Origin of the sequence: Arthrobacter sp. FW306-07-I, assembly GCF_021800405.1 — a bacterium.
Taxonomy (GTDB): domain Bacteria; phylum Actinomycetota; class Actinomycetes; order Actinomycetales; family Micrococcaceae; genus Arthrobacter.
The window spans coordinates 618032-675702 of the sequence record NZ_CP084550.1 but is presented as its reverse complement, the minus strand read 5'-3'; the positions used below and the strand labels follow the sequence as shown (position 1 = coordinate 675702).

Annotated in this window: 44 protein-coding genes, 3 tRNA genes, 1 pseudogene and 1 riboswitch (2 of these 49 running past the window's edge); of the genes and pseudogenes, 29 read left to right on the top strand and 19 right to left on the bottom strand. The window is 66.5% G+C overall.

All coding sequences use genetic code 11. From position 1 onward, the window contains the following. Positions 1-3423 carry the 3' portion of an ExeM/NucH family extracellular endonuclease gene (locus LFT46_RS03245; protein WP_236821226.1) on the top strand. 1101 nt of this gene lie to the left of the window's left edge, so only the last 3423 of its 4524 coding nucleotides appear in the window; its start codon lies off the left edge, out of view; its stop codon occupies positions 3421-3423. Positions 3424-3495: 72 nt separating this feature from the next. On the opposite strand, the gene LFT46_RS03240 is transcribed toward LFT46_RS03245, so the two are convergent. Continuing rightward, complete coding sequence (locus LFT46_RS03240; protein WP_236801068.1) at positions 3496-5427, bottom strand: FAD/NAD(P)-binding protein; 1932 nt, start codon at positions 5425-5427, stop codon at positions 3496-3498. Positions 5428-5510: 83 nt separating this feature from the next. On the opposite strand from LFT46_RS03240, the gene LFT46_RS03235 reads away from it, so the two are divergent. The 4 genes from LFT46_RS03235 to LFT46_RS03220 all read left to right on the top strand — a co-directional run bounded on the left by LFT46_RS03235 (position 5511) and on the right by LFT46_RS03220 (position 10209). Continuing rightward, a complete protein-coding gene (locus LFT46_RS03235; RefSeq protein WP_236801067.1) occupies positions 5511-7754 on the top strand; it encodes a prolyl oligopeptidase family serine peptidase in 2244 nt (747 codons plus the stop codon). Next, positions 7733-8290, top strand: a complete 558-nt coding sequence (locus LFT46_RS03230; protein WP_236801066.1) for a GNAT family N-acetyltransferase — start codon at positions 7733-7735, stop codon at positions 8288-8290. Before LFT46_RS03235 ends, LFT46_RS03230 begins: the two co-directional genes overlap by 22 nt. 100 nt (positions 8291-8390) lie before the next feature. Continuing rightward, a tRNA-Ser gene (locus tag LFT46_RS03225) sits at positions 8391-8479 on the top strand. A 116-nt stretch (positions 8480-8595) separates the two neighbouring features. Then, the gene (locus tag LFT46_RS03220; RefSeq protein WP_236821225.1) at positions 8596-10209 is read left to right on the top strand and encodes an MFS transporter; all 1614 of its coding nucleotides are present in this window, start codon (positions 8596-8598) and stop codon (positions 10207-10209) included. Here LFT46_RS03220 and LFT46_RS03215 read toward each other — a convergent pair. Continuing rightward, complete coding sequence (locus LFT46_RS03215; protein ID WP_236821224.1) at positions 10133-12337, bottom strand: RecQ family ATP-dependent DNA helicase; 2205 nt, start codon at positions 12335-12337, stop codon at positions 10133-10135. The two genes, LFT46_RS03220 and LFT46_RS03215, sit on opposite strands and share 77 nt — an antisense overlap. Positions 12338-12475: 138 nt before the next feature. Here LFT46_RS03215 and LFT46_RS03210 point away from each other — a divergent pair, with 138 nt between their 5' ends. From LFT46_RS03210 to LFT46_RS03195, 4 genes are all read left to right on the top strand, one after another. Beyond that, complete coding sequence (locus LFT46_RS03210; protein ID WP_236801063.1) at positions 12476-13894, top strand: phosphomannomutase/phosphoglucomutase; 1419 nt, start codon at positions 12476-12478, stop codon at positions 13892-13894. A 6-nt stretch (positions 13895-13900) separates the two neighbouring features. Further along, complete coding sequence (locus LFT46_RS03205) at positions 13901-14398, top strand: hypothetical protein (RefSeq protein ID WP_236801062.1); 498 nt, start codon at positions 13901-13903, stop codon at positions 14396-14398. Positions 14399-14413: 15 nt separating this feature from the next. Further along, complete coding sequence (locus tag LFT46_RS03200; RefSeq protein WP_236801060.1) at positions 14414-14863, top strand: RrF2 family transcriptional regulator; 450 nt, start codon at positions 14414-14416, stop codon at positions 14861-14863. A 139-nt stretch (positions 14864-15002) separates the two neighbouring features. Continuing rightward, on the top strand, positions 15003-16163 hold the full coding sequence (locus tag LFT46_RS03195) for a globin domain-containing protein (protein ID WP_236801058.1): 1161 nt from the start codon (positions 15003-15005) through the stop codon (positions 16161-16163). Positions 16164-16317: 154 nt separating this feature from the next. On the opposite strand, the gene LFT46_RS03190 is transcribed toward LFT46_RS03195, so the two are convergent. Further along, positions 16318-18144 carry a phosphoenolpyruvate carboxykinase (GTP) gene (locus LFT46_RS03190; RefSeq protein ID WP_236801056.1) on the bottom strand — a complete coding sequence of 609 codons (1827 nt, stop codon included), beginning with the start codon at positions 18142-18144 and terminating at the stop codon, positions 16318-16320. 276 nt (positions 18145-18420) lie between these two features. Here LFT46_RS03190 and LFT46_RS03185 point away from each other — a divergent pair. The 5 genes from LFT46_RS03185 (at position 18421) to LFT46_RS03165 (ending at position 23564) form a co-directional block, all read left to right on the top strand. After that, positions 18421-18497: transfer RNA gene (locus LFT46_RS03185), tRNA-Arg, on the top strand. Positions 18498-18572: 75 nt separating this feature from the next. After that, positions 18573-20027, top strand: a complete 1455-nt coding sequence (locus tag LFT46_RS03180; protein ID WP_236821223.1) for a dihydrolipoyl dehydrogenase family protein — start codon at positions 18573-18575, stop codon at positions 20025-20027. Between the two features lie 68 nt (positions 20028-20095). Then, a complete protein-coding gene (locus LFT46_RS03175; protein WP_236821977.1) occupies positions 20096-20872 on the top strand; it encodes an ABC transporter ATP-binding protein in 777 nt (258 codons plus the stop codon). Next, complete coding sequence (locus LFT46_RS03170; RefSeq protein ID WP_236821222.1) at positions 20869-22905, top strand: YhgE/Pip family protein; 2037 nt, start codon at positions 20869-20871, stop codon at positions 22903-22905. Before LFT46_RS03175 ends, LFT46_RS03170 begins: the two co-directional genes overlap by 4 nt. After that, positions 22902-23564, top strand: a complete 663-nt coding sequence (locus LFT46_RS03165; protein WP_236801053.1) for a TetR/AcrR family transcriptional regulator — start codon at positions 22902-22904, stop codon at positions 23562-23564. The genes LFT46_RS03170 and LFT46_RS03165 overlap by 4 nt, the downstream gene beginning before the upstream one ends. Positions 23565-24132: 568 nt before the next feature. On the opposite strand, the gene LFT46_RS03160 is transcribed toward LFT46_RS03165, so the two are convergent. Then, the gene (locus tag LFT46_RS03160; protein WP_236801052.1) at positions 24133-25134 is read right to left on the bottom strand and encodes an EamA family transporter; all 1002 of its coding nucleotides are present in this window, start codon (positions 25132-25134) and stop codon (positions 24133-24135) included. 72 nt (positions 25135-25206) lie between these two features. On the opposite strand from LFT46_RS03160, the gene LFT46_RS03155 reads away from it, so the two are divergent. Then, a complete protein-coding gene (locus LFT46_RS03155) occupies positions 25207-26118 on the top strand; it encodes a LysR family transcriptional regulator (RefSeq protein WP_236821221.1) in 912 nt (303 codons plus the stop codon). A gap of 41 nt (positions 26119-26159) precedes the next feature. On the opposite strand, the gene LFT46_RS03150 is transcribed toward LFT46_RS03155, so the two are convergent. From LFT46_RS03150 to LFT46_RS03140, 3 genes are all read right to left on the bottom strand, one after another. After that, complete coding sequence (locus LFT46_RS03150) at positions 26160-26687, bottom strand: SixA phosphatase family protein (RefSeq protein WP_236801049.1); 528 nt, start codon at positions 26685-26687, stop codon at positions 26160-26162. 299 nt (positions 26688-26986) lie between these two features. Continuing rightward, a complete protein-coding gene (locus tag LFT46_RS03145; protein WP_236801047.1) occupies positions 26987-27853 on the bottom strand; it encodes a winged helix-turn-helix domain-containing protein in 867 nt (288 codons plus the stop codon). A gap of 572 nt (positions 27854-28425) precedes the next feature. Next, a complete protein-coding gene (locus LFT46_RS03140; RefSeq protein WP_236821220.1) occupies positions 28426-29361 on the bottom strand; it encodes a hypothetical protein in 936 nt (311 codons plus the stop codon). 232 nt (positions 29362-29593) lie between these two features. Between LFT46_RS03140 and LFT46_RS03135 the strand changes: the two genes are divergently transcribed. The 6 genes from LFT46_RS03135 to LFT46_RS03110 all read left to right on the top strand — a co-directional run bounded on the left by LFT46_RS03135 (position 29594) and on the right by LFT46_RS03110 (position 38813). Further along, the gene (locus LFT46_RS03135; protein WP_236801045.1) at positions 29594-30334 is read left to right on the top strand and encodes a response regulator transcription factor; all 741 of its coding nucleotides are present in this window, start codon (positions 29594-29596) and stop codon (positions 30332-30334) included. A gap of 12 nt (positions 30335-30346) precedes the next feature. Continuing rightward, positions 30347-31825, top strand: a complete 1479-nt coding sequence (locus LFT46_RS03130) for a sensor histidine kinase (protein ID WP_236821219.1) — start codon at positions 30347-30349, stop codon at positions 31823-31825. A gap of 120 nt (positions 31826-31945) precedes the next feature. Then, the gene (locus LFT46_RS03125; protein ID WP_236801043.1) at positions 31946-33403 is read left to right on the top strand and encodes a bifunctional glycosyltransferase family 2/GtrA family protein; all 1458 of its coding nucleotides are present in this window, start codon (positions 31946-31948) and stop codon (positions 33401-33403) included. Then, positions 33400-35604, top strand: a complete 2205-nt coding sequence (locus tag LFT46_RS03120; RefSeq protein WP_236821218.1) for an ArnT family glycosyltransferase — start codon at positions 33400-33402, stop codon at positions 35602-35604. Before LFT46_RS03125 ends, LFT46_RS03120 begins: the two co-directional genes overlap by 4 nt. A gap of 24 nt (positions 35605-35628) precedes the next feature. Then, a complete protein-coding gene (locus LFT46_RS03115; protein ID WP_236821217.1) occupies positions 35629-37806 on the top strand; it encodes an ArnT family glycosyltransferase in 2178 nt (725 codons plus the stop codon). Positions 37807-37888: 82 nt separating this feature from the next. Further along, a riboswitch (cyclic di-AMP (ydaO/yuaA leader) is annotated at positions 37889-38049 on the top strand. 5 nt (positions 38050-38054) lie between these two features. After that, on the top strand, positions 38055-38813 hold the full coding sequence (locus tag LFT46_RS03110) for a hypothetical protein (protein WP_236821216.1): 759 nt from the start codon (positions 38055-38057) through the stop codon (positions 38811-38813). Between the two features lie 177 nt (positions 38814-38990). Here the strand turns inward: LFT46_RS03110 and LFT46_RS03105 are convergent, their stop codons facing one another. From LFT46_RS03105 to LFT46_RS03095, 3 genes are read right to left on the bottom strand one after another with little or no spacing between them, the layout of a single operon-like run. Beyond that, positions 38991-39407 (bottom strand): glyoxalase superfamily protein, encoded by a 417-nt coding sequence (locus LFT46_RS03105; RefSeq protein ID WP_236801036.1) that lies wholly within the window; start codon positions 39405-39407, stop codon positions 38991-38993. Between the two features lie 44 nt (positions 39408-39451). Continuing rightward, positions 39452-40087, bottom strand: coding sequence for a uracil phosphoribosyltransferase (gene upp, locus LFT46_RS03100; protein WP_142030188.1), 636 nt, complete (start codon positions 40085-40087; stop codon positions 39452-39454). Between the two features lie 12 nt (positions 40088-40099). After that, the gene (locus LFT46_RS03095; RefSeq protein WP_236802781.1) at positions 40100-40924 is read right to left on the bottom strand and encodes a phosphatase PAP2 family protein; all 825 of its coding nucleotides are present in this window, start codon (positions 40922-40924) and stop codon (positions 40100-40102) included. Between the two features lie 56 nt (positions 40925-40980). Between LFT46_RS03095 and LFT46_RS03090 the strand changes: the two genes are divergently transcribed. After that, a complete protein-coding gene (locus LFT46_RS03090) occupies positions 40981-41490 on the top strand; it encodes a nucleoside deaminase (protein ID WP_236801035.1) in 510 nt (169 codons plus the stop codon). A gap of 45 nt (positions 41491-41535) precedes the next feature. Here LFT46_RS03090 and LFT46_RS03085 read toward each other — a convergent pair whose 3' ends face one another. From LFT46_RS03085 to LFT46_RS03070, 4 genes and pseudogenes are all read right to left on the bottom strand, one after another. Next, on the bottom strand, positions 41536-42639 hold the full coding sequence (locus LFT46_RS03085) for a glycosyltransferase family 4 protein (RefSeq protein WP_236801034.1): 1104 nt from the start codon (positions 42637-42639) through the stop codon (positions 41536-41538). A gap of 2 nt (positions 42640-42641) precedes the next feature. Further along, on the bottom strand, positions 42642-43037 hold the full coding sequence (locus LFT46_RS03080; protein WP_236802780.1) for a 6-pyruvoyl trahydropterin synthase family protein: 396 nt from the start codon (positions 43035-43037) through the stop codon (positions 42642-42644). Between the two features lie 42 nt (positions 43038-43079). Then, positions 43080-44081 (bottom strand): annotated as a pseudogene (locus LFT46_RS03075) (zinc-dependent alcohol dehydrogenase); the annotation flags it as partial. A gap of 226 nt (positions 44082-44307) precedes the next feature. Further along, positions 44308-45939, bottom strand: coding sequence for an HNH endonuclease signature motif containing protein (locus LFT46_RS03070; RefSeq protein WP_236821215.1), 1632 nt, complete (start codon positions 45937-45939; stop codon positions 44308-44310). A gap of 184 nt (positions 45940-46123) precedes the next feature. On the opposite strand from LFT46_RS03070, the gene LFT46_RS03065 reads away from it, so the two are divergent. Continuing rightward, positions 46124-46213: transfer RNA gene (locus LFT46_RS03065), tRNA-Ser, on the top strand. 140 nt (positions 46214-46353) lie between these two features. Continuing rightward, on the top strand, positions 46354-47037 hold the full coding sequence (locus tag LFT46_RS03060) for a hypothetical protein (RefSeq protein WP_236801031.1): 684 nt from the start codon (positions 46354-46356) through the stop codon (positions 47035-47037). A 26-nt stretch (positions 47038-47063) separates the two neighbouring features. Here the strand turns inward: LFT46_RS03060 and LFT46_RS03055 are convergent, their stop codons facing one another. Then, positions 47064-48116 carry an alpha/beta fold hydrolase gene (locus tag LFT46_RS03055; protein WP_236821214.1) on the bottom strand — a complete coding sequence of 351 codons (1053 nt, stop codon included), beginning with the start codon at positions 48114-48116 and terminating at the stop codon, positions 47064-47066. 199 nt (positions 48117-48315) lie between these two features. Here LFT46_RS03055 and LFT46_RS03050 point away from each other — a divergent pair, with 199 nt between their 5' ends. The 4 genes from LFT46_RS03050 (at position 48316) to LFT46_RS03035 (ending at position 51242) form a co-directional block, all read left to right on the top strand. Further along, positions 48316-48879, top strand: a complete 564-nt coding sequence (locus LFT46_RS03050; RefSeq protein WP_236801029.1) for a hypothetical protein — start codon at positions 48316-48318, stop codon at positions 48877-48879. A 102-nt stretch (positions 48880-48981) separates the two neighbouring features. Further along, the gene (locus LFT46_RS03045) at positions 48982-49860 is read left to right on the top strand and encodes a CPBP family intramembrane glutamic endopeptidase (RefSeq protein ID WP_236801028.1); all 879 of its coding nucleotides are present in this window, start codon (positions 48982-48984) and stop codon (positions 49858-49860) included. Beyond that, entirely contained in the window at positions 49857-50714 is an 858-nt protein-coding gene (locus LFT46_RS03040) for an alpha/beta fold hydrolase (RefSeq protein ID WP_236821213.1), read from the top strand. The genes LFT46_RS03045 and LFT46_RS03040 overlap by 4 nt, the downstream gene beginning before the upstream one ends. 144 nt (positions 50715-50858) lie before the next feature. Further along, positions 50859-51242 (top strand): DUF7793 family protein, encoded by a 384-nt coding sequence (locus LFT46_RS03035; RefSeq protein ID WP_236801026.1) that lies wholly within the window; start codon positions 50859-50861, stop codon positions 51240-51242. A gap of 12 nt (positions 51243-51254) precedes the next feature. Here LFT46_RS03035 and LFT46_RS03030 read toward each other — a convergent pair whose 3' ends face one another. Next, positions 51255-52004 carry a hypothetical protein gene (locus LFT46_RS03030; protein WP_236801025.1) on the bottom strand — a complete coding sequence of 250 codons (750 nt, stop codon included), beginning with the start codon at positions 52002-52004 and terminating at the stop codon, positions 51255-51257. Between the two features lie 207 nt (positions 52005-52211). On the opposite strand from LFT46_RS03030, the gene LFT46_RS03025 reads away from it, so the two are divergent. Further along, a complete protein-coding gene (locus tag LFT46_RS03025; RefSeq protein WP_236801024.1) occupies positions 52212-53093 on the top strand; it encodes a Rho termination factor N-terminal domain-containing protein in 882 nt (293 codons plus the stop codon). Between the two features lie 80 nt (positions 53094-53173). On the opposite strand, the gene LFT46_RS03020 is transcribed toward LFT46_RS03025, so the two are convergent. The 3 genes from LFT46_RS03020 to LFT46_RS03010 form a co-directional block, all read right to left on the bottom strand. Next, positions 53174-55429, bottom strand: a complete 2256-nt coding sequence (locus LFT46_RS03020; RefSeq protein ID WP_236821976.1) for a gluconokinase, GntK/IdnK-type — start codon at positions 55427-55429, stop codon at positions 53174-53176. A gap of 114 nt (positions 55430-55543) precedes the next feature. After that, a complete protein-coding gene (manD, locus tag LFT46_RS03015) occupies positions 55544-56773 on the bottom strand; it encodes a D-mannonate dehydratase ManD (protein ID WP_236821212.1) in 1230 nt (409 codons plus the stop codon). Between the two features lie 39 nt (positions 56774-56812). Continuing rightward, on the bottom strand, positions 56813-57671 hold the 3' portion of the coding sequence (locus LFT46_RS03010) for a mannitol dehydrogenase family protein (protein WP_236821211.1). It continues 509 nt past the right edge of the window; only the last 859 of its 1368 coding nucleotides appear in the window; its start codon lies off the right edge, out of view; the stop codon is at positions 56813-56815.

The following is a 57671-nucleotide window of genomic DNA, read 5'->3' as shown; positions in this document are numbered from 1 at the left end:
CAGGGCCCCATGACAGTGAGCGACAACTACAGCCTGAACCAGTACGGCGAGATCGGCCTGGCAGGCGGGACCACCCCGCTCGAGCAGCCCACAGCCGTGGCGCCCTATGGCTCGGCCGAGTACACCGCCCTCGTCGCGGAGAACGCAGCACGCGGCATCAAGCTCGACGACGGCGCCAGCACCAACTTCCTCAAGGACGCCACCACCAAGGCCGAGATCCTGCCGTACCTGGCCACCACGGACCCCGTGCGGGTGGGCTCGCCTGCCGCCTTCACCACCAACGTGGTGCTCGGCTACGCCAACAACTCCTGGAAGCTGCAGCCACTCACCCACCTCACCGAGGCCAACAAGGACACGGTCCAGCCGGCCCGCTTCGGCGCCACCCGCACCGCGGCTCCCGCAGCGGTGGGCGGCAACCTGAAGCTCGCCTCCTTCAACGTGCTGAACTACTTCCCCACCACGGGCGACACCCTGACCGGGTGCACGTTCTACGAGGACCGGGCCGGCAACCCAATCACCGTCCGCGGCGGCTGTGACGCCCGCGGCGCCGCCAACGCCGAGAACTTCAAGCGCCAGCAGGACAAGATTGTTGCCGCCATCAGCAAGTCCGGCGCCGACGTGGTCACCCTCATGGAGGTGGAGAACTCCGCGCAGTTCGGCAAGGACCGGGACGACGCCCTGGCCAAGCTCGTGGAGGCGCTCAACATCCCAACCCCCGGGATCTGGGACTACGTCCGCTCGCCCGCGAACGCACCCCCGCTGGCGGACGAGGACATGATCCGCACCGCATTCATCTACAAAAAGGCCGCGGCGGAGCCTGTCGGCGAATCGATCATCCACAACGACACCGTTGCCTTCGCCAACGCCCGCAAACCACTGGCGCAGGTATTCAAGCCCATCGGCGGCGGCGCCGGCAGCGAGTTCATCGCCATCGCCAACCACTTCAAGTCCAAGGGCTCGGCAGCAACGCCGGACGACACGGACAAGGGCCAGGGCGCCTCCAACCTCGCCCGCACGGCCCAGGCCAAGTCCCTGCTGGACTTCGCCAACTCCCTGCAGGCAGCCAAGGGCACGGACAAGGTCTTCCTGATCGGTGACTTCAACTCGTACGGCAAGGAAGACCCCATCAACGTCCTGACGGGGGCCGGATACGCCAACCAGGATGACAAGGCACGCAACGCCGACGGCTCGGCCAAGCACTCCTACCTGTTCGGCGGCCTGGTGGGTTCGCTGGACCACATCCTGGCTTCCCCCGCCGCCAATTCGGTGGTGTCCGGCGCGGACATCTGGAACATCAACTCCGTTGAATCCGTGGCCCTGGAATACAGCCGCTACAACAACAACGTCACCAACTACTACGCCCCGGACCAGTTCCGCGCCAGCGACCACGACCCCGTGCTGGTGGGCCTGAACCTTCCGTCCACACCTGCCAGCGTTGACCTGAACTTCCTGAACATCAACGATTTCCATGGCCGGATCGACACCAACACCGTCCAGGTGGCCGGCACCATCGAGAAGCTCCGTGCCGCGGCCGCCCCCGGTGCCACGGCATTCCTGTCGGCAGGTGACAACATCGGCGCCTCCCTGTTCGCCTCGGCGGTTGCCAAGGACCAGCCCACCATCGACGTGCTGAACGCCCTGGAGCTGAAGGCTTCGGCCGTGGGCAACCACGAGTTCGACGGCGGGTGGGCGGACCTGCGCGACCGCGTCATTGCGGGCGGCACCAACGCCAAGTTCCCCTACCTGGGCGCCAACGTCTACCGCAAGGGCACCACCGAACCGGTCCTGCCCGAGTACACCGTGCTGGACATGAACGGGATCAAGGTGGCCGTGATCGGCACCGTCACCCAGGAAGTTCCGTCCCTGGTGACGCCGGCCGGGATCGCGGACCTCGACTTCGGCGACCCCGTCGAGGCCATCAACCGGGCAGCCGCGAAGATCACGGCTGACAAGCTTGCCGACGTGATCATCGTTGAGGATCACGACGGCGCCGGCTCCGGTGTGGTGGAAGGCGCCACTCTGGAGCAGGAAGTGGCAGCCGGTGGGCCTTTTGCCAAGCTGGTCACCGAAACATCCCCTGAGGTTGACGCGATCTTCACCGGCCACACCCACAAGGAATATGCCTGGGACGCACCTGTCCCCGGCAGGGCGGGCGAGACCCGGCCCATTGTGCAGACCGGCAACTACGGCGAGAACGTAGGCCAGATCCAGCTGACCGTGGACACCGCCACCAGGCAGGTGACCAGTTACAAGGCCGGGAACGTCAAGCGCAGCACCGATCCGGCTGCCGATCTGGTCGCCACCTACCCACGGGCGGCCGCCGTCGACGCGATCGTCAAGAAGGCTTTGGCGGACGCCGCCGTGGTGGGCAACCAGCCCATCGGCTCGGTCACCAAGGACATCACCACCGCCTTCACCACCGATGCCACCGGCACCGCCAAACGTGATGACCGGGGCAGCGAGTCCACCCTGGGCAACCTGGTGGCCGACTCCCTGCTTGATTCGCTGAAGTCTTCCGACCTCGGCGGTGCGGAAATCGGCGTCGTCAATCCCGGCGGGCTGCGCAACGAGCTGTACTACGCGCCCGACGGCACCATCACCTACGCCGAGGCCAACGCAGTGCTCCCGTTCGTGAACAACCTGTGGACCACGTCCCTGACCGGCGCGCAGTTCAAGACGCTCCTGGAGCAGCAGTGGCAAACCAATGCTGACGGCACGGTCCCCAGCCGCGCCTACCTGCAGCTGGGCCTTTCAAACAACGTGAACTACACCTACGACGCCGCCCGTGCAGCAGGCGACCGGATCACCGCGGTGCGGGTGAACGGCGAACTGCTGGACCCGGCGAAGTCCTACCGGGTAGGCACGTTCAGCTTCCTGGCGGCCGGCGGGGACAACTTCCGGGTCTTCACCGAAGGCGCCAATACCCGGGATTCGGGACTGGTGGACCGGGACGCGTGGATCGGGTACCTGCAGAAGAGCAGCCCCGTGTCCCCCGACTTCGCCCGCCGCTCCGTGGCAGTCACCAACACTACGGCTGCCGAGGTCAAGCCCGGCGAACCCATCACCCTGGCGGTGTCCAAGCTGGACCTGACCTCCCTGGGCAGCCCGGTCAACACTGCCCTGCAGGCGTCCTTCACGGACGCCGCCGGCACGGTGACGCAGCTGGGGACTGTTCCGGTGGCCTCCGGCGCGGCATCGGTGAACCTGGCGGTCCCGGCCGGCGCAGCGGAAGGCGCGGCAACCTTGGTGCTCACCGCCGTCGAATCCGGCACCGAGGTTAAGGTCGCAGTCCTGGTGGGCGCGGACACCCCGGCACAGCCGGTCTGCGTCCCGCCGGTCAAGCCCACCCGTCCGGCTGATGTCAGGGGCCAGGCCAACTACGGACAGGCCATGGCCGCGTACAGGGCCTGCCTGCGCGGCTAAGACCGCAGATGCGCCATCACTTTGGTCCCTATTCCGCCCGTTTAGCGGCCAAAAGTGCTGGCGCATCGCCGTTTAAGCCCTGTTGAGGATGGCGTTCGCGATCTCGTCCGCGTCGCGGAGGGTGCGCTGGCCGCTGCGGTACGCCGGGCCGCCCGCCTGGAGGGCCTCGGCGGCGATGGCTGTGCCCCACTGGGCGGAGGACAACTGCAGTCCCAGCACATACAGGTTCTCCGTCACGGATCCATTGGCGGCCACGGGTCGGTACGGGTGGGGCTCCACGTCCAGCCCGGTGGACTCGATGGGGGCGCCCTCCGGGGTCATCATGAGCTTGGGGCGCACCAGCCCATCCGACAGCAGCTGTTCCAGTACCGGGGAGTCGTTGGCCGAGACCCGGTTGCCGGGGGCCAGTGCTTCCACCATGGTCCGCGCGGCGGCGGGTGGACCGGCAACCCACGGCGAAGCCGCGGTGAACATCGCCGCTTTCCGGTCGATGCCAAACTTCGGGTCGGGGCCAACAAAGCTGACCACCCCGGCCCGTGCCAGTGCGGCGAGCTGTTCGGCCCGCAGCGCCGGCGGGCCGCTGGCCAAGCCCTCCACAAAGGACTCGAACCAGCCACGCAGCCCGGCGACCCAGGACTCATCGGTGATGCCGCCGTCGGCCACTGCTGTCTTGAGGACCGCCCGCCCGTGGTGCAGCGCCGCGATGGCCATTTTGACGGGGTCGTCCTCACCCAGCGCCGAGCGGCGCGCATCGTCGAGCAGGAACTCCACCACTGCCCCGTCGTGCTCCCCGCGGGATGCGAACGAGCGGCCCGACAGCGGAGCCGCAAGCCCGGGCAGGTCCAGCCGGTGCCGTGGGCCAACGTGGATGGCCAGGACGCTCTCCACGCCGTCTTCCCAGTTGGCGGCACTGTGCGCGTGCGGCTGCAGGGCCTCCTTTAGAGCGGCCAGGAATGCCGGCGCATCGGGCACCGCCCCGGGCTGCGAGCGCACCAGCGTTGAGTAGTAGGCCCACAGGGCGTCACGGTGCAGCAGCGGCCACAGGTCGTGGTCAAAGGACGGTCGGATTCCGGCCTTCGCCAACCGCTCGATGGCAGCCTCGGTGAGGTAGCGCAGGGTGATGGACGGGGCGTAATAGCCGGGCAGGGCCGCCTTTGCCCGGTACGGCGTGCCCCGCCGGGACGCAGCGATGATCAGCGGTTCCTGGCCGGACGGTTCGTACTCCAGGCCGCTGCCGGTGGGAACGAACTTCCCGCCGCGGCCTTCGGTGAGCTGGCCCATGGTGTCGAAGAAATTCAGCCCCATGCCACGGACCAGGACGGGCTCGCCGGCGGGGATCAGGTCCCAGTCCACATCCGCGGGCGCGGCCGGCGGGAAGTACTGCAACCCCAGCTGCACGGCTGATGCCTGCAGTTCGCGTTGTTCCGGGTTCAGGCGGGACGGAATGTGCCCCAGCGCCAGCACCACGGCGTTGGCGCGGATGATCGCTCCGGTGGCCAGGCCGACGTCGTACCTTCCGTCCCCGACGGGACGCACCGACTGTGCGGACGTTTCGTGGAATTCGACCGTGACGCCGTCGGGCGCCTTGTCCAGCAATTCCGCCAGGGTGCTGCGGAGGTACCGTCCGTAGAGGGCACGGCTGGGAAAGTCGGTGGACTCCAGCACCGCCAGTTCCGCAAGTTCGTCGGCCGTAAGGTCCGGCAGCGGGTCGCGCTGCTGCTGGGCCCGCCACTGGTCGAAGGTGGTTCCGGCAACCGGCGCCGGCAGCGACGCATCCTGGGGAATCAGGGTGGGATAGAAAGACTGGGTGTTCATGAGGAACAGCCGGGACTGGCCCGGCTGCCAGACATGCCCGGGACCTGCCGGATAGGGGTCCACCACGTCGACGTGCAGCCGGACCGGCCCGCCGGCCGCCGCCGCGTGGGCGAGCAGCCGCTCCAGCACGCTGGTGCCACGGGGGCCGCCGCCGATGATGACGGCCCGGTTGCTCTGCGAGAATTCCACGGATCCAGCGTACGGGCTGAAGACGGGGCCGGCGCCCACCGTGTGACTTGCCAGCCATGGGTGATGTTGTTTGGATGGGGCGCATGACCACCACAGCAGCTGATCAAGCGTCCGTTCCCGGTCCCGGCCGGGACACTTCCGGCACCGCAGCCCGGGAAACCGCACCCGAACCCGTCGACGAAAACGTATGGCTGGAGGATATCTACGGCGAGGAGCAGCTGGCCTGGGTCAAGGAACAGAACTCCCGTACCGAGGACCTGCTGGAGGACGGCGGCTACGCCGAACTGGAAGCCGGCATCCTGGAAGTCCTGGACTCAACGGACCGGATCGCCATGGTGGGCAAGCGCGGCGACTGGTACTACAACTTCTGGAAGGACAACCGGAATCCCAAGGGCCTCTGGCGGCGCACCACCTGGGACAGCTACTGCACCGGTTCGCCGGAATGGGACGTCCTGCTGGATGTGGACGAACTGTCCCGCACAGAGGGCGTGGAGTGGGTGTTCCACGGCGCCACCTTCCTGCGCCCCGCGGCCGGCGAGCCCTACCGGCTGGCGCTGCTGGCCCTCTCCCCCGACGGCGGCGACGCCAACCGCTACCGCGAGTTCGACGTCGAAGCACGCGGCTTTGTGGATCCCGCCCAGGGCGGGTTCGACCTCCCCACAGCCAAGGGCAACGTTTCGTGGCTGGATAACGACATGCTGCTGGTGGCCTCTACCGCAGATGGCCTGCCCAAGACCGCCTCCTCCTACGCCCGGACGGCGGTGTCCCTCAAACGGGGCGAATCCCTGGCCACGGCACCGCGCATTTTCGAGGTGCCGGAAGACCACATGATGGCCGTGGCTGCGCACGATTCCACGCCCGGCTTTGAGCGGACCTTCGCCGTGGACTACATCGACTTCTTCAACCGCACCAACTTTGTGCTGCGCGACGAATCCTGGACGCCGATTGACGTCCCCACCGACGTCAACGTGAGCGCGCACCGGGAATGGCTGCTTTTCCGCCCGCAGCAGGACTGGGTGCTGGACGGCACCACCTATCCGTCCGGATCCCTGCTGGCCGCCAATTTCGAGGACTACCTCGGCGGCATTCGGCAGCTCACCGTCCTCTTCACCCCGGACGCCCACACCTCGCTGCAGTCCTGGAGCTGGACCCGGAACTTCCTGCTGCTCAACCTGCTCAAGGACGTCTCCTCCGAGATCCGGGTGCTGGACCCGTCACGGCCCGCCGGCTCAGCGGACGGCGGCTGGGCTGCCACTCCCCTGGATGCCTGCCCGCCGCTGCACGACGTCAACGCCTACGCCGTGGACGACGAGGACGAGGCACCGGCCGAGGGTGGGGCCGGTGACGACTTTTGGCTCATCGCCACCGGCTTCACCACCCCCACGACGCTGATGCGCGGCACGCTGGAAAAGGAACACGACGGGACGTCCGGCGTGGTGAGCCGGCACGCGACAGTCAAGACCTCGCCGTCGTTCTTTGCTGACGGTGACTACGAGGTGGAGCAGCACTTTGCAGTGTCCGACGACGGCACCCGGGTCCCGTATTTCCAGGTGGCTCCGCGGGGGCTGGCTTTGGACGGGCAAAACCCCACACAGCTGTCCGGCTATGGCGGGTTTGAGGTTTCACGGACACCTGCTTACAGCGGCACCGTGGGCCGGGCCTGGCTGGAGCGGCGGACCGCGCTTTCGGACGAAAGCGGCGGGAAGGCTCCGCACTCGCGCGGCGGCGTCTACGTGGTGGCGAACATCCGCGGGGGCGGCGAGTACGGGCCGGCATGGCACCGGGCCGCCCTGAAGGAGAACCGGCACCGGGCATATGAGGATTTCGCGGCCGTGGCACGCGACCTTATCTCGCGCGGCGTCACCTCGCCCCGGCGGCTGGGCTGCGTGGGCGGCTCCAACGGCGGCCTCCTGGTGGGGAACATGCTCACCCGCTACCCGGAACTGTTCAGAGCCGTCTCCTGCGGAGTGCCCCTGCTGGACATGCGGCGCTACACCAGGCTCTCCGCCGGGCATTCGTGGATTGCCGAGTATGGGGATCCGGACGTTCCCGAACAGTGGGAGTACATCAGGACGTTCTCGCCCTACCACCTGCTCAGGGACGCCGTGGAATATCCGGAAACCTTCATCTGGACGGCGACCTCCGACGACCGGGTGGGCCCTGTGCAGGCACGCAAGATGGCGGCCCGGATGTTGGCCATGGGCATCCCCAATGTCTGGTTCCACGAGGCTTTGGAAGGTGGCCACGCGGGCGCATCGGACAACCGGCAGGCCGCTGCGCTGCAGGCCCGCAGCCAGCATTTCCTGTGGAAGGCGCTGGCAGGCTGAACGCTTTAAATCCTGCCCTGACGGTCCGCCGGGCCGGCCCCGGCGACGTTGAGCGGCTTGCCCAGGTGCACGTCCGCTGCTGGCAGGAGACCTACCGGGGAATGCTGTCCGATGCCTTCCTTGCCTCAGTGGATCCGGCGGGGCGACTGCGGCTGTGGCGACACTTGCTGGACCGCCCGGAGCCTGCCGAGGCATGGGTGGCGTGCGACGGCGGGACAGTGGTTGGGTTCTCCGGCGCCCGCCGGCTGCCAGCGCCCGGTTCGCCCGAAGGGCACCCGCCGCCGTCGTCCGGGGACCTGGAACTGTGGGGCCTCTACCTGCTGGCCTCGCACCAGGGCCTTGGGCTGGGCGGCCGTTTGCTGGAGGCTGCCATCGGCACCAGCGCGGCGAGCTTGTGGGTGGCCGCCGGCAACAAGCGGGCCATCGGCTTCTACCGGCGTTTCGGCTTTGAACCCGACGGCGCCGAGGACGTCCTGGCTGACTGGGAGAACCTGCCCGAGATCCGCATGGTCCGCCCGGCACAGCGTTTCCTGTAGGGGGCGGCGGGACTTCAGCGATTGGTTTGGGTGGGGAAGGAAACCGTTTTGCGCTGCATGGCCGGATCTGCGTATCCTTGGTGGGCTAGCAATAGCGATTGGAGACGTGCCAGAGCGGCCGAATGGACTTCACTGCTAATGAAGGGTCGGGGTTAAACTCGACCGGGGGTTCAAATCCCCCCGTCTCCGCGTTTGGCCCCGGTCCCCGGACCGGGGCCTTTTGCGTTGCCTGCGCTGTCGGAATGCGCTGTCCACCACACGGACGTGCAGGGCGCAAGGTGTTGCCGCAGTGGCAGGATTAGCCCATGGCGGCACCCAGCAAACCACACCAGCCGGACGGCACCAGTTCAGGATGGAACCCTCGCCTGGCACTCCTGGTGGCAGCGACCTTCTTCATGGAATTCCTGGACGGCACGGTCCTCACTACCGCTATTCCCAGCATCGCGGCTGACTTCGCCATTCCCGCTGCCGACGTCAACATCACCATGACGGCCTACCTCCTGACGGTGGCCGTTGGAATTCCCATCAGCGGCTGGCTGGCTGAAAGGTTCGGTGCCAGGCGGATCTTCTGTGCTGCCATCGCCGTGTTCACCCTCGCTTCGCTGGCCTGCGCCCTCAGCCAGGACCTGGCCACGCTGACCCTGAGCCGCATCGCCCAGGGGGCCGGCGGGGCCATGATGGTCCCGGTGGGAACCCTGGTGGTCCTGCGCGGCACACCGAAGTCCGAGCTGCTGCGGGCCACCGCATTCCTGGTGTGGCCCGGGCTCCTCGCACCGGTCCTCGCACCGCTCGTGGGCGGCGCGCTCACCACCTACCTGTCGTGGCACTGGATCTTCCTGGTGAACATCCCCCTCGGCGCAGCAGCGTTTGCCGCGGCCCTGCGCCTGGTTCCGGTGACACCGGGAGACCCCGGCCGACGGCTGGACTGGACCGGCATGGCGTTGACCACCGTTGGGGTGGGCGCACTGGTGGCCGGGCTGGAGCTGGCCAGCAGCCATCCGGAGCTGCCCTGGGCCGGGATCAGCGCGCTGGCTGGAGCCGTGGCACTCACCGCCGCCGTGCTCTGGATGCGCCGGGCTCCCCACCCCCTGTTCAATCTCCAGGTCTTCCATGCCCGGACGTTCCGGGCCATGGCCACCGGCGGGTTCGTATACCGGGTCACCATCAGTTCGGTTCCGTTCCTGCTGCCGCTCATGTTCCAGACGGGCTTCGGCTGGTCACCGCTGCAGGCCGGTGCCATGGTGGCGGCAGTATTTGTGGGCAACATCGGGATCAAACCGGCCACCACCCCCCTGATCCGGAAGTTCGGGTTCAAGGCAATGCTGGTGTTCGCTTCCGTGGCATCAGCCATCACCTTCGCCGCCTGTGCCTTCCTGACGCCGGAGACCCCGGAAGCGTTGATGTTCGTGCTGCTGGTGTGCAGCGGCGCCTTCCGTTCCATCGGCTTTTCCGCATATGCGTCGGTGCAGTACGCGGACATTCCGCCGGCGCAACTCACGTCCGCCAATACGGTTTCGGCCACAATCGTGCAATTGGGCACGGGTTCAGGCATCGCCCTGGCAGCCCTGCTCATCCGGACCTTCAACGGCCCGGTGCTGGTACCGCAGGATCCGGCCAGGCCCTTCCGCGGTGCGTTCCTGGCGATGGCGGTCCTGATGCTCGCCAGCACTGCGGACAGCCTGCTGCTCCCGCGTCATGCGGGGGCGGCAGTGAGCCAGCGCGGTCACGGGCAGGACCAGTCCACCAAGCCGGGTACCACCGCGGACGGGGACACGCAGCCTGGCACCTCATGCACAACCACCATGTCCACGCCTGCCCAAGCTGGCACCACCCAGCCTGCGGTCAGCCCGCCTGCGCCAGAACCAGGGGAAGTACCGCTCCCGCCCCGGCCTGCCGAAGGGCGCGCCCCGCGACGGTAAGGGTCCAGCGGCTGTCGGCGAGGTCATCGATCAGCATCACGCTCTGCCCCTGCACCGACTGCAGGGCAGCCTCAAGGTCCGGGCCCACCACCAGCCGGTCCCAAACCCCTGCCAACCGGTAGGCGCTGTTGCCGCCTCGGCCGCCGGTGGGGCCACCGTGCGCCAGCTGCAGCTCGCCAAGGTAGGGAATGCGTCCAATGTCGGAAATTCCGCGGGCCAGTGAGCCCACCAGCTGCCGCTTGCTCCGGGACGGCATACCAACAATGGCGGCAGGCCGGCCCGCCCCACTCCAGCCCGGGTTCCGGCTGTCGCCGGTTCCCCATTCGCGCAGGACCTGCACACATGCCTGGAGCATCGCGGGGTCCACCGGCCGGTCCTCCGCACCGGCGGCGAACAGCTCCCGCAGGGCACCGCCCCACCCCAGGTCGGTCAGCCGGGCCAGGACGCGCCCCTCCGACAAGCCTTCGCCCGGTTTGAGTTTGCCTTTCACCGGCACCCCCAAACGGTCCATGCCGCTGGGCCACTGAAGCCGCGGCTCCAGGACGCTTCCTGCCCTGCTCAGCGTCTGCCCGGCAGCCGCGGTGGCGTCCGCGGCAACGTCTGCCGGGAACCAGCGGCCCGCACAGTTGTCGCAGCGGCCGCAGGGACGGGCTGTTTCGTCGTCGAGGACCGAAGTGATGTATTCCATCCGGCAGCCTGCGGTGTCCTGGTAGATCACCATGGAGTCCTGCTCGTCCACGCGGGCCTCGGCAATGCGGCTGTACCGCTCCGCGTCGTAAACCCACGGTTGGCCGGTAGACCGCCAGCCTCCACCGACCCGTTCCACCGCGCCGTCCACCGACAGCACTTTCAGGAGCAGCTCCAGCGGCGTGCGGCGCAGGTCGACGCGGGCTTCCAGGGCCACCGTTGACAGGGCTGCACCGGCCTCGGCCAGTGCCGTCAGCACGGCCGCAGCCTTTTCCTCGGAGGGCATGGAGGCGGTGGCGAAGTATTGCCAGATCTCACGGTCCTCGGAGCCCGGCAGCAGCAGGACATCGGCGTTGGCAGCGCCACGGCCGGCGCGGCCCACCTGCTGGTAATAGGCGACCGGTGACGACGGCGCTCCGAGGTGGACGACGAAGCCAAGATCGGGCTTGTCGAAGCCCATGCCAAGCGCGGACGTGGCCACCAGCGCCTTGACCTCGTTGTCCTTCAGCAGCTGCTCTGCCCGCTCCCGGTCTGCCGGATCGGTCCGCCCGGTATAGGCGAGCACATTGTGTCCGGCTTCGGACAGCAGCCGGGCGGTGTCCTCCGCCGCGGAAACGGTCAGCGTGTAAATGATGCCGCTGCCGGGGAGATCGGCCAGGTGGGTCAGCAGCCAGCCCAGTCGAGCTTTGGAATCGGGAAGCGACAGGACTCCCAGCCGCAGGGAGTCACGGCCCAGGGAGCCGCGGATGGTCAGGACCCCCGCGCCGAGCTGTTCTTCAATATCGTGCACCACCCGGGAGTTGGCCGTGGCTGTGGTGGCCAGGACGGGCACCGAATCCGGCAGCCGGGTGATGAGGTCCGCGATGCGGCGGTAATCGGGGCGGAAGTCGTGGCCCCAGTCGGAAATGCAGTGGGCTTCGTCGATGACCAGCAGCCCGGTGCGTCGGAGGAGTTCGGGCAGTTGGGTCTCCCGGAATGCGGGGTTTGTGAGCCGTTCCGGGGAGACCAGGAGGACATCAACCTCATCGGCGGCCAGTTGCCCGCGGACGGCGTCCCACTCCAACTGGTTGGCGGAGTTGATGGCGACGGCGCGAACCCCGGCGCGGGCGGCGGCCGCCACCTGGTCCCGCATCAGGGCAAGGAGGGGCGAAACGATCAGGGTGGGCCCGGCTCCCCGGCGCCGCAGCAGGAGGGATGCCACGAAGTACACGGCCGACTTGCCCCAGCCGGTGCGCTGGACAACCAAAGCCCGCCGCCCGCCGTCGACCAATGCCTCAATGGCTTCAAACTGGCCGTCGTGGAAGACAGCGCCCGGGTTGCCTACCAGCCCGCGAAGCACCTCAAGCGCCTCGGCATGTGTGGCGGTCCCCGGCGCGTCCGGACCTGCCGTATCTGCAACTGCGTCAGCGGAAACTGGGGAAGCGTACTGGTTATTGGCCATTGATTCAGTATCCCAGCACCCTCCGACAGCTGCGCATGCCTGCGCTCTTATGTGGAAACCGCTACAAGTGCGACGGAAAGCCGCGCCCGTTACGGGAAGCCCCTTGGCGGGGTGCGCCGCCCACGTAAGATAAAGCCCGTGACTAGCGAACAGACAACGACATTTGATCTCTCGGCCTCCTTCAAGGCCTACGACGTCCGCGGGATCGTAGGCGAGTCGATCACCGCCGAAATCGTCGAAGCCGTGGGGGCCGCGTTCGTGGATGTCCTGCAGCTTGAGGGCCAGACCATCGTGGTGGGCGGCGACATGCGCCCCTCATCCCCCGAGTTCACCAAGGCCTTCGCAAACGGAGCGGCAACGCGGGGTGCCAACGTGGAATTGCTGGACCTGATCTCCACCGATGAGCTGTACTTCGCCTGCGGTTTCCTCAACCGCGCCGGCGCAACCTTCACCGCCAGTCACAACCCTGCCGAGTACAACGGCATCAAGATGGCCAAGGCAGGCGCCGTGCCCATCTCCTCCGAAACGGGCCTCAAGGACATCCAGGCCCTCGCGGAGCAGTACCTGAACTCCGGCTCCATTCCCCGCGCCGGCACCAAGGGCCTCATCAGCGTCCGCGACGTGCTCAAGGACTACTCCGAGTACCTCCGCAAGCTCGTTGACCTCTCCGCATCCCGCCCCCTGAAGGTGGTGGTGGACGCCGGCAACGGCATGGCCGGGTTGACCACGCCTGCCGTCCTGGGGGATGCGCTGCTGCCCAAGCTGCCGTTCGACGTCGTCCCGCTCTACTTCGAACTGGACGGTTCCTTCCCCAACCACCCGGCCAACCCGCTGGAGCCGGAAAACCTCCGGGACCTGCAGGCCGCCGTCATTGAACACGGCGCGGACATCGGCCTGGCGTTCGACGGCGACGCCGACCGCTGCTTCGTCATCGATGAAAAGGGCGAGCCCGTGTCGCCGTCGGCCATTACCGGCATGGTGGCCCGCCGCGAAATCGCCCGGGCAAAGGCCCAAGGCGAGGAAAACCCCACCATCATCCACAACCTGCTCACCTCGCGCGCCGTGGCGGAGCTGGTGGAGCACGACGGCGGACGCGCGGTCCGCACACGCGTGGGCCACTCCTTCATCAAGGCGGTCATGGCCAAGGAAGGCGCGGTGTTCGGCGGCGAGCACTCGGCGCACTTCTACTTCCGCGACTTCTGGAACGCGGACACCGGCATGCTGGCCGCCATGCACGTCCTGGCTGCCCTTGGCGAGCAGGACGGCCCGCTGTCCGAGCTGGCACGGGAATACGAGCCCTACGTCAGCTCCGGCGAGATCAACTCCGAGGTGGAGGACAAGCCGGCAGCGGTGGAGCGGGTACGCCAGGCCTTCGCCGACCAGGACCTGACCATCGACAACCTGGACGGCAGCACGTTCACCGCCAACGACGGCAGCTACTGGTTCAACCTGCGCCCGTCCAACACCGAGCCGTTCCTGCGGCTCAACGCCGAGGCCACGGACCGGGCCACCATGGAACGCATCCGCGACCGCGTCCTGTCCCTGGTACGGGCCTAGTACCGGATGACCGACTACACGGGGCAGGCAGCGGACGGCAACGGCGGGCAGGACAGCTGGCGCGATTCCGTCTCCGAAGCCACGGCAACTGACTTGGAGAATCTCCTGGGCACGGGCGTCAGCGCGGCCCAGGAGCAGCTTCAGCGCAATGGCGGCTTCCTGCCCTTCGCACTGACAGTCCAGAACGACGGCGAGGTGCGGCTGGTTGCCGTCTCCCCGGCAGATGCCGCGGAAGGCATGGACGGGGACTTCGACGCCGACGCCATGATCAACGACCTGCAGGCACTCCTGCGCCAGAACAGGGACGACTTCCGGGCCGCGGCCGTGGTCTGCGACATCCTCCTGGTGGAGGAGGATTCGGACGCCATCCACGTGGCGGCTGAGCACCGGGACGGTTCCCTCTTCGCAGCCGTCCTGCCGTACTCGGCCAACGCGACCACCCAGACCTGGGAATTTGGTGAGTTGGGCGCGGACGCCAGCGAGCCCACTATCTGGGTGGACTAGACCGGAACTCCAGCAATGAAGATCAACGCCTTCGCCGACGTCAGCCTGCGCGCGCTCATGGTGCTCGCAGCCGTGCCGGACGGAACGCTGCTCACCACCCAGAGCATCGCGGACTCCGTGGGGACGCCCTACAACCACGTGAGCAAGGCCATGGCCAAGCTGCGGAGCATGGGGCTGATCGAGGTGGTCCGCGGCCGGTCCGGCGGCTCGCGGCTCAGCCATGCCGGGCGGGTGGCCACGGTGGGCCAGATCCTGCGGCAGCTGGACACCCGTACGGATCCCGCCGACTGCGTGGCGCCGGGCGGCAATTGCCCCCTGATCAACGAGTGCAAACTCAGGAGTGCGCTGGCCCGCGCCCGTGAGGCCTTCTACGCCGAGCTCGACTCCGTAGTGATCGCCGACCTTCCGCAGGCCCGGCAGATGGCGCCGGTTTTCCAAATGATCGGCCTCCGGCCCGGGCTATAGCTTCCCCATAACCGGGCGCTTGCTATCGGTTTGGATCAAACTTCTACAAGGTGTAGAACTGAGTCAGAAATACTTGTATTTGAAATATGAGTTTTCCTCCGGCCGGACGAAGGCCCCGGCCATAACCTCAGGAGTACAGATGCTCTCGGACAAGTCCCGCCCCGTCATCGAGGCCACCCTGCCGCTGGTCGGCTCCCGGATCGGATCCATCACCCCCAACTTCTACGCCCGCCTTTTCGCGGCGCACCCAGAACTGATGGATGGCTTGTTCAGCCGCTCCAACCAGCGCTCCGGCAACCAGCAGCAGGCGCTCGCCGGGAGCATCGCCGCCTTCGCCACCCACCTGGTCAACAACCCGGGCACCCTGCCGGAAACCGTCCTTTCGCGCATCGCCCACCGGCACGCTTCCCTGGGCATCACCGAACCGCAGTACCAGGTGGTCTACGAGCACCTGTTCGCGGCCATCGCCGAAGACCTGGCCGAGGTCATCACGCCGGAGATCGCCGAAGCCTGGACCGAGGTGTACTGGCTGATGGCAGATGCTTTGATCAAGCTCGAGAAGGGCCTCTACGCCGCCCAGGCCAATGACAGGATGTGGACCCCCTGGCGTGTGGCCGCGAAGACTCCCGCGGGAACCGGGTCCATGACCTTCACCCTGGAACCAGCGGATGACACCCCCGTCACCCCCGCCCTGCCCGGCCAGTACATCAGCGTCAAGGTGGCGGTTGCGGACGGCCTGCGCCAGGTCCGGCAGTACTCCCTCTCCGGTGACGCCGGCACCAGCCGCACCTTCACCACGAAACTGGACGACGGCGGCGAGGTCTCCCCCGTCCTGCACAACACCGTCCAGGTGGGTGACGTCGTCGAAATTTCCAACGCCTACGGTGAGATCACGTTGAAGGAGGGCGACGGCCCGGTGGTCCTCGCGTCGGCGGGCATCGGCTGCACCCCCACCGCCTCCATCCTCCGCTCCCTTGCCGAGTCCGGCTCCGACCGGCAGGTCCTGGTGCTGCACGCAGAAAGCACCCTGGACAGCTGGGCCCTGCGCAGCCAGATGACGGACGACGTGGAACGCCTCGACGGTGCCGAACTGCAGCTTTGGCTTGAAAAGCCGGTGGACGGCGCCAAGGAAGGCTTCATGTCCCTGCGCGAAGTGGACCTTCCCGCGAACGCCTCGCTATACCTCTGCGGCCCGCTTCCATTCATGAAGAACATCCGCAATGAGGCCATCAACGCCGGCATCCCCGCCACGCGCATCCACTACGAGGTCTTCGGCCCGGACATCTGGCTCGCCAGCTGAATCCACTGCTCCGCACTTGTCGTTTTGCCGGTTGAAAACGACAAGTGCGGAGCAATCGAGGGAGTGGGCCCAGAGCTCTTCGGGAACGACGACGGCCCCGCACCTTTCACAAAAGGTGCGGGGCCGTCGTCGTACTTATTGCGGTGAAGCCTGATCAGCCGAGGCGGGCCTTGAGGCCGGCCAGCTCGGACTGCAGTGCCTGCGGCAGGGACTCGCCGAAGTTGCCGAACCATTCCTCGATCGAGGCAAGCTCGGTGGCCCATTCAGCGGGGTCGACCTTGACGGCTTCCTCCACCTGCGCGGGGGTCATGTCCAGGCCGTCCAGGTCAATGGCGTCGCCGGTGGGCACGAACCCGATGGGGGTTTCAACGGCGTCCGCCTTGCCCTCGAGGCGCTCGATGGCCCACTTGAGGACGCGCGCGTTGTCGCCGAATCCGGGCCAGGCGAAACCGCCCTCGGAGTTCCGGCGGAACCAGTTGACCAGGAAGATCCTGGGCAGCCGCTCCGGGTTGGCCTTGGCGGACAGGTTGACCCAGTGGTTGAGGTAGTCGCCTGCGTCGTAGCCGATGAAGGGCAGCATGGCCATGGGGTCGCGCCGGACCACACCGACGGCGCCGGCAGCAGCAGCCGTTGTCTCGGAGGACAGGGTGGAGCCCATGAAGATGCCGTTGGACCAGCTGCGGGCCTCGGTGACCAGCGGGATAGTGGTCTTGCGGCGGCCGCCGAACAAGATGGCTGAGAGCTCCACGCCGTCGGGGTTGTGGTACTCCTCGGCCACCATGTCGATCTGGTCGATCGGGGTGCAGAAGCGGGAGTTGGGGTGCGCTGCCGGCTTGTCGGAGTCCGGGGTCCAGGAGTTGCCCTGCCAGTCGGTCAGGTGCGAAGGGACCTCGTCCGTCATGCCCTCCCACCAGACACCGCCGTCGTCGGTCAGTGCCACGTTGGTGAAGATGCTGTTGCCCTTGGCGATGGCGCGCATGGCATTGGGGTTGGTGCCCCAGCCGGTGCCCGGCGCAACACCGAAGAGGCCGGCCTCGGGGTTGACGGCACGCAGCTCGCCTTCCTTGCCGAACCGCATCCAGGTGATGTCGTCACCCAGGGTCTCCACCTTCCAGCCCTTGATGGTGGGGTCCAGCAGTGCGAGGTTGGTCTTCCCGCAGGCGGAGGGGAAGGCCGCCGCGACGTAGTAGGTCTTCTGCTCCGGGGAAGTCAGCTTAAGGATGAGCATGTGCTCTGCCAGCCAGCCTTCGTCGCGTGCCATGACGGAGGCGATGCGCAGGGCGTAGCACTTCTTGCCCAGCAGGGCGTTGCCGCCGTAGCCGGAGCCGAAGGACCAGATGGAGCGCTCCTCCGGGAAGTGGACAATCCACTTGTCCGGGTTGCACGGCCACGGCACGTCGTCTTGGCCCGGTTCCAGCGGAGCGCCCACGGAGTGCAGTGCCGGAACGAAGAAGGCGTTGGCTTCCGTAATGCGGTTCAGGACATCGGTGCCGATGCGGGCCATGATGCGCATGGAGGCCACAACGTAGGCGCTGTCGGTGATCTCCACCCCGAACTTTGGGTCCTCGGCGTCGAGGTGGCCCATGACGAAGGGGATGACGTACATGGTGCGGCCGCGCATGGACCCGGCGAACAGCCCGCGCAGCTTGTCCTTCATCTCGCGGGGTTCCATCCAGTTATTGGTGAAGCCGGCGTCGCGCTTGTTTTCGGAGCAGATGAAGGTCTGTTCCTCGACGCGGGCAACGTCAGCGGGATCTGAGAACGCGGCGAAGGAGTTGGGGAACAGGTCCTGGTTGAGCCGGGTCAGGGTTCCAGCAGCAACAAGTTCGTCGGTGAGACGGGTGTTTTCCTCTTCGGACCCGTCAACCCAGTAGATGCGGTCCGGCTGCGTAAGCTCAGCAACCTCTTCGACCCATGCCAGCAGACCGGCATGTGTGGTGGGTGCTTTCTCAAGCAGCGGCTTCTGCGCCAGATCGCCCATTGCAGTTCCCTTCCTCGGGTTCATCGGTGTGAGCTAAATGCTATGGTCCGGACCAGTGGGGTTTTTGGGGATTTTGACTGACATCTCAGGTCACCGAAAGTGAATTCCGCGGAAAATCAAGGAATTATCGCCACAAATCCGCGGATTAAGTGACGAAGGTCACCTATACCGGTCTAGTTGCGGAGATTACAGGTGCTCCGATTTGGCATCAGGCCGCTGCTCGCGTAAAGTAATTCGAGGTTCGGGGAGAGCGGTTCTTCTCCCGGGACACGAAATGCGCCCATAGCTCAGCTGGATAGAGCGTCTGTCTACGGAACAGAAGGTCAGGGGTTCGAATCCCTTTGGGCGCACCAACAAGGTCCGCACCGGTTCGCCGGTGCGGACCTTTTTTGTACAGGCGGGCCAGCCATCACGGTTAGGCTTTGCACATGATGCCCGAGGCCGCTGAGCGCGAATTTGATGTTGTTGTTATCGGCGCAGGCGCCGTAGGGGAAAACGCGGCCGGCCGCGTCGTCGAGGGCGGGCTCACGGCCGTGCTCGTGGAAGCGGAACTGGTGGGCGGTGAATGCTCCTACTGGGCGTGCATGCCGTCAAAGGCCCTGCTTCGTCCCGGCACCGCCTTGCATGGAGCGCAGACCACCCCCGGCGCCAAGGAGGCGGTGACCCGGACCCTGGATGCGGCCGCCGTCCTGGAACGCAGGAACTATTTCACCTCCAACTGGCAGGATGACAGCCAGGCTTCCTGGGTGGAGGACACGGGCATCGAACTGGTGCGCGGCCATGGCTGGTTGACCGGCCCCAAAGCAGTGGAGGTGGCGGGCCTGGACGGGACCCAACACCGGCTGCGCGCGCGGCACGCCGTGGTCCTGGCTACCGGCTCCGCCCCGAACACTCCCCCTATCGAAGGCCTGCAGGACGTGCAGGTATGGGGAACACGGGAAGCGACGTCGGCGAGTGAGGTGCCGAATCGGCTGTTAGTACTGGGCGGCGGGGTGGCCGGAGTTGAACTCGCCCAGGCCTTCGCGCGGCTGGGCTCGAGTGTCACCCTGGTGGCCCGCAGCGGCTTGCTGGGCAACTTTCCAAAGGAGGCCGCTGAACTCGTTGCGGCGGGGCTGCGGGCGGACGGCGTCGAGCTCCGCCTGAATACTGCCACAGAGCGGATCAGCGGGAACGACAACGGCACTATCACCCTCACCCTGGGCGACGGATCCACGATCACCTCGGAGAAGGTGCTGGTTTCCACAGGAAGGCACCCGGCATTGGAGGGCCTCGGCCTGGAAAACATTGGCTTTGAGCCCGACGAATCCGGGCACCTGACCCTGACGGCGGACAGCTCCGGCCTGGTCCAGGGAACGCCGGGCGACGAACCCTGGCTCTACGCCGTGGGAGACGCGGCGGGCAAGAACCTCTTCACCCACCAAGGCAAGTACGAGGCACGGGCAACCGGCGCCGCCATCGCGGCCCGCGCCAAAGGCGAACTCAACGGCACCCCGGGCGAATGGACCCGGTACGCCCAGACCGCCAACCAGCACGCCGTGCCCGGCGTGGTCTTCACGGACCCCGAACTCGCCAGCGTCGGGCGCACCCTGCAGGCCGCCCACAAGGACGGCTACAACGCCTCCTCGGTAGAACTGCCCATCCAGGTGGCTGGGTCCTCGCTCCACTCCGAGAACTACGAAGGGTGGGCGCAGCTGGTGGTTGATGAAGACCGCAAGGTCCTGCTGGGCGCCACCTTCGCCGGCCCGGACGTTGCCGAACTGCTGCATGCGGCCACCATCGCCGTGGTGGGCGAGGTGCCGCTGGACCGCCTCTGGCATGCCGTGCCTTCTTACCCCACCATCAGCGAGGTGTGGCTGCGGCTCCTGGAGAAGTACGGGCTCTGAGTTCTATTTGAACTGACCAGTCAGTTCAGTTAGCCTTGATGCAGACTTCTTCTGCGAAAGGCAACGCCTTGCTCTCAGCACGCCAGCTCCATGCCAAAGGACGCCGGGACCCGCTGCTTCCGTCCACCTCCCTGAGCCTCCGCCGGGGCGAACTGCTGCTCGTCACCGGCGAGCGCCAGGACCAGCGGACCGCCCTGGCCCTCCTGCTCAGCGGCCGGATGAAGGCCACAAGCGGAGACGTCAGCTGGGACGGCAGCCCGCGGACCAAGCAGCTGCGGGTGGCTTCGGCCCTGGTGGACTCCCCCGGGGTGAACGAACCCGAGGAACACCTCAGCGTCCGCGACCTGGTGACCGAGGACCTGGCCCTCATACCCCGGCGATACCGTGGGGCACTGCTCAGCGGACCATGGCTGAAGGTCAACCGGTTCGAGGACATCGCGGACCTCTGGACGGAGCAGCTGGAACCACGGCGGCGGCTTGAGCTGCTGACGGCTCTCGCCCTGGCCAACCCGCGCACCGACCTGCTGGTGGTCGACTCGCCGGACCGCCACAGTGCAGAGGGTCTCACGTGGCTGCCGCGCCTCCAGGAATTGGCGTACGACGCCGGGCGGCCGCTCGCCGTCGTAGCGGCAGTCAGTGCCGTACCCGGCTGGTGGGACGGCCCGGTTGCCGCGATCGGCAATGACGCGCCCGAGCCTGCCCCTGCCGGTTCCGCCGACAGTTCCGACCCGCGCGATGACATCCAGGCGAATGACGCCACGGCCCCCGCCGGCAAGCACGCCGCCGAAGCCGGGCAGGACCCGGAACCTACCAAAACCACACTCGAAACCGAGGTTGCCAAGTGACTGTCCTGCGGCTGGCCCGCTCCGAACTCAAGCGCATGACCGGCGGGCTGCTGCCCAAGCTGACCATCCTGGCGCTGACCATGGTCCCGCTGCTTTACGGTGCGGTCTACCTCTACGCGAACTGGGATCCCTACGGGCACCTCAACAACCTGGACGCTGCCCTGGTGGTGGAGGATTCCGGCGCCACCGCTGCAGACGGCACCCGGCTGGAGGCCGGCACCAAGGTGGCGGACAGCCTGATGGAAGGCAACGTGTTCCACTGGATTCCAGTGGACAGCTCCGCAGAGGCCGATGCGGGCGTCAGGAGCGGGCAGTACGCCTTTGCACTCCGGATTCCCAAGGACTTCTCGGCCAACCTGGTCTCCCCCGGCAGCTTCGACTCCGCCAGCCAGGCGATGCTGAACGTCACTACCAACGATGCGAACAACTACCTCCTGAGCACCATCGTGGACAAGCTGACCACGGCCGTGCACGCAACGGTGGCCAAAGAGGTGGGTGAGGAGACCGCCAACCAGCTGCTGACAGGTTTCGGCACTATCCACTCCAAGATGGTCCAGGCCGCGGACGGCGCTTCGCAGCTGGCCGACGGCGTGGCCACCCTGAGGGACGGAACCGTCACCCTCCACGAAGGGACCTCGGCCCTGAGCAGCGGCGCGGACCAGTTGTACGCCGGCCAGCTGAAACTGCGCGACGGCGCCAACCAGCTGACCGACGGCGCGGGGCAGCTCAGCAGCGGCCTGGCAGTCCTCAAGGACAAGACAGCCAGCCTGCCAGCGGACACGCAACGGCTCGCCTCCGGTGCAGCCCAGGTCGCGGCCGGAAACGCACAGCTCAACGCCAAGGTCCAGGATGTGGCAGCCCAGTTGGACGCCGCGGACCAGGGCCTCCGCTCACGCGTGGTGGAGTCCAACAGCAGGCTGGTGGCCTCCGGCATCCTGACCCAGGACCAGGCAAACAAAGTCCTGGCCGACTTCGACGCCGCAGCGGCTTCCAGCCCCGTGGCAACGGCCAGGAGCAAAATCCAGACCGACGCGGCCCAGGTCCAGCAACTCGCCGACGGTTCCCAGGCAGTCAGCGCGGGCGCAGCCCAGCTGGCGGCCGGAATGCCGGCCCTCAAGGATGCCATCGGACAGGCCTCGGCAGGGGCTGACCAGCTGCACGCCGGCGCCGCAGCGTTGGCAGCCGGCGAGCAGTCCGCCGTCGACGGCGCCGCAGGCCTTGCCGACGGAGCAAAGAAGGTGGACGCCGGCGCCGCCCAGGTTTCCGATGGTGCGGCCCAGGCAGCCACCGGCTCACGGACGCTGGCAGACGAGATCGGGAAGGGCGCCGGGCAGGTCCCCAACCCCGACGATGCCCAGAAGAACAACCTGTCCCGGGTGATGGCCGATCCCGTGGCGGTCAGCAACGTCTCGCAGGCGAAGGCAGGGTCCTACGGCGCCGGGCTGGCACCGTTCTTCCTTACGCTGGCCATGTGGATCGGAATCTTCATGCTGGTCCAGGCCATGCGGCCCATCACGCAGCGGGCGCTGGCCTCCAACGCGCCGAGCTGGAAGATCGCTTTGGGCGGCTGGCTGCCTTTCCTGCTGGTCTCGGTGGTGCAGGCCTCCCTCCTGACCCTGGTGGTGGATGTCGCACTGGGGCTGGACCCCGCCCACCCGGTGCTGATGTGGATGTTCATGCTGGCCGCCGCAATGGCATTCAGCGCGCTCATCCAAGGCGTGGTGGCCCTGCTCGGTTCACCTGGCAAACTGGTGGTGCTGATCCTGCTGGTGCTGCAGCTGGTGTCATCCGGCGGCACGTTCCCGTGGCAGACCACTCCGCAGCCGCTGCACGTTGTGCACCAGATTCTGCCCATGGGGTACGTGGTGACCGGCATGCGGCACCTGATCTACGGCGGCGACCTGTCCATGATCCTCCCCACCCTGGCAGGACTGGTGGGTTACACGCTGCTGGGCGCGGCCCTGTCCACGCTCGCGGTACGCAAGAACAAGTACTGGACGCTCAAGACGCTGAAACCGGAGATCGCAGTATGACCACGGAACCCACGGCCACTGAACCCACGGCCGCTGCCAAAAGCCTCCGCCCGGCCAGGACCAACGCCACCCGCCAAAAGCTCTTCGATGCCTCCATGGAACTGATCGGCGAGCGCGGGGCGGCCAGCGTCACGGTCGATGAGATCGCGGCAGCCGCGGGAGTTTCCAAGGGCACCGTGTACTACAACTTCGGCAGCAAGTCCGAGCTGATCGCGCAGCTCCTGCGGCACGGCGTGGACATTCTCAAGGCGAGGCTGCTCGAGGCCGCCGACGCCGAAGGGACGGGCAGTGACCCGCTGCTGGCCATGGAGGCGATGATCGGGCAGGCCATGGATTTCATGGCGGAGTACCCTTCCTTCGCCCGCCTTTGGGTCAGCGAGAACTGGCGGATCCCCAGCGAGTGGCAGGGTACCTTCTCGGTGCTGCGCGCCGAGCTCCTGGAGGTCATCGGCCAGGCCGTGGAGAAGGTGGCCAAGGCCTACCCGGTGGATGATTCGGTATCCCGGGGCAGCCTGGAGACCGCCATTTTCGGGGCCTGCTTCGTGGTGGGCCTGGACCGGCAGACGTACAACCCTGAGCGCACCCGTGACCAAAGTGTTGCAGCAATCATGGCCATCATGCGCGGCTACGTCCTGAAGGGGCTTGCTCCTCGGGGATGATGGAGCACATGCGCCATACGGGAAAGAGCGGAAAGTTTGCGGTGATCTGCGGCGTCGTCGCTGCGGGGCTGCTGGTGCTTACCGCGATGACCCTCGCCGAGCCGGTGTTCCTCGCCTTCCTGGGCGTCCTGGCGCTGGCCTACCTTGCCGCGCTGGCCGAAATCCTGGTCCGGCGGCGGCGCTTTGCCCTGCTGGCCGCCGGTGCGGGAACCGCCCTAGCCCTAGGCTTTTCCCTGGCGTTCCTCAGCACCTGGGAGTTGGCATTCGACGGCCAGTCGTCCTTCCTGGGCACCCCGCTGCCCACCCAGGACCCCGATAACTACTTCATCGGCGCTGCCGGCGCCCTTGTGGCCACCTTCGGAATCCTCTTCATGGGTGCGCTGTGGCCGGGCAAACGGCGTACGGCGGCGCGCCGGCCTTCGCCCGCAGGACGCCAGACTTCCCCTGCAGCCCGTTCCGCCGCCAGGGGAACCGCGCAGGGCCAAGGCAGGTCAGCGGCGCAGCGTCCGCGTCCGCAGGCCGTCCCGCGAGACGCTGCTCCGCGGGCCGGCGCCCAGGCATCCCCGCCTCAGCGGCCCTCCGCTTCCCGGCCCCCGGCCGGAGGTCCGGCGGCAGCCAAGCGCCCGCCGTCGTCGGCATCTCCTGCGGCAAGGCCGGCACCCCGGTCCGGCAGCGGCTCCGCCTCACGCCGCTGACGCCGGCGCCCTCCACTGGTCAGTACCGCCGTCGCCACGCCACCCAACAGGAGCAGACCGCCCGCCAGTTCCGTTGGCGATGGCACCTCCGCGAGGACCAGCCAGGCAGCGCTCATTCCCACCACCGGGACCAGCAGGGTGAAGGGGACAACGGCCGACGACGGGTGGCTGGCAAGGAGCCGGTTCCAGATCCCGTAGCCCACCAGCGAGGCAAAAACCGCGGTATAGAGCGCGCTGAGGATGGTCGGTGCCTGGAGGGTGGCCAGTGACCGCCAGACGGCGTCCGGGCCGTCCAGCAGTACGGACAGCGCGCCGAGTGGGAGCGGAACCACGGCGCCGGACCAGACCACCAGCCCCAGGCCGGAGGCTGCCTTCGCCCTGCGGGCGATGACATTTCCGGCTGCCCATGACAAGGCCGCAGCCAGGACGATGACCAGCGGCAGCAGCGGGGCCACGGCGCTGCGCCCCACCGCCACGAGCCCCAGCCCGGCGACGCCGAGCACCACTCCGGCCAATTGCCGCCGGCTGGGACGTTCGCCCAGGAAGGCGGCAGCGAGGAGGACGGTCAGCAGCACCTGTGCCTGCAGGACCAGGGACGCAAGCCCTGCGGGCATCCCCAGCGCCATGGCCAGGTAGAGAAGGCCAAACTGGCCGGCGCTCATGAAGAGTCCGACGCCGATGATGGCCTTCCAGCTGACATCCGGCTTCCTGACGAAAAGGATCCACGGGAAGACCACCAGGACGAAGCGCATGGCCACGAACAGCAGGGGCGGGAACTCCTGTCCGCCCGCATGCAGCCCGACGTCGATAGCAACGAAATTAAGGCCCCACAGCAGGGCCACAAGGACGGCAAGGAGGGAGTCGCGCAGGTTCACGCTTCCACTGTCGCAGAGCAGCAGATGAAGCACCAGGGCTCATTTATGCACTTGATCATGTACTTTTGCTTCATGATTGACATCGGATCACTGCGGGCGCTGGCAGGAATCGAGCAGCATGGTTCCGTCATCGCCGCCGCCGAAGCCATGGGGTTCAGCCCCTCGGCCGTGTCCCAGCAGGTGAAAAAGCTGGAGAAGGAGGCGGGCTTCGCGGTCCTGGAGCGCCGCGGCCGCGGGGTCCTGCTCACGGAGCGCGGACTCGCGTTGGCGGCGTACGGCCGCCGCATCCTGGCCGAACTGGAAGAGCTGCAGTCCACGCTGTTGGCGGACCCGGCAAAGCCCAGCGGCAGCCTGAAGATCGCGTCATTCTCCACCGCCTGCCGCGGACTGGTGGGCCCCTTGCTGGCGCAGCTGGAGCAGTCCGGCGCGGCGTTGAGCGTTGCCGTCCTGGCGGAGGATCCGCGTGAGGCCGTGGCCCGGGTTGCGAACGGCGAAGCGGACCTGGGCCTGGTGCACAACTGGAACTCCGTGCCGCTGGTGATCCCGGAACACCTGGCGCTGGAATGGCTGTGCGAGGACGTCGCCGACCTCCTGGTGCACCGCAGCCACCCGCTGGCGCAGCGGGCGGAGGTTGAGCCGGCCGACCTGGTTGACGAGCGGTGGATCAGCACGCCGGGCGGGGCGATCTGCAACGAGGCCTTGCTCCGGATTTTCGCGGACCTGGGCCGGGTACCGGACGTTCGGGTCTACGACCCCGATTTCGCGACGCACGTTGCGTTGGTGGAACAGGGGGTAGCGGTTGCCCTCGTCCCGCGGCTGGGGCGGCCCGCGCTGCCTCCCGGCGTTGCGGCTGTTCCCGTGGTCAACCCGGTCCAGGCCCGCCAGGTGGGACTGGTCCACCGCAGGACCATGACGGCCAGCCCGGGAATCAGGCACGTCGCCGGGCTCCTCCGCGGGATTGCCGCCAACGTGCCCAGTGCCTAGCGAGCCCGAGCTGGTTGGGGCAGAACCTAGTGGGCCAGAACCTAGTGGGCGCGGGGAACCGTAAAGCGGGTGATCCGGGCGTCCTGCCCGTCCAGTTCCGCCCATGGCTTTTCCGTTTCCAGGACCGTCAGGGCATTGGTGGGAAAGCGGGTGGCGGCGTCCATGTAGGCGTCGTGGTCGGAGTCGCGTGAGGCGAGGTGCATCGCCAGGTCCTGGACGCCGGGCAGGTGCGCGATGAGCATCAGCGTGGTTACGGTATCCGGCACATGGTTGACCACAGTCAGCATCCGGAGGGCCGACGCCGCATACAGCCCGTCTTCAAGCTTGGGCGTAGGGGCCTTGTCGCCGAGTTCCGAGCAGACCCACGTACAGGTTTGCCGCGTCCGCAGGGCACTGGAGCACAGGATGAAGTCCGGGACGATATTGTGCTTGAGCAGCCACCGGCCGGCCAGCGGAGCTTCCCGGTGCCCACGTTCCTCGAGGGGCCGCTCATGGTCGGCCACCCCGCCGGGCCAGTCGGCCTTGGCGTGGCGCATGATCACAAGGCGTCGGACATGGTGCGAACTCATGGCCCAAGCCTAGCCCCAGCAAGAACAGGCACGGACAGGCAGCGCAGCGGAGACAGCACCACGCAAAGCACGTTTCAAGAGCAGGCAAAGAGCCAGGGCCCGAGACAACAGGGCATCGCCCCCGGCGAGAACGGGAACCCTGCCCACAGTGACGCGAGGCCTCAGCAGCCGCGGAGGCACAGTGCGTGGAGAGGGCCGAACGCGCAAAGGCGGCTTTCTGCGTAGTGCCGCATCGCCGACTGAGGAACGAAGGAGGTGTCTAAGGCACCGCAGAAAGCCGCTTTTCGCGTAAAGAGGGGCTAGATCGAGTACTCCGGAGCGGCCCAGACAACAACTTCCGGGTGCTCGTAGAACCGGTACCCCTGGCCGCGGACGGTGCGGACGGTGTTGGCGAGGCGGCCCAGCTTGGAGCGGAGGCGGCGGATGTGGACGTCGATGGTGCGCTCGTTTGGCACTTCTTCGGCGTTGCGCCACAGTCCTTCGAGGAGTTCGTCGCGGCCCACAGTGCGGGTGCCGTTTTCGACGAGGTAGTTGAGGAGCTCGAACTCCTTGAAGGTGAGGTTCAGGGATTCGCCGTCGAGGTGGACTTCGCGGCGGGCGAGGTCGATGAGGACGCCGGACGGGCGCGGTTCCTGCTGCTGGGCAGGACGGGGGGCCTCGGTGCGCTGGCGGGAGTTGACGGTGGGGTCGCCGAAGGTGGAGCGGACGACGTCGAGTGCGGAACCGGGGGTGCCGGCCGGGGCCACCGCTACAGCGGCGTAGCTTTCGGCGCCGGAGACGAGCGACTGGGCGTAGGCACGGATTTCCTGGGCGAGCTTGGCGATGGAGGTGCCGGCCGCGGCTGCGGTTTCCTCATCGATGCCCATGTAAAGGACGAATCCGCGGGCCACGTTCTCATTGGCTACCGGACGCACGGCGTTTGGTCCGGCCACTACCGGGGTAGGTGCCGTAACGGGAGCGGACTCAGCCGGATGTACGGCTCGGAGCTGGCCGTAGGAGTTGGGGTTGTATCCCTGCGGGGCGAAACCCTGGCCGGGGAAGCTGCTTCCGGAGGTGGAGGGAGCGAGCGCCTGTCGCGGGCCGAAACCGGGACGGAGGCCGGAGGGCTGGCCGGCCTTGGCGGCGTTACGGACAGAGATGTGGACGTATCCGGATGCAACTGACATGGAATGCTTACCTCAATGTGAAATGGCCGCCTTCGCGGCTCGAATGCTGACTTCCCCGTTTGCACTGAGCGGGGAGGGCGCCCGACGCTGGGCTTGGGGGCGAATGCCTAAGAACTTCGGTGGGTGGGAAGGTCAGGCGTGCATTCGACAACAGCGCATGTCGGCAGCAGCGGATGTGCTGGGCCAATATTCTGCGGCTGCAGGTGCTGTTGAGTTCTTGTTCACATTGGAAGTGTGCAGCGTAACAATGCCAACTTGCAAGTAACAATGGACTGAAGAGTCCGCATCGTGAGACAAATCGCGGAATTGTGGTGGATGTCACTAGTTCGGCAGGGGGCTTATATTTCGACTCTTATCCGGACAATTAGCCCTTATCGACGGCGTCACGGAATTTAATTCGCCTAAGAGCCGGCCTGCCGAATAGGTTCGAAATTCAACCGTTTGACGTGGAATCAGCCGACGGGGTCAGCTCGTGTCCAGCCGACGTCCTGCCTCCGGTGGATTTTTCTGCTGAAGTTCCTCCAGCCGGAGGCAGGATGAGCGCATCTTGGCCGCTGCCCGTTGTCCGGGCCTTAGTTGCTGCTGGTTCCCGGGCCGGAAGTTGCTGCAGTGCCCGCCGCTGCAACTTGGATGGTCTGCGCCGTGTAGGTGTCCGGGTTTTTCAGGGCCGTGACGCGGACAGTTGCGCCGGCGGTCACGTTGGAGAAGTTGAGCGTACTGCCGGTGGAGCCCCCACGCTGGCGCATACCCTGGGTCACCTGGACATCGGTGCCCACAGCGTAGGTCCGGGAGAAGCCGTCCTCGCTCTTTACGGTCAAGGAGTTTCCCGAGATCTCCGTGACGGTGCCGGCCTGGCCCGCCATGGTCACATAACTGGAGTCCTGCAGGACCACGTATTCAGAGTGGACGGCTGTATTGAGGCCTGCTCCGCCCATTCCCAGTCCACCGGGTCCGCCGTCCAGGCCCATGCCGCCGTCCATGTCGCGCCCGGTCATGCCTCCGTCCGTGCCGGTTTGGCTACCCGGGCCTGCCATGCCGCCTTGCCCGGTCATGCCGCCTTGCCCTCCGGAACCGAACTGGCCGTTGGCGCCGGCGCCCGGACCGTTGTTTACTGAAGCACCAGCGGTTCCGTTTCCGGCGGCGTAGGCGCCGGCACCGGCTGCTGCGGCAACCACCACCGCCACCCCGCCCACCAGCAACCCCTTCTTCGCTGTCCAGCTTCCTTTCCCGTTCCGCGGCGAAGCGTTTGGCCCGTACTGCTGTGGCGCGCCCCGTCCTGTGCCGGAGCCGGGCTCCTGGCCCACCGCCGGCGTCGTGCCCCATCCGGCGGAAGGCGAACCGGGAACGGGCGCACCCCAACCTTGTGCAGGCTGCGGCGAGATCGGCTCGTACGTGGTGTGGTCCTGAGCATCGTTGGCGCGGTCGGCCGGGGCGTCGGCCCACACGGGTGCCGGCTGCCCCTTCTGTGCTGATGCCCCGGGGACGGCTCGGTTGTCCTGCTGATCCATGGCTTTCTCCAGAAATCGAGTTTGGTGGTGATGCTTTTGTCCTGTTGTTGGATCAGGTTCTGCCGGTTTGCTGTGTGGAGGCTGTGCCACAGACCAAGCCTGCCTGTGACCTGGTAGGACGGGCAGGCCTGGGCAGCATGTGCTGGGGGCCCCGGCTGGCTAGTCTGGAACTCACAGCTGGAACACAGCAACGGCAAAGCATCGGCAAACCGTCAGATCGGAAGGTTGTCCCATGGCATCCCCGCACCCCATGACCAACAACCTCCCGCAGCTCACCCACCCCGATGGCTCCCCCATCCGCGCCCTGGTGGTGGATGATGAGCCCAGCCTGGCTGAACTCATGAGCATGGGGCTGCGCATGGCCGGCTGGTCGGTAGCCGTGGCCGGGGACGGGCCTACCGCCGTCAAGCTCGCAAAGGACTTCCATCCCGACGTCCTGGTGCTTGATGTCATGCTCCCCGGGTTCGACGGCGTGGAGCTGCTGGGCAGGATCCGCGCCTTTGCACCGGAGGTGCCTGCGCTCTTCCTGACGGCGAAGGACGCCGTCCAGGACCGCATCGTGGGACTGGCCGCCGGTGGGGACGACTACGTCACCAAGCCCTTCAGCATGGAGGAAGTGCTGCTGCGCCTGCACCGCCTGGTACAACGCTCCGGGGTGGCCGCCATGGACACCGCCGAACTGGTGGTAGGCGACCTTGTCCTCAATGTGGACACCCGGGAAGTCACCCGCGCCGGTGAGGACATACAACTGACGGCAACACAGTTCGAGCTGCTCCGCTACCTGATGGAGAACCCCAAGCGCGTGGTCAGCAAGGCCCAGATCCTGGACCATGTGTGGGACTACGACTTCGGCGGCCAGGCGAACATCGTTGAACTGTACATTTCCTACCTTCGCAAAAAGATTGAAGCCAACCATCCGCCGATGATCCACACCGTGCGCGGGGCGGGCTACGTCATCAAGCCCGCAGACTAGCCAAGGAAAAGCATGTCATCGCTTTCCGGCGTCCCCCGGCCTGCCGGCCGATCCTTGTTCAACCCGGCCACCTGGCACCTGCGCACCCGGCTGATCCTGCTGTCAATGGCGCTCCTGGTGGCAATCTCCAGCGCGATCGGCGTGGCCAGCTATGCCTCGATGGACGTGGTCCTCACCAACCAACTGGATGCGCAGCTGAAGCTGGCGTCCCGTGGCCGACCGCCCGAAGGCAACCCCTCCGGCCGCCCGGATCCGCTCGACGCACGCGGACAAAGTGTGGGAACGCTGAATGCCCGGGTGGTGAACGGGCAGATCAGCAGGGAGGCAGGCTTCCTTTCCACCGATTTCACCCGGACTTCCCTGACGCCGTCTGATGTTGCCACCCTGCAGGCACTCCCCCACGATGGCCTGCCGGTGGACCGCGAGCTGTCCAAGGGCGACTACAGGGTGCTGGCCACAGAAACCCCTTACGGCGATGTGGTGATCACGGGGCTGCCGCTGTCGATGAAGCAAAGCACCGAGGCGTCCCTGGTGCTGACCATGGTGCTGGTCTCGCTGGGCGGCCTTGTCCTTATCGGGCTTGCCGGCACGGCCCTGATCCGCAGGACCATGCGGCCGCTGGAACAGCTCTCCGACGTCGCAACCAAGGTGTCCAAGCTCCCCCTGGATGCCGGGGAGGTGGCGCTCGCAGTGCGCGTGCCACCCTCCGCAGCACACCCCACCACGGAGGTGGGCAGCGTGGGCCACGCCCTGAACCTGATGCTGGACAATGTCTCCAGCGCGCTGAAGGCCAGGCAACGCAGCGAGATGAAGGTGCGCCAGTTTGTTGCCGACGCCTCCCATGAACTTCGAACTCCACTGACCGCTATCCGGGGATACACGGAGCTGATGCGCATGACCGAACACCTCACCGAGGACGGGCAGAAGTCGCTGGGCCGCGTCCAGAGCCAGTCCGAGCGCATGACCGCCCTGGTGGAGGACCTGCTGCTGCTGGCCCGCCTGGACGAGGGCAAGGCAACCGAAACCACGGACGTGGACCTGACCCAGCTGGTCATCGAAACAGTCAGCGACGAAAAGGTCATGGCCCCGGACCACACCTGGCAGCTGAAGCTGCCCGACGAACCCGTCACCGTGCGCGGAGACACCACCCAGCTGCACCAGGTGCTGGCCAATCTGCTCTCCAACGCCCGGAAGCACACACCTGCGGGCACCACCGTGACCACGGGAGTGATGCGTTCCGCGGACGGAAGCGTGGTGGTCACGGTCACCGATGACGGCCCCGGCATCCCGGCCGAATTCCAAGGCAACATCTTTTCCCGCTTCACCCGGGCCGACACCGCCCGCTCCGGCTCGGAAGGGTCATCAGGGCTGGGCCTGTCCATTGTCGAATCCATCGTGGCCGCCCATGGCGGCACGGTGGAGCTGGCTTCCCGGCCCGGCAGGACCGAGTTCGCCGTGCGCCTCCCCGCCGCGGGGCCGGCCGCGCCCTAACCTGCCCGGGCAATGGCCGGTCACCGCGCGTTGACCAGAAAACCGGGGCGGCAGCACTTACACAGGCACATCACAGGTTGCGCCTAAAACCCACAAATCCGGCGGCGCCACTCTTGATTCATGACGCTCACCGACTCCACTTCAGGAACCCTGCAGGACGCCGCGGTGGCGCCGCCGGGCCTCCCTTCCGCTGGCTTCCCTTCTGCTGGCCTTCCTTCTGCTGGCCTTCCTTCCCGGGGGCGTGCCGTGCGCCGCGCCCCCGTGGACACCCGCACCGCGGTTCCCGTCCTCGATGTCACCATCCCCGTCTTCAACGAGGAACGCGATCTTGAGGAATGCCTCCGAAGGCTCCACGGACACCTGCAAGACACCTTCCCGCACAGCTTCCGGATCACGGTGGCGGACAACGCCAGCACGGATGGGACACTGAAGATCGCCGAACGGCTGGCCCGGGAGTTCCCCGAGGTCGCGGTGGTCCACCTCGACGAGAAGGGCCGGGGGAATGCCCTGCGCAAGGTGTGGCTGGCGTCGCCGTCGCCGGTCCTGGCCTACATGGACGTGGACCTGTCCACCGACCTTGCAGCCCTGCCCCCGCTGCTGGCGCCCCTGATCTCGGGCCACTCGGACCTGGCCATCGGCACACGCCTCACCCGCAATTCCCGCGTGGTCCGCGGCCCCAAGCGCGAATTCATCTCGCGCAGCTACAACCTGATGCTCCACTCCTTCATGGGTGCGCGGTTCAGCGACGCCCAGTGCGGCTTCAAAGCCATCCGCGCCGATGTCGCCCAGCAGATCCTTCCCTACACGGTGGACACTTCCTGGTTCTTCGACACGGAGCTCCTTGTCCTTGCCGAGCGCTGCGGCCTGCGGGTCCATGAAGTTCCCGTGGACTGGACCGACGACCCGGACTCAAGTGTGGACGTGGTCCGGACGGCGCTGGCGGACGTCCGGGGTATGGCCCGGCTCACCCGCGACCTGGTCTACGGCCGCATCCCCGTACCGGAACTGCGCGCTGCCCTGGCGCGGGGTCCGCTGCCGGCGTCATCACGGGCGGACGAGCAGACCCCGGGCAGCAGCCTCTTCGGCCAGCTGGTCCGGTTCGCCGCCATCGGGGCCGCCTCAACCCTGGCCTACCTGCTGATCTTCCTGTTCTGCCGCGGCTTCGTGGACCCGCAGCTGGCAAACTTCCTGGCGCTGCTGATCACCGCGGTGGCCAACACCGGAGCCAACAGGCGCTTCACGTTCGGCATCCAGGGCGGCAACCCGGTCCGGCACCACTTCGAGGGGCTGATTGTTTTCGGCATCGGCCTGCTGCTCACCTCCGGAGCACTCGCCCTGGTGCACAGGACGACGACATCGGACCGGTGGGCGGAAGTCCTCACCGTAGTGGCGGCGAACCTTGCGGCCACCGCAGTCCGATTCCTGCTGTTCCGGCTATGGGTCTTCCGGGACAAGGCACCACGGACGACGGCAGCTCCCGGCGCCAACGACGCAAGTTCCGAACCCCGTACCGACGCCACAGACGCCACAGACGAAAACGCTACGGCCACCACTTCAACAGAAACGGCAGCTTCATGACCTCCACCATCTCCCCGGCAGGCGCCGACTCCACCGGGAGCGCGCAACTCACAGGTCCCCTGCACCCGGACCACCAGCACCCATCCGCCGGCACCACTGCACGCCCCACGGAAGGACCCGCTGGAACTGCCGGAACCGTAGCCCGCAACCCAATGCCGCGCTGGGCCGGCTACGCCTTCGGCAACCAGGCACGCTGGGTGCGGCCCTCAGCGGCGGGGCTCCTGGTGGCCACCGCGGTCCTGTACCTGTGGAACCTGGCAGCAACCGACTACGGCAACTCCTTCTACGCCGCGGCCATCCAGGCGGGCACCAAGGACTGGACCGCCTTCCTCTTCGGCTCGCTCGATGCCGGCAATGCCATCACCGTCGACAAGCCGCCCGCGGCGCTCTGGATCCCCGCACTCGCGGGCCGAATCTTCGGCTTTTCGCCGCTGAGCATGCTGGTGCCGGAGGCACTCATGGGCGTGGCCGCCGTCGGGTTCCTCTATCTGGCCGTCAAACGGGTATCGGGACCGGCGGCAGGCCTGTTGGCCGGCGGTGCGCTGGCCCTGACGCCGGTGGCGGCACTTATGTTCAAGTTCAACAACCCGGATGCCATGCTCACGCTGTGCCTGGTGCTCGCCGCATATTTCACCACCCGCGCCATTGAACGGGCCGGCTGGAAGTGGTTGGCGGCGGCCGGTGCCGTGATCGGGCTGGCATTCCTCACCAAGATGCTCCAGGGTTTCCTGATCGTCCCGGCACTCGGACTGGCCTACCTGTGGGCGGCCCCCGCCTCGGTCGGGCGCCGCATTGCCCATCTGCTGGGCGCATTGGGCGGAATCGTTGTCGTGGCAGGCAGCTACGTTGCCCTCTTCCAGCTGACTCCCGCTTCGGAGCGCCCGTACATGGCCGGATCCACCACCAACAGCTTCCTGGAACTGACCTTCGGCTACAACGGCCTGGCCAGAATCACCGGTTCGGGCGAAGGCATGCCCGGCGGCGCCGCCGGGGGTGCTGCAGGCGGGCCCGGAGGCAGCTTCGGCGGCGGCAACGCTGGATTCGGCGGGGCTGCCGGCCTGTTACGGATGTTCGGGACGAGCTTTGGCGGTGAAGTCTCATGGCTTTTGCCCGCTGCCCTGATCCTGCTGGTGGCGGGCCTGTGGTTCACCCGGCGTGAAGCCCGCACTTCCCCAAGCCGGGCCGCCCTGATTCTGTGGGGCGGCTGGCTCTTGGTCACCGGAGGCGTCTTCAGCTTCATGAGCGGCATCGTCCACCCCTATTACTCGGTAGCACTGGCGCCGGCCATCGCGGCACTGGTGGGCATCGGAGCGGTGGAACTCTGGCGCGGCCGAACCTACTGGCCTGCCCGCATTGTCCTTGCGGTGGCCGTCCTGGGCACCTCGATTTGGTCCTCTGTCCTCCTGGGCCGGGACGCATCCTGGCTCCCTTGGCTGCGCGTGGCGGTCATCATCCTCGGTGTCCTTGCCGCCGCGGCAATCCTGCTCCGCCTTGACGCCGTGCGCACCTCCGGACGGTTCCGGCGTGCGGGGGCGGCCGCCGTCGTCGTCGTATCCCTCTTGGCCGGCGGGCTTGGTGCCGGTGCCTGGACCCTGGCCACCGCTGCCTCCGCACACTCAGGCTCCATTCCGACGTCGGGACCCGCAGGCTCAGCGGGCGCTTTCGGCAACCGGGCCGCGGGCTTCCGCGGCGACCGGACCGACGGCAGGAACTCCGCCACGGACTCGGCCACCGGAACCGACGGCCTTGACCCAATGAACGGCCTCGGCGGCACCCCCGGAGCCGGTACCGGCGCACCTGACGGCGGCCCGGGCGGTGCAGGTGGCCCCGGTGATGCTGGCGGCGCCGGCGGTCCCGGCGAAGGAACTGCCGATGCCGCGGTGACTGCCCTGTTGAAGGCCACCAGCACAAAGTGGTCTGCGATCGTTTCCGGCGCCACCCAGGCAGCCAGCCTGGAACTGGCCACGGACACCAACGTCATTGCCCTCGGAGGCTGGAACGGCGGTGATCCCTACCCCACCCTGGCCGAGTTCCAGGACATGGTGGCCAAGGGCCAGATCGGCTACTTCATCCAAAGCGGAGGCATGGGCGGTGGCGGCATGGGCGGCCGCGGCGGCAACTCCGAAGTGGCCGCCTGGGTCCAGGCCAACTTCCAGGCCCAGACCGTAGGCAACTCAACCGTCTACCAGCTCACCAAGTAGGACACGATGGCCAGCCAGCAAAGCATGCCTGTAACCACCGCAGCCCGCCCCCGGAGGAATCCACTGGGGCGGGAGCGATTCACCCTCCGGGGCCGGCCGGGCACGCGGGACCATGCGGCCTTCCGCGGAGACCGTGCGGCCTTCCACCGGAGGCTGGAACTGGCAGCTGTACTGGCTGGCACGGCCGTGCTGTACCTGTGGAACCTCGGTGCGTCGGGCTGGGCCAACGCGTTCTATTCCGCCGCAGCCCAGGCCGGATCGCAGGACTGGGCAGCCTGGTTCTTCGGCTCCTCCGATGCCGCGAATGCCATCACCGTGGACAAGCTGCCGGCCTCCCTGTGGATCATGGGGCTGTCCGTCCGGATCTTTGGCCTGAGCTCGTGGAGCATCCTGGTTCCCCAGGCCTTGATGGGGGTCGGCTCGGTGTGGCTGGTCTATCTGGCCGTGCGGCGGGCCGCAACGCCGGCCACCGGTGATGTCCGGCTTGCGCACCGGGCAGGGCTGCTGGCAGCGGCGGTCCTTGCCCTCACCCCGGTTGCCACCCTGATGTTCCGGTTCAACAACCCGGACGCCCTGCTGGTGCTGCTGATGACAGCAGCCGCGTACGGGTTCCTCCGCGCGGTCCAGGAGGACCGGCCTCGGTGGCTCCTGCTGGCCGGGGTATTCCTGGGCTTTGGGTTTCTCGCCAAGCAGCTTCTGGTCCTGCTGGTGGTTCCGGGGTTCGCCCTCGCCTACATGGTGGCAGCTCCGGGCGGCACCCGGCGGCGGTTGATCCGTCTGGCAGCCGCGGGAGCAGCGATGGTGGTTTCTGCCGGCTGGTGGCTGCTGGCCGTCGAGCTGACGCCGGCGAACATGCGGCCCTACATTGGCGGATCCCAGAACAACTCCATCCTGGATCTGACGTTGGGCTACAACGGCCTGGGCCGGCTCACGGGCGACGAAACGGGCAGTGTGGGCGGTGGCAACGGCTGGGGCGTTCCGGGCCTGTTCCGGATGTTCAACAGCGAGTTCGGCGGCCAGATCGCATGGCTGCTGCCGTCCGCACTCATCCTTGCGGCGGGGCTGCTGTGGGTGGGGCGGCGGGCACCGCGAACAGATGTTGTCCGCGCTTCCGTCATCATCTGGGGCTCGTGGGTCCTGGTAACGGGCCTGGTGTTCAGCTTCATGGCCGGCATCATCCACCCCTACTACGCGGTGGCACTGGCACCGGGAATCGCCGGAATGGCAGGCCTGGGCAGCGTTCTCCTGTGGCAGCGCCGCAGGCAAACTGCTGCCCGCATCTTCCTCGCTTCAGCAGTGGCCGTGGCATCGCTTACGGCCTTCTACCTGCTGGGAACCACGTCCGCCTACGGCCCTTGGCTGCGCTGGCTGGTGCTCGGCGGAGGTTTGGCAGCCGCAGCAGGCATTGGGCTGGGCAAGTTCCTGCGCTTGGCTTCCATGCAGCGGACGACGGCGGCCCTTGCCATCGCTGCGTCGCTCGCCGGTCCGCTGGCCTACTCCGTCACCACCGCGGCTACGGCACACAGCGGGGCGATCGTCAGTGCGGGGCCAGCCTCGGGCTTAGGCGCCGGCGGCCGCGGACCGGGAGGCTTCAGTTCGACCGGCCGGAGCCCTTCGGGCCGGGGCGCCGGACAGGGCGTCACGGGCCAAGGTCCCACGGGGCAGGGCTTCCAGCAGCAGGGTTCCCAGCAGCAGGCCGCCCCGGCCGGAACAAACCCTGACGGCGCTAACTTCGGGGGCAGGCCCGGCGGCGGACTCGGTGGCCTCCTCGGCGCACCTACTCCATCAGCGGATCTTGTGGCCGCGCTCAAAGACGGTGCAACCAATTACACCTGGGCAGCAGCGGTAGTGGGCTCCAACAATGCCGCCGGGTACCAGCTCGCCACGGAACTGCCGGTGATGGACGTGGGCGGCTTCAACGGCACCGACCCCTCCCCCACCCTGGCGCAGTTCCAAGACCTCGTCGCGCAGGGAAAAATCCACTACTTCATTGCCGGCGGGCTATGCCGTCCAGCTCCGGTTCGGATGCCGCCGGCCGGATCGCCGAGTGGGTTTCGCAGAACTTCAGTGCGCAGAGCATCGGCGGCACCACTATCTACCTCCTGGCAGGGTAACAACACGGCCTGGTGTCCTGAACGTAACGATTCGACCGCACGCCAGAAGCAAGCCGGCGCGCTGGAGGCCGTGACTTCCGTTACCTAAATGTGACTTTGCTTCGCTTTTCCTGTACCGTCGATTGGGTGCGGCTCCCGTTCGGGCCGCATATCCCGGGTTGACGCCAAGCTCTGCCGCTTCCCCGGATTCCGATTGAGCAACGGCAGAGGCGGGGGACCCACCGTCCCGGGCGATGAACGCCCTTGGGGTTAAGCACGTACGTGATCTTTCCGTGCGGCCGGATGCCCTCATCCGAACCCGACAGCTAACTCCGCAGGTGTGAGAGGCGATCAATCATGTCCAAAAACACGGCAGAAGCATGCCTGCATGCCAAGGGTAAACATCTGGCACAGCAGGAACCGGCCAAGAAACCAGCAAAGAAGACCAGCCTGGGCGTGCGTGCCGGGATCCTTGCAGCATCCTGCGCGGTGCTCGTGGGGGTAGGCGCGGCAGGCCAGGCAACCAGCAGCATGACCCCGGTGTCATCCACCGAATCAAACTCTTCCACGGCAGCGGCCGATGCCCAAATGAGCATCGAGAAGAGCGAAATCCGCTCCAACCCGGCAGTGTCCGTTCCGGCGGCAATCAGCGTAGCCCCCCAGGCAGCGGAACCAGCCCCCGCGCCTGCACCGGCGGCCCCCGCAGCGGAAGCCCCGGCACCTGCCGCGGCTCCGGCACCCGCCCCGGCACCTGCCCCGGCTCCGGCACCCGCTCCTGCACCTGCGCCGGCACCCGTCGTCGCGGTGAATGATCCCGCCGGTGCCCAGGCTTATGCTGCCGGCCAGCTGGCAACCTTTGGCTGGGGACCTGACCAGATGCAGTGCCTGCAGACGCTGTGGACCAAGGAGTCCGACTGGACCACCACGGCCACGAATCCCAGCAGCGGCGCCTACGGCATCGTCCAGTCCCTGCCTGCAGAGAAGATGGCCAGCGCCGGCGCTGACTACCTGACCAACTACCGCACGCAGATCAACTGGGGCCTGGATTACATCAAGAAGAGCTACCAGTCTCCGTGCGGTGCGCTGAACTTCCACCTGGCGCACAACTGGTACTAGGCACCTCTCCCTGGCATAGCGCCGCAAAGGGAAACCTTCAGCTGAACCTCCCGGCTCCAAGGACAGCCGACGGCGTCTCCCGCCACCCGCCGTCGTACGCCTTGGCCACGGGGTAACGCCGGGGATTCCAGCGACAGACCGCGGGCCGCATCATCACGATGCGGCCCGCGGTCTGTTTTAAGCGTTGCTGGGCGTACTGCCGGCCTGAGCTGCATCCTGCCCGGCATTCCGCCAAGGGATGTACTGGACGGCCCACTTATTGCCGTCCGGGTCGGCGAAGTAAACGAAGTGGCCCCAAGGCAGCACTTCGATGTCACTGACGTCCACACCATTGTTCTTCAGGTGGTCATGCGCCTTTTGGATGTCGTCGACCACCATCTGGAGGGTGGTTCCCGTGCCGGGAGGGGCGTCCAAAAGCCCCTCGCCCATGCAGATGGAGCAGGCAGAGCCGAGCGGCGTCAGCTGTACGAAGCGCACGTGGTCCGACGGCCGCTCGTCGTAGTCCGCGTTGAAGCCCACCTTGTTGACATAGAAGTCCTTGGCGCGGTCAACGTCGGATACAGGGACAAAGACAAGTTCGAGTTTCCAGTCCATCCGCACAGGCTAGCGGCGGCACACCGATTGAAAAAGGGTAAAAACTACCCTGCGATGCCGTAGAGCCGGTCGCCGGCGTCGCCCAGGCCGGGAACGATGTAGGACTTCTCGTTGAGCTTCTCGTCGATGGAGGCCAGGACGATGTGCACGTTCGCGCCCGAGAGTTCCTCTTCCAGCCGTGCCAGGCCTTCAGGGGCAGCCAGCAGGCAGATGCAGGTGACGTCGGAAGCGCCCCGCTTGAACAGGAACTTGATGGCCTCACGCAGGGTGCCGCCGGTGGCCAGCATGGGGTCCAGCACGAAGACCTGGCGGCCCGTCAGGTCCTCCGGAAGGCGCTCGGCATAGGTGATGATGTCCAGCGTTTCCTCGTCCCGGGCCATACCCAGGAAGCCCACCTCGGCCGTGGGGACCAGCTTGGTCATGCCCTCCAGCATTCCCAGGCCGGCACGCAGAATGGGAACCACCAGCGGTGTGGGCTTGGTGAATGCCGTGCCGATGGTGGTGCTGACTGGCGTCTGGATGGTGACGGGCTCCGTGCGGACCTCCCGCGTGGCTTCGTAAGCCAGCAGGGTCACCAGCTCTTCCGTCAGCTGGCGGAATACCGGCGACGGCGTGTTCTTGTCCCGCAGGACGGTGAGCTTGTGGGCGACCAGGGGGTGGTCAACAACGAGAGTGCGCATCCCCCAAAACTATCATCCGGCGGTGTCCTTGCCTCGGCTGCCGGACGCGCCCTGCTTGCCGGCATCGCCGCCGTCGTGCACGGATTCGAGGACGACGTCCCGCACCACGGGACGATCGAACGTGGGGGCCGGACCCGCATGCTGCTTGCGCCTCAACAGGTGGAACAACCGATGCGCCAGGATCACGATGGCCACCCAGGCCAGCCCCAGCGTCCAGCCGGCCATGACGTCGGTCAACCAGTGGTGGCCCAGGAATACCCTGCTCAGCCCCATGGCAATGATGAAAATCACGCCGGCCGTGATTGCCGTGACCCTGACCCAGAGTTGGTGGAACTGCAGGCAAAGAACGTACAGGAGGACACTGATGACCACGGTGGTGTTGAGGGTATGGCCGCTGGGGAACGACGGCGAATCCTCGTAAGGCGGGACTGCATCGGCGTGGTCCGGCCGGGTCCTGCCCACAAGTTTCTTGCCGAACGTGGTGGCGAGGATGGAGACGGTTGCCGCACCGCCCACCAGGAGGAGTGGGCGCCAGGTCCGGCTCAGGAACGTCAGCCACGCGGTAAGGATGCTGGCGAGGATGGGCATACCGATGCCGCCGCCGATGTTGGTGAAGCCGGTGGCAAAAGCATCAAGGCCCGGGTTTCGCAGCGACTCAGCGTACTGGAGGGCCGGAACATCGAGGTTCGCGAGCCCGTCCTTGCCCACCACGTCGTCATAAACCTCGGCGCCGGCAAGAGCCATGATGACAACCACCGTCCCACCGATGATCAGGGTCAGCCAGAGGGCGGCGTAGGGCTTGAACCATCTGTCCATCCGCTCGTGGACTCTGCTCATCATGCCTCCCAGGAAAAGTACGCAAGCTTAGTATCTCTCGAAACTATCATTGAGCCATGCCGTTGCCCGAAAAGAAACACAACGCCTGGATGGGCCTTGCCTTGACTGAGGCCCGGCGGGCCCTCACCACGGAGGACGTGCCCATCGGCGCCGTGGTGATTGGGCCCGACGGCGATGTGCTGGGTTCCGGCCGAAACCAACGGGAGGCGCTGGGCGACCCCACAGCCCATGCCGAAGTGGTGGCCATCAGGGAGGCGGCCGGACGGCTACAGGAACGGGCACGGCTCCACGGCGGCAACGACGACGGCTGGCGGCTGTCCGACTGCACCCTGGTGGTCACCTTGGAACCGTGCGCCATGTGTGCCGGCGCCATCGTGCTGGCGCGGATTCCCCGGGTGGTGTTCGGAGCGTGGGACGAGAAGGCCGGGGCCGCCGGGTCGGTGTTCGATATCCTCCGCGAACGCCGCCTCAACCATTGGGTCGAGGTGTACCCCGGGGTCCGCGAGGAAGAGTCCGCACAGCTGCTGCGGGCGTTTTTCGCCGGGCACCGGAGCAACAGCCTCTAACCCCGTTGGTTCAGTCGGGGCCCGCTTCAGTCCTGGCCCGGACTTTCAGTCTCCAAGCGGTTCCCGCCGCGCCGCGCCCGACAGCAGGGCCAGCATCCCCTGGGCGGTACTGCTCCAGTCCGGCAGCCTGGTCCGCGCTTTCAGCGCTGCTGCCCGCCAGCCTTCCCGGGTTTGTTCGTCCGTCAGCCAGCGACGCAGGACCTCCGCCAAGCGACCCGGACTCTCACTTGCCCCGGCCGGAAGTGGCAGCGCTGCCCCCGGAAGGCGCGGCCCGCCGTCGTCCGCTCTTATCCCGGCGATGCCAAGCGCTTCCACTGCCCCCGTCCCCTCGCGGACAAGTACCGGGATTCCGTGCGCAAGGGACTCGGTGACCGCCATTCCGAACGCTTCGATCCGGGAAACGAGCAGGGTCAGGTCGGTGCGCGCCCATTCGGCTTCGAGGTCCCTACCCGTGAGCTCACCCTCCAGCCGCACCCGTTCCTGCAGCCCGTTGGCAGTGATGGCAGCCTGGACCTCCCGCGCGTAGTCCGGGTCGGCCTGGTCGGACCCCACGAACGACGCAGTCCATTCGAGGTCCTTGAGCCGGGCCAGCGCCTCGACTGTCAGCACCTGGTCTTTGTTGGGCAGCAGGGCTGCGACGACCGCCAGGTGCGGAGGCGTGGAACCGTCAGCCTGGGGTGCGGGGTCCACTCCGGGCAGGACCACTTGGGCCTGGCGGAGTCCCCGGGTGGTAAGCACGGACGCCGCAGAAGCGCTGCTGCAGACCACTCCGGTTGCTGCACGCAGGGCCCTGACTTCGCGTTCGAGCGCTGCGGATCCCGAACTTTCCGGAACGGGCATATGTACCAGGACCCATGTTTCCCGCCCCGCCTTTGCCGCGAATTCCAGTTCGTCCGGGGCACCAACGGCCACCAGCCCGTCTACGATGACCACGGCATTCCCCGGAGCCTTGTCAGATTCCCACGCCCCGAGCAGGGTGCCCAGACGGCGTCGTTCCTTGGCGCCGGCATCCGGCCAGCTGCCATCGACGCTGATGACGTCCACCTCGGCACCGAGCGCTTGCAGGCCGGCAACCAGATGTGCGTTGTAGACGTTTCCGCCTGAGCTGTGGCGTATGTTGCCGGGGACCAGCAGCCGGATGGGGCGCACGGCTACGCGGTGAGGTCCAGGGAATAAGAGGCCCAGGCGTCCGGATTCTCGCGCAGGGTGACGTCAATTGCCGCCAGTTCCCGGCCGTCGTCGCTGTCCTTGATTTGGGCGGCAACCTGCTGGGTGATGTATTCGGCGAGCGCCTCCGTGGTGGTGAGCTTGCCTTCGAAGTCCGGGTGCTCGTCCAGGTTTTGGTAGTTCAGCCCGGCCAGCACGTCCTCGATGATGGTGCCGGCGGCACCGATGTCCAGGACGATCGCGTCGGCGTTAAGCGCGCGACGGCGGAAGGTCACCTCCGCAACGAAGGTTGCCCCGTGCAGGCCCTGTGCGGGGCCGAACACTTCACGGGGAAGGCTGTGGGCGATCATGAAGTGGCGGCGGACGGTCAGGCTGAACATGGGGTACCTCAAGTTTCCGTTGTTGTCAGTGGCTGGACTGGGGGCGGAGCTGCTTCCGGGGTACTCGACGACGTGGCACAGGGCTTGCAGGGTGCCATCCGCCAGGTTCTGAACCGCGTCTGGCAGGTCCTCGAAGCGGCATGATCCGGTCAGGAACGCGTCGAAGACGGGATCCTTGAGCAGCGATACGGCGAGGTCAAGCCGGTCCGCGTTGGTGCGGCGGTGACGGCGGGCACGTGCCACCATGCCCACCTGGCTGGCACGGATAGATAGGCGCCTCGCGTGGAAATCCTCCCCCAGCGGTACGGTGACCTCCCGGTTGGCGTACCAGGACATTTCGATGACGTCGCCTTCATCGCCGGCGAGCTGGAGGCTGCGTTCCAGGCCCTCCTGGGAGGCCGAGCAGTGGAAAACGATGTCGCAGTCGGCCAGGGCGTCATCCGGCTGCGCGAAGTCCACACCCAGCGTGTCCGCGAGCTGCCTCCTGCCCGGATCAAGGTCCACGAGCTGCAGGCGCTGCAGTGGGAAGGTGCGCAGCAGCGTAGCCACCATGCCGCCCACCAGGCCGGCGCCGACGACCGCGACCCGGTCCCCCAGGCGCGGCCCGGCTTCCCACAGGGCATTGACAGCTGTTTCGACTGTGCCGGTGAGGACCGCCCTGCGCGAGGGGACCTCGTCAGGGATCCGGGTTAGGGATTCCACGGGAACCACGTAGCGGTCCTGGTGCGGGTTCAGGCAGAAGACGCGCTGGCCCTTCCACCCCTCGGGCCCCTCCTCCACGACTCCGACGGAGAGGTAGCCGAACTTCACCGGGCCGGGGAACTCGCCCTCCTGGTGCGGGGCGCGCATTTCCTCTGCGACCCGCGGCGGAACGGCCCCTGCGTGAACCACCATTTCCGTGCCCTTGCTGATGCCCGAGTAAAGGGCACGGACCAGTGCTTCACCCGGTCCGGGGGCGGCCACTTCTTCCGCCCTGAGTTCGCCGTGCTCTTTGGCAGTGGTCCAGTATGCGGTTGCGTGGATGGGAGTTTCTGAATTCGTCATCTTGCTGATGAATCTATCCGGACCCGTGGCGAGGGGGAAAGTCCGACGGCGGATGTCGGGTTTCGTTGCGGCTTGCCGGGACACGTCGGACAGCATCCCGGGCGGTGAAAGGCATGGCTTCGTGGCGGGGCTTAGTGACGCAGTTTCATTTCAGGGTGACCAATCCGCGGGCAAGCCAACGGTGATTTTCCCCGGCACCAGGCAGACAGCTAGGGAGAGGCCGCAGCTAGGCGGAGGGCGGATGGAGGATACCGTCAAGGCATGCTTCCCCCAGGGAGAAGCCCCCGACCACCAAGTCTGTGCAACCTGAGATTGCCCTTTGCGCCGGATTCAGTTGCGGCACCAGCTGCCTGGGCCGTTTGGGTGGTTCCCAGTCCTGGTGTTCGCTTGGGTAGTGCCTGCCAGCGGGTGAGATCCAGCCAGGTGGTTCGTTCTTGGTGGCCCGGGTGGGTTTCCAACCGGTGCTGTGCCGGAGCTTGTGGTGCTTAGGGCAGGGCTGTCCCAGGTTGCTGATCCCGGTGGTGCCGCCCTTGGCCCAGGCGAGGATGTGGTCGGCATCGTTGTCCAGGGAATTGAGGATGTGGTCGGCATCGTTGTCCAGGGAATTGTTGCTGCAGCCCGGGAACGGGCACTTACCGTCCCGCATCCGCAGCCAGGCCCGCATCGCCCCGGTCACCCGGTAACTCTTCCGGCCGATCTCCAGCGGCGCCCCATCCCGCGGATCCACCAACACCCGGTAAAACGACCCCGCACCGTTCGCCACCAAATCGCGGGCCATCGAGGGCGGGATCGGCCCGTACCCGTCCAACATCGCCGGTTCATCGGCCAACCCCATCAGGGAGAACACCGGAACCGTGACCAGAACCTGGGCCCGGATCGGCGAAGACACGTCTTCCCGTCCAGCCCTGCCATTGACACCGGCGCTGTCACGGGCACCGGTATCGCCGTCACCACCATCAGCTTCGTCAATCGCATCCGTGACACTGGCGCCACGGCCGCTACTGGTCCTATTGCCACTGCCACTGCCACTGCCACTGCTGCTGCTGCTGCTGCTGCCGAGGATCGCATCAGCGAACTTGTCCGCCCGCAACTGGGACATGGTCCGGGACTCCTCCGGCCCCTGCAAAGACCTTGCGACCGCGGTGAGCCGGTTCCACCCCGCCAACGCCTGAGCCGCCGGCAAACACGCGGACAGCCACGCCATCCCGTCCTGGTCCGGCCGGAACTCCACCCGCCGATCCGCGACCCCCTTGGCATGGCGCTTCTCAATGCTCTCGGCGTGGTGACGTTCCCGCCACGTCCGTGCCTTGACCCTGAACCGGTGCGCGGGCAGCTGCCCCACCGGACAGCCCTTCGCGCTATCTGGCGCCTCCGGGTCCAAAAAGTGCGCCTCCAAGGCCGCCGACCCCGCAGTATCCAGGCTCGCGGCCTCATCAGCCATCACCACCGCATGACTCCAGGACAACGTCCCCGCCTGCAGCCCCGCAAAAGTCCGCGGCAAACTCGACATCAGGGCGTGCGAAGTCGCCAGAAACGATGACGCCGCCCGCGGCCCCAGCGCCAGTACACAGCCGACCTCCGCAGCGACCGCCATCTCCTGCGCCTGCACCGGCACATCCGGCCCCGCAACGACAGAGGCGCTCTCCGCGTACTTCACCGCGGCCTTCGCCTTCAAACCAGCGAACCCGGCCTCGACCTCACGGGCACCGGCAAGAATGTCCAGGCACCCATCCGCCAAGCCCGCCAACGGATCAACCACCGAAAACGGGTCCGAACCGCACCCGTCAACCTCAGTGTTCAGCACAGCAAGGGCAGCCCGGATGTCCGCATAAGCCTTGACCACTGCTGCCGTTCCCATGAATCAATCATCGCGGCAGGGTCTGACATTCACGCGAAGTGGCATGTGACCGCAATGTTCCGGGCCGGCATTGCAGTTATCTGCCACCTCGCAGATGCATCGGCAGAATCCAGCCCCTGCTCCAAGCCCGCGCTATACGTGCGTTTTGGGGATGCAGGCCTTACTCCGGTACCCTATTGAGGTTGGTGACGTGTCCGAGCGGCCGAAGGTGCAACACTCGAAATGTTGTTTGGTGTAAAAGCCAACGTGGGTTCAAATCCCACCGTCACCGCCAGGTAGAAAGGCCCTGCTTCCCTCTTGTAAAAGAGGGAAGCAGGGCCTTTTGCTTTGCCAAAAGGAGTCACTGGGAGTGCCTCCGACGGCGGGGACCTACGGCACTTATGAACTCTGAACCTTGACACTACTTTCGATGCCGTGACGGAGGCAGTGGAAGGACAGGTGCGCGGCTCTGACCGCGAGGTGCAGGGCCACCTGTTTGGGCTGGGCCAGTGGTCGGCGTGGGCCGTTTTCGCGTTTGATGTGGTGTATCTGGCCCTGGTAGGGGCAAGTGGGGCATTCTCGGGCGCGCCCCGGGATCCGTTCTGGGCGGCAGCTGAAGCAGTGACAGTCATTGGGGCGCCCATCCACGTGGTACTTTTCGCCGTCATTTTCCAGCTCACCCCCGCACCGGCCAGGGTTTTCGGTGTCCTGGCCTTTGGCTTCATGCTCTCCACGGCAGCGGTAACCTCGACCGTGCACCTGATCGAATTGTTGGTGGCCCGCCGGGTGGCCCCCGTCGGCGATCCGGCCCTCGGCTATATCTATGACTTCACCCAACCGTCACTGTTCTTTGCCGCCGACGTCACAGCCTGGCACTTCCTCTTCGGCCTCTCACTGCTGTTCGCGGCGGTGGCATTCACCGGCCCTGGCAGCCCCCTGTACATACGGGCCGCCTTCCTGCTGGCTGGCCTTCTCTGCCTGCTGGGGTTGACAGGCCCTGCTTTCGGTAATCCATACCTCCGCTTGATAGGTGTCTTTGGCTACGGCGTAGTCTTTCCCATCCTCTGCCTGCTGCTGGGCGTCCACTTCAGGTCGGCTCGAAAGAAGATCTTCCGCTGAGGAGCGGCCTGCTGTTCCGTCCGGACCTATTCCGTCCGGGCCAAACCTTCCAAAGGAAGATCCTGCAGAAATCCCAGTATTGCGTGGTTCACAACCGCCTGGGCCTCCATGGCAATCATGTGCCCGACCCCTGGAACCAGATGTGTCTGCGCACCGGGAATGAAGTTCCGCGCCTGCGAGACCGCGATCCGGGGATCGAACGCGGACTCCCGGTCGCCCACCATCAGCAGGACCGGCACCTGGATAGAACTGAGCTCCTTGGTAGTGAAAGGCCTGGGAAAGACACTCACCCGGGGATCTGCGGGCTTGAAGTAGCGGCCACCGAGGATGAACTGCTTTGCGAACCTCTCATCGAACCGGTATCCGGGTGCCATCATCCGCAGCGCAAGGCCTCCTGGCGGACCCCACGGAAGGTAAGGACCAACCTTGAGGAAAGCCAGAATGCTGCGCGAGTAGGGGGCGAGAGAGCCGAAGGGTGCGAGGAGCACCGTCTTGTCGACCCGCTCGGGCCTGTCGATGGTGAAGGCAAGTGCGGCCCAGCCCCCAAATGACCACCCAACCAAAGACGGCCGCTCCAACCCGAGCCCATCAAGGACGGACGACAGCCACTGCACGCAGTCTTTCCGGCCCCGAAGCAGCTTACTTTGGTGTGACTTCCCGGCTTCGCCGACGATGTCGACGGCGAAGACCCGGCACCGGGCACTGAGTGGTCCCACGTTCGCCAACCACCCCGTGGAGCTCGTCCCGGTGGCGTGGAGGAGGACAAGGGGAGGCGCCTCGGTGTCACCGCTCACCAGGACGTGGGTTATTCCAAAGGCTGTCTCGACGGCGATCTCCTCGTAGGCGGCCGGCCATTCTTCCAGTACGTCCTGGTAGGCCCGCAGGTACTGCTGCTCTCCTTCAGTACTCCGAAACCCGGAAAGACGGCCCTTCCTGCGAGTGGCTGCCCACGTGCCATACCTCGCAACTGCCGATAGGGCCGCAATGCCGCCAGCCGTGCCCCAGCCCCTTACCGAACTCCGTGGAGACTGCCGATTCCTCGGAGACTCGCTGTTGGCACGGGTTCGCGGCATCTCCATTGTTGTCACCTCCTTGCCTCAGCCTCCTGCCGCTTGAGTACGGCGGCCTAGGGCCTGAAGTCCCGGCACCTCCCACCCTTCGTTGTGGGCCCACTGAAACAAGGGAAGCGGTGCCGTTTGCATCAATCTGGAGGAGCAGTGTTTACTTTGCACCGCTCCCCTGCCCACGATTAAAAATGTGGGAACCAAGGGCAGGTGGATGGGGCGTGTATCCAGCCTGTCCCTGTTGATTGCAGCAGGTGCGGCAGCGGGCTGTTCCTACCAATACGACGAGCCTGCGCGGACTCCAACACCCGGCCCGGCACAGGCGACTAACTCCCCCGCGCCCTCCATTGATCCCCTGGTCCTGGAGCGCGAGGTCCACAACTACCGTGAGCTGGACAGGCTCCTCAAGGCAGTGCCGGGCCCGGTCCTCCTTTTTGAGGAGGGTCCCCTTGATGGCCCGGTCAGGGGCTTTGGCACGACGGCGGAAGTCCCGGCAGCCGGGCAGTTCACCGTTACAGCCGCTTGTGCCGGCGCTTCCGGTGCCACGGTCGCCGTCGGGCAGGAGCATCCCGGCGCTCGCTTCCAGCCCGTGGAGCTGACGCTGGATTGCCATGGAGCCACCACGCAAGTCTTGGAGCTGCAGCAGGGGTACGTTTTCGCCCACCTGGTGTTGCCGGCACCCGGCGATACCCCCTGGACAGGAGCCGTCGGCGGAGTACGCGTGACAGGCCGGGTACCTATGCCGAGCCCTGCACAGTCCCCTGAGAATTCCCCCTGACAAAAGGCCCTGGTATCGCTGGCCCCGCCCGACCAGGCTGGGGTTGAAGGATCATTAGCCGCCATATCCAAAACGGATGTCGGCCAAGGCAGGAGGTCTGTGATGACCGCACAGCCACAGCACGGATTGCCGCTGGTACCTGGCGCTGTCGGGAAAGGGTTCACCTCGTTGGTCCGCCGGCACCCTGTATCCGCCTACTACGCCCTAACCTTTGTCTTGTCTTGGGGCGGGATGGCAGCGGTCATTGGCGTCGCACCGGTCCCAATGGCTGTTGGACTTACGCTGGCGCCCCTGGGACCCGCCGTCGCATCCGTCATCCTCACCAGCCTCCTGGACGGAAAGGCGGGGCTTCGGGACATGGGCACCCGCCTCCGCCGGTGGCGGGTGGGTGCCCGCTGGTATGCGCTGGCGCTCCTCACCGCTCCGCTGGTCATGGCTGCGACGGCCGTGGCAGTGGCCGTCGTCTTTCCCGGTTACTACGGCGGCGTGGCGACGTCGGGCGAGCTGGTGACCATCATTTTGGCCGGGATTGCGGTGGGGTTGATAGTCGGCATGCTGGAAGAGGTGGGCTGGACTGGCTTCGCGCTGCCCCGCCTGCGCCGGCGGCACGGTGTTGTGTCCACGGCCTTGATCATGGCCGCCTTTTGGGGTGCCTGGCACTACCCCATGTTCGCCAACAGCACTGATCCTTCAGGGGCCATACCTGCCGCCCTTATCGTTGCCGTGTTCCTCTTTGCCTGGCTGCCCGGTTACCGGATGCTGATGGTTTGGCTTTACGACCGGACCGGGAGTCTCCTCCTGGCGGTGCTGATGCACGCGCCCCTTGCCGCGGGTGCCTTCATCAACTCCTTCATGGCGGCCTCCGGAAACGCATCAGGAATTGCCATCCTGGCTCCGGCCCTCAGCTGGGGTGCGGCCTTTTGGGTGATTGCCGCTGTCGTCCTTCTCACCGAACGCCGGCGCGCACGGGTGTCGACATGACGGCCCAACTTCCACGGGTGCCGGCCGGGGAGGCAATCCTGTCGGCAGCACGGCGTTTCGTCGCTGCCCACGGCCGGAAACTCAGGGTCGGTGAGGTGGAATGGCGCTATGTAAGGCTGGGCGAAGGACCGGCCGTGCTCTGGCTCACCGGCGGCCTGCGCCGGGCTGGGCTGGGATATGACTTCCTTGGGCGCCTTGCGCGCAGCCACACGGTGGTGGCGCCGGATTACCCCCACGTGAAGCGGTTTGCCGATTTCGACGACGGCGTCTCGGCCATCCTGCGCGCGGAAGGGATTGCGGGCTGCGACGTGGCGGGCCAGTCCTACAGCGGTTTGCTCGCCCAGGCGTTCCTTGCTTCCCATCCCGAACGGATCGGCCGGCTGGTGCTGTCCAGCAGCGGACCGGCCGACTACGGCCTGCTCTGGGTACCGGCCCTGACATGGGCAACTTTCGCAGCGCGGGTGCTGCCCAAGCGCTGGTCGGCTTCCCTGCTGCTCGCCGGCCTTACCGGCCTGTTCCCGGCCGGATCGGATCCCGACGGCGACTGGGCGGCGGTCCTTCGCCACACTGTCCGGCACGACCTCACCCGGGCGGATATTGTGTCGCATTTCGCGGTCGCAGCTGACGTGGCCAGGAGGCAACTGGTGCGTCGGGAACGGTTTCAGCAGTGGCACGGAGACGCTGTGGTGCTGCGGGCGGAGAATGACCGCACCCAGGCCACCCGCGACATCCCCCGGCTCCAAAGGCTGCTGGGCAGGCCAGTGCAGACGATTTCGATGGGCCTCGCCGGTCACACCGCGGCGCTGCTGGAACCAGAGGCCTATGTGCAGTGGCTGGAAAAGGCGCTGGGCTGACATCCGGCGAACCACCGTCACGTAGACCGCCCCCGGAGTTGGGATACCTACCCCTGGACTTTTTGTCCTACCTGTCCGGCAGAATGGGGTTTCAATTAGTCAAGCGTCTGGAATACAAGCCCGCCTACGAGAACCAGGACAGGAATGAACGAATTCTTCACTGCCTCTTGCGACGGGGACATGCTGCGGTTGCAGTGGGTCCCGGATGTCCACATCACTTACCAGATGGCGGTGCACGCAGCCCGGGTTCTGGAGGGCTTAAGCGGTGGCCGCACTTTGCCTCTCCTGGTTGATCTCGCTGGTGTTGCCGGGTTAACGCCGGAGGCCAGGGCCGGCATGAACGCTTACCGCGGATTCTCGGCCGCGGCCCTCATCGGGGATGGGGCAATGGGCAAAGTCGTGGCCGCATTTTCGCAGCGGTCCCTGACCCCCACGGCATATTTCACCAAAGAATCCGAAGCCCTGAAGTGGTTGTCTGAACACGGCCGGGTCAGTGCCGTGCGGGAAGCCCGGCAAACGGAAAGCTGATCGTCACCAGGATCACGACGACCCCGACGACGTCTCGCGGTTGTGGGCGTCCCCCTCGGCGCGCTTCTTGATGCCCAGCAGCATGGCACGGTCCATGACGAGGTAACCAGGGCGGAGGAGGAAGTCCATGACGCGAAGCGCGGGCGGCCGGTCGGGGCCCGATCGCGTCCGCAGCAGCAACCTGGTTCCCCTGGCACCGGAACTGTTTAGGACGAACTGCCACGTGCCGGTGACTGTTCCGGGAGGGGCGCCAGGGCTTGAATCGAGCACCAGGTAGCGCGCGCTCTCCAACTCCACCACGCGTGGCCCTATCCTTCCTCCCGGATAGCCTTCCGGCGTGAAGGCAATGATGTCGCCAACCTTCAGGTCCTGCCACTCAGGGTGGATGCGGTCAGCATTGGTAACGCCCAGATGGAGCAATCCGTTCTCCACCCAGGTATAGGAATACAAGCCAGCGCGGTCCACACCCATTTGAACCAACCATGGCCAGACCTCGTCCGGAGGGGCGGAGATCGTTACTGCCATGGTCTGTACTTCGTCGGGATCCGGAATCAGGCGGTCGCCCGGAAGGGGCATGGTCCTTTCCAGCTTGGTCGCGCCCCAGGCCCCCAGCACACGCGGCAGGACCGCGTGCGTGAAAATCCCGGCCGCGGCCGCCCCGCCGAGAAAACCCGACTTTCGCCAGCGGAACCCAGTTTGAGCCCGGTGCCCGCGCACGGACGGCCCCATGAATGCCAGGAAACCCGACAACGCGTTGCCCATGCCAAACCTCCTTGTCACCGGAATGCAAGGAGCCTACAAACAGTGATTGGGCCGCCCCCAGAGTCCAAAGGCCCCGCCGGTAAATGCAGTGCCTGTGTGGCGCGTCGGGCGCCGATGCTTGACGCCGACATCCGGCACACGCTAGAAAGTAAGCAGCCTTATTATTTGTCGATTCTGCAAAAGAGTTCTGCAAAAGGAGGACCTGACATGAGTGACAAGCCCGGTAACCAGACACCGAACACGCCCGATGTGAGCGAGACGGAACTGCGCAGCATGAAGGTGGACGAACTCCGCAAGCAGGCCAGGGAAGAACACATCGCCGGCGCTTCGGACATGCGCAAGGAAGAGCTGGTGAAAGAGGTGGCCAAGACCCGGCAGGAGGACCACGACGGCGGGCGGAAGGAAGCTTCCCGGTCCGGCTCAGGGAATTCCGGGCGGTCCAGCAGTGGCAAGGAAGGCAGCGGCAAGGAAGGCCATGACGAGCCCGGCAACCAGACCCCCAACACCCCTGACGTGAGCGAAACCGAGCTGCGCAGCATGAAGGTGGATGAACTCCGCAAGGAGGCCCGGGAAGACCACATCCCCGGCGCCTCCGGCATGCGGAAGGAAGAGCTGGTGAAAGAGGTGGCCAAGGCCCGGCAGGACGGTGACAGCGGCGGAGGCAGCCGGAATGAGGACGCCGGCGGAGACGCCGAAGACCTGGGCGCCGGCCCCGACGGCGGCAAGGTCCGTTACGGCGATGACTCGTCCAAGTCGCTGAAGTATTCGCAGGAAATCACCTCCACGGAGGAGGAGCCCGAGCGCGAAGGCCGCAGCCTGGCAACCACGCACCATGAAGTCATCAGGCAGTGGGCCGAAGAACGCGGCGGTGTCCCTGCCACAGTCGAGGGCACCGAGCATGGCGACCACTTGGGTGTCCTACGCATTGATTTCCGGGATCGGGACGCCAACCTTCGCGAAGTCAGCTGGGAGGAATGGTTCAAGACGTTTGACGACCGGCGGCTGAACTTCATCTACCAGGAAGAGCGGACGGACGGGAACCAGTCCAACTTCTTCCGGCTGGAGAACCCGGAGCGTGAAGACGCCTAGGGGCAACCGCACCACATTGAGCGGATCATGCAGGAGGCGCCATCGCTGTTGCGGTGGCGCCTCCTGCATGTCCAACAGTCCTAGAGCCGTGTATCAAACGACCCGCAGAACACGTTCTCGTTGAATGTTCCCTGGAACTCCGATTTGCCCTGGATCTTCTCCACGGCGGCCCGGATCGCTTCCCGTGTTCCCGCGTGGGCGTGGATGACGGTCCTGACCATGGGCACGTCGATCAGGTGGTTCGGCTGGTTCAGGGACACAAACACTGTGGGCACTTCCGTGACGTACCAGGGGATCTCGGCCGCCATGGGAGACGACCACTTGATCCGGATGGCAGCCTCCTGCGCGAAGCCTTTCACGTTGGCGAAGACAAAGGCGGCGTCGTACTTTTCCGCGTAGTCGCCGGTGGCCTCCTCTGCCAGGACCCGCATAAAGTTCATCCCGGCCTCCCCGGCCGCTTCGCGCTGCTCAGCGGTCCGGAACAGGTGCACCTGGAACCCGGCAGCTTCCAGTTCCTCCTTCACCACCTCGAGGTAGGCCAGCGGATCGGCCCTGGTAAAGTCTGCCCCGCCGGAGATGCCGTACAAGCGGATCCGGGGATGCGTCGCAGGCGTGATGGGCAGGTTGCCGGCCGTGTCCTTGACCAGCGTCACCGTCTTGTCTGCAATCTCAGCGGCCACGGCACGGTGCTCAGCAGACCCAATAACGGCAAGCGCCTCGGCAGGCGGAACCAGCTCATCAGCAGATTTCCGGTGCAGCCCCAGCGACGCCTTCAATCCCAGGATCCGTCGCAGCGCATCATGCAGCCGCTGCTCGGTGATGATCCCGGACTTGTAGCCGTCCATCATGTACTGGAAGTCCTCGGCGGGGTTCCGGAAGAACAGGAACATGTCGCAGCCCGCCGCGATGGTGGCAGGCACCAGGTCCTTGCGCCTCATGGCCTGGGTCAGCCCCACCATCTGCGAAGCGTCGGTGAGCACCAGGCCGTTGAACCCGAGCTCCCCGCGCAGCAGGTCCTGCAGGAGTTCCGGGGATAACGTGGCAGGCAGGACCTCGGAGTCGGACAGCCCGGGCCGGAAATGCCGGGATACCTCCGGCGCCCCGATGTGGCCGGCCATGATGGACTGCACGCCATGCGCAATCATCTCCCGGTACACGTGTCCGTACGTCCGGTTCCACTCCTCATAGGGGAGGGTGTTGTAGGACGTGACCACGTGCTGGTCCCGCTCATCCACACCGTCCCCCGGGAAGTGCTTCATGGCGCATGCCGTGGGTGATTCGCTGATGCCGTCGAAGTACTCCTTGGCCCGCTCCACCACAACTTCCGGCGTGTTGCCGAAGGAGCGAGTGGAAATGACCGTGTTCCGCCAGTTGTAGTGGATGTCCACGATCGGTGCGAAGGCCCAGTTGCAGCCCAGGGCCGCCGTCTCCACCCCGGCCACCTGCCCCATCTGCCGGGCAATGTTCTTGTCCGGATGCGAGCCCGCCTGCAGATGCGTGGATACGAACGTTCCGTCGTCGCAGCTGCCGGCCCCGCCCATCTCGGGGTTGGACGCAACCAGCAACGGAATCCGGGACTTGGACTGCGCGTAGCGGATGTGTTCCTGCACCGCAGCGGACGGACCCGGACGGTAACGCATGCCGCCCACGTGGTAGTTCTCCAGCACCCCGTCGAGGTACCCGGGTGAGTAGTCGTTGTTGTGGTTGATGAACAGCTGCCCGATCTTCTCCTCGAGCGTCATCGCACCAATGGTGCCCTCCACCCAGGCGACCGCGTCGTCGTCGAGATTGAACGGGGCGGCGGCCAGGTCGACGTCGAACTGCCGCGGCCGGCTGCCCTGCTCCCGCGTGGCGGAAGGTACGACGGCGGCAATCCCCTTGAGTGCCCCGGCCACGACTTCCGGGACGGGCGCGGCGATGTCCACCACCACGCCGCGCTCGTCCTCCTGCAGTGGTTCGAGGGTGGCGAGCTGGGAGTCCAGCAGCGCGGGTGGCATGAAGTGCCCGGCCCTGCCGCCCACACGTTGGGCGAGGACCTCCTTGCTGCCGTTCAGGTGCAGGAAGATGGTGTCCGGAGCCTGTTCCCGGATGGCGTCCCGGTAGGTTCGCCGCAGCGCGGAACAGGCCAGGACCAGCCCGCTGTCCCCGGCGGCAGCCAGCTCGCGGCCCACGATCGTCAGCCAGGGCCAGCGGTCCTCGTCGGTCAGCGGATGGCCCGCCGCCATCTTGGCCACGTTCTCCACGGGGTGCAGGGAGTCGCCGTCGAGGAACGGGACGCCGAGTTCGCGGGCCACAAGGCCGCCCACCGTTGTCTTGCCGCAGCCGGAGACCCCCATGACCACAACACGGGGTTTGGCAGGGGTGGGGTTGTTGTTGTTCACCGAAATTTTCCTTCTCACCCGTATGGGCAGTTTTCAGCCGTGGGCATTCTTACCGGCCGCGGGCCGGTTTCACCAGTCGTGGACGGTGCCGTCGACGAGGCGGTTGTAGGGCAGGTAGGCCTGCTGGTACGGGTAAGCTGCGGCGGCTTCTTCGTTGAATTCCACGCCGATGCCGGGCTTGTCGCCCGGGTGCAGGTACCCGTCCACGAACGTCATGGACTGCTCGAACACCTCGTTGGTCTTCACCGAATGCTGCATGTACTCCTGGATCCCGTAGTTGTGGATCGCCAACCCCACGTGCAGCTGCGCCGCGAACCCCACCGGGGAAATATCCGTCGGCCCATGGAACCCGGACTTGATCTGGTACTGCGCGGCGAAATCCATCACCTTCTTCAACGGGGAGATCCCGCCAAAGTGCGTGGACGCCGCCCGGACGTAATCAATCAGCTGCTCCTTGATCAGCGTCTGGTAATCCCACACCGTATTAAAGATCTCCCCGATCGCCAGCGGCGTCGTGGTGTGCTGGCGCACCAGGCGCAGCCCCTCCTGGTTCTCCGCCGGCGTGCAGTCCTCCAACCAGAACAGATCATAGGGCTCCAGGGCCTTGCCCAGCTTCGCCGCCTGGATCGGCGTCATCCGGTGATGCCCATCATGCAACAACGGGATCTCCGGACCGAACTCATTCCGCACCGCCTCAAACACCGAAGGCAAATGCCGCAGGTACGCCCTGGTGTCCCAGTCCTCCTCCACCGGGAACGCACCCCGGCCCGCCGGCTCATAGTCATACCGCTCCCCCGACGCCTGGGCCTGCGCCGCGACCCCATACACAGCCTTGATGCCTGGAACTGCGGTTTGGATCCGGATCGACTTATACCCCAACTCCAAATGCTCGCGCACCGAATCAAACAACGACTCAATATCGGCCCCCGAGGCATGCCCGTACGCCCGCAACCCGCTCCGGGAAGCACCACCGAGCAACTGGTACACCGGCATCCCTGCCAGCTTGCCCTTGATATCCCACAACGCCATATCCACCGCAGCGATCGCCGCCATCGTCACCGGACCCCGCCGCCAATACGCACTCCGGTACAGGAACTGCCACGTATCCTCAATCCGGTGCGGATCCTTCCCGATCAACAACTGCGCCACATGCTCCCGCAGATACGCGGCAACCGCCAGCTCGCGACCGTTCAGCGTGGCGTCCCCAATACCGGTCACACCATCCTCGGTGGTGATCCGGAGGGTGACGAAGTTCCGGGACGGACTGGTCACAAACACATCAGCGGCAATGATTTTCATGGGATCTAACTGTTCCTTCCGGAAGTGAAAAAGCAGGGTCTAAAGAGGTGACGGGGTGGCTGTCTTGGCTGCGATGGATCCGCACAGCCCGTGCACCAGGGAAACAATGTCGGAATCATCCGCGATCTCGGCACTCACCAGGCGGAGAAGGGCCTGGACCCTCCCGTTGCCCTCAAGGGCGTTGGCCGCGTGGATGTCCTCGGCCAGCGGGTCCTGGAAGTCCTGGGTGGCGGCCACGTAGTCAATCCATGCGGCAAGCATCAGGGCAGCCCCGCTGCCGGTTCGGCCGCTGGCCCGCTCCGCCGTGAGGACGGGCACGGCGCGCATCCGCAGCTTGGTGGTGGCGTCGGCCGCGATCTGGGCAAGCCGGTGGGCGATCCGGGCATTTCCAAACCGCTCCAGCAGCGCCTTCCGGTACGCAGGGATGTCCAGCCCGGCCGCCTGCAGGTGGTGTGCGGCCTCGTCCCAGAAGTCCTCCACGGCCTTCCGGCAGGCGGGATCGGCCAGGGCGTCGGCCACGGTGGCGTGCCCGCGCAGCTGCCCGGCGTACGCCAGGATGGAGTGCGAACCGTTGAGGAGCCACAGCTTGCGGTTCTCATAGGGCTCAATGTCGGCAACAACGACGGCGCCGGCGTCCTCCCAGCGCGGACGTCCAGCCGGGAAATCCCCGCTGAGCACCCAGTTCCGGAAAGGTTCGGCCACCACGGGCGAGCTGTCCGTGTAGCCGCACTGTTCGGCGACTTCAGCGATGTCCGCCTCGGTGGTCCGCGGGGTGATCCGGTCCACCGAGGTGCTGACGAAACTGACATTCGCCCCGACCCATTCGGCCAGCCCGGAACCCCATCCGGATGCCAGTCCCAGGACGGCGCGGCGGGCAACCTCCCCGTTGGCGGACAGG

Coding starts and splice junctions, on each gene's coding strand:
- LFT46_RS03215 (WP_236821224.1), bottom strand. CDS start 12,337: ATGGCCAATAACCAGTACGCTTCCCCAGTTTCCGCTGACGCAGTTGCA.
- LFT46_RS03110 (WP_236821216.1), top strand. CDS start 38,055: ATGTCCAAAAACACGGCAGAAGCATGCCTGCATGCCAAGGGTAAACAT.
- LFT46_RS03050 (WP_236801029.1), top strand. CDS start 48,316: ATGGGGCGTGTATCCAGCCTGTCCCTGTTGATTGCAGCAGGTGCGGCA.
- LFT46_RS03025 (WP_236801024.1), top strand. CDS start 52,212: ATGAGTGACAAGCCCGGTAACCAGACACCGAACACGCCCGATGTGAGC.
- LFT46_RS03040 (WP_236821213.1), top strand. CDS start 49,857: ATGACGGCCCAACTTCCACGGGTGCCGGCCGGGGAGGCAATCCTGTCG.
- LFT46_RS03180 (WP_236821223.1), top strand. CDS start 18,573: ATGATGCCCGAGGCCGCTGAGCGCGAATTTGATGTTGTTGTTATCGGC.
- LFT46_RS03115 (WP_236821217.1), top strand. CDS start 35,629: ATGCCTGTAACCACCGCAGCCCGCCCCCGGAGGAATCCACTGGGGCGG.
- LFT46_RS03220 (WP_236821225.1), top strand. CDS start 8,596: ATGGCGGCACCCAGCAAACCACACCAGCCGGACGGCACCAGTTCAGGA.
- LFT46_RS03200 (WP_236801060.1), top strand. CDS start 14,414: ATGAAGATCAACGCCTTCGCCGACGTCAGCCTGCGCGCGCTCATGGTG.
- LFT46_RS03235 (WP_236801067.1), top strand. CDS start 5,511: ATGACCACCACAGCAGCTGATCAAGCGTCCGTTCCCGGTCCCGGCCGG.
- LFT46_RS03140 (WP_236821220.1), bottom strand. CDS start 29,361: ATGGATCAGCAGGACAACCGAGCCGTCCCCGGGGCATCAGCACAGAAG.
- LFT46_RS03095 (WP_236802781.1), bottom strand. CDS start 40,924: ATGAGCAGAGTCCACGAGCGGATGGACAGATGGTTCAAGCCCTACGCC.
- LFT46_RS03125 (WP_236801043.1), top strand. CDS start 31,946: ATGACGCTCACCGACTCCACTTCAGGAACCCTGCAGGACGCCGCGGTG.
- LFT46_RS03205 (WP_236801062.1), top strand. CDS start 13,901: ATGACCGACTACACGGGGCAGGCAGCGGACGGCAACGGCGGGCAGGAC.
- LFT46_RS03190 (WP_236801056.1), bottom strand. CDS start 18,144: ATGGGCGATCTGGCGCAGAAGCCGCTGCTTGAGAAAGCACCCACCACA.
- LFT46_RS03030 (WP_236801025.1), bottom strand. CDS start 52,004: ATGGGCAACGCGTTGTCGGGTTTCCTGGCATTCATGGGGCCGTCCGTG.
- manD (WP_236821212.1), bottom strand. CDS start 56,773: ATGAAAATCATTGCCGCTGATGTGTTTGTGACCAGTCCGTCCCGGAAC.
- LFT46_RS03105 (WP_236801036.1), bottom strand. CDS start 39,407: ATGGACTGGAAACTCGAACTTGTCTTTGTCCCTGTATCCGACGTTGAC.
- LFT46_RS03070 (WP_236821215.1), bottom strand. CDS start 45,939: ATGGGAACGGCAGCAGTGGTCAAGGCTTATGCGGACATCCGGGCTGCC.
- LFT46_RS03080 (WP_236802780.1), bottom strand. CDS start 43,037: ATGTTCAGCCTGACCGTCCGCCGCCACTTCATGATCGCCCACAGCCTT.
- LFT46_RS03155 (WP_236821221.1), top strand. CDS start 25,207: ATGATTGACATCGGATCACTGCGGGCGCTGGCAGGAATCGAGCAGCAT.
- LFT46_RS03120 (WP_236821218.1), top strand. CDS start 33,400: ATGACCTCCACCATCTCCCCGGCAGGCGCCGACTCCACCGGGAGCGCG.
- LFT46_RS03130 (WP_236821219.1), top strand. CDS start 30,347: ATGTCATCGCTTTCCGGCGTCCCCCGGCCTGCCGGCCGATCCTTGTTC.
- LFT46_RS03020 (WP_236821976.1), bottom strand. CDS start 55,429: ATGGGGGTCTCCGGCTGCGGCAAGACAACGGTGGGCGGCCTTGTGGCC.
- LFT46_RS03195 (WP_236801058.1), top strand. CDS start 15,003: ATGCTCTCGGACAAGTCCCGCCCCGTCATCGAGGCCACCCTGCCGCTG.
- LFT46_RS03145 (WP_236801047.1), bottom strand. CDS start 27,853: ATGTCAGTTGCATCCGGATACGTCCACATCTCTGTCCGTAACGCCGCC.
- LFT46_RS03055 (WP_236821214.1), bottom strand. CDS start 48,116: ATGGAGATGCCGCGAACCCGTGCCAACAGCGAGTCTCCGAGGAATCGG.
- LFT46_RS03035 (WP_236801026.1), top strand. CDS start 50,859: ATGAACGAATTCTTCACTGCCTCTTGCGACGGGGACATGCTGCGGTTG.
- upp (WP_142030188.1), bottom strand. CDS start 40,087: ATGCGCACTCTCGTTGTTGACCACCCCCTGGTCGCCCACAAGCTCACC.
- LFT46_RS03150 (WP_236801049.1), bottom strand. CDS start 26,687: ATGAGTTCGCACCATGTCCGACGCCTTGTGATCATGCGCCACGCCAAG.
- LFT46_RS03135 (WP_236801045.1), top strand. CDS start 29,594: ATGGCATCCCCGCACCCCATGACCAACAACCTCCCGCAGCTCACCCAC.
- LFT46_RS03165 (WP_236801053.1), top strand. CDS start 22,902: ATGACCACGGAACCCACGGCCACTGAACCCACGGCCGCTGCCAAAAGC.
- LFT46_RS03090 (WP_236801035.1), top strand. CDS start 40,981: ATGCCGTTGCCCGAAAAGAAACACAACGCCTGGATGGGCCTTGCCTTG.
- LFT46_RS03045 (WP_236801028.1), top strand. CDS start 48,982: ATGACCGCACAGCCACAGCACGGATTGCCGCTGGTACCTGGCGCTGTC.